Below are 53,828 nucleotides of genomic sequence, written 5' to 3'. Positions count from 1 at the left end.
GATGGCCATCACCGGCTCACCGCCTCGGCGTCGCGGCGGAAGATGCGGCGGACGCGGGTACCGCGCCGAGCACGGGCGGTACGGCGGAACCAGGCGGCGCGGGCGCGGCATTTGCGGCACAGGCCGAACCGGTACTCCGAGCGCGCCCCACACGGGCACTGGCGTTGCCAGTCGTCCAGGGGGAGGGGGCGAAGTTGCATCGAGGGCTCCTCTCCGAGCCCGCGTACCGACGATCCCTAAGAAGTGAACAGGACTAGTCATGTGCACGATTACAGTGCGGCGTCTTAGCACCTGTCAAGGTCTGGGTTGTTCGCCGGAACGGGGCTCTGGCTTATCGGGATTTCCTTACGCCATCGAGGATGCGCCGATCAGCCGTGACGAGCACCTACATGACTGGACGTGTTCATGACGTCCTGACTAGGGTGTTGGCGTCCCAAGACGTCCTGCGATCCGGTCGGGTAGATGGCGAACGAACGGCTACGAGCGGTCCTGCTAGAGCAGGGAATCACCGTTGCCGCCCTCGCCGAGGCGATCGACGTCGACGAGAAGACCGTTGAGCGCTGGATCAGCAAGGGACGCACGCCGTACCGTCGACACCGCTATGCAGTGGCAACGCGCCTCGGCGTGGACGAGACCTACCTGTGGCCCGAAGCGCTCTCGAATGAGCAGGTCACCGCGGCATCTCAGAGCGAGCTCATCACCGTCTATCCGCAGCGTACGGCCGTGCCGCGGGACGGATGGGGACGTCTATTCTCACGGGCCGAGCGCGAGATCGGGATCCTTGTCTACGCCGGCCTCTTCCTCTCCGAAGACGGCGGCGTACAGAAGATCCTTATGGACAAGGCACGGGCAGGCGTACGAGTGCGCATCCTGCTCGGCGACCCGGACAGCCCTGAAGTGGCACAACGTGGCGCCGACGAGGGCGTGGACGACGCCATGGCGGCCAAGATCCGCAACGCCCTCGTCATGTACCGGCCGCTGCGCGCCGTCGAGGGAATCGAATTTCGCTTCCACAAGACGATCTTGTACAACTCGATCTACCGGGCCGACGACGAGTTGCTGGTCAACACGCACGTCTACGGCGTGACCGCGCCGCGCGCGCCGGTTCTCTACCTTCGTAAGGTTGCTGGCGGCGACATCGTGAACACCTACCTCGAAAGCTTCGAGCGCGTCTGGGACGGCGCGACACCGATACCGGAGGCGTGACGTTGGGGCGACGGATCGACTACTACGACGACCCCGACGCGCCGACCGCAAACAGCATCGTCCCGTCGGTCAACGTGGTCGTCGCCAACGACCAGGGCGAGATCCTGCTCATCCGCCGCACCGACAACGACAACTGGGCGGTCCCTGGGGGTGCCATCGATCTCGGCGAATCGCTCGCGCAGGCAGCCGTCCGGGAGACGAAGGAAGAGACCGGGATCGACTGCGAGATAACTGGCCTCGTCGGCATCTACACCGACCCGAAGCACGTCATGCGCTACACGAGCAACGACGAGGTCCGGCAGGAGTTCTCGATCGTCCTGACGGCTCGGCCGGTCGGTGGCACACCGACGCCGAGCAGCGAATCGAGCGAAGTGCGTTGGGTCGCGCCAGATGACGTCCGCGGCTACACGATGGACCGCTCGATGCGGCTGCGCGTCGAGCGTTACCTCTCCGGGCAGACCGCTCCGGAGGTCAGCTGATCGGCGCCTCGGCCTGAGCTCTTTCGATCGCCCGAACGGATCCGACGATGTGCGGTGACGAGCGCCTTATCGAGCGCGCCACGAGATGGCCGGCGCCATATCGTGACTGGATCTCGGCAAGACGGTCCTCTACCTCGATGGATTCCCCGTCCGGCGTCGTGGTCATGTCGCAGTAGGTCAGGGCGTCGGAGAAGAACGGATCAGCAGGCTTGAATTCGCCGGTCAACTCGGCGATCAGGCCACGTTCGCTGGCTTCGTTGATGGCGCAAGAGTGGTAGGCGACGAGGCTGCACAACGCGTCGTCGGCGTGCTCGACGTCCCGAAGGTGACGGGCGCCGTCGAGAGAGTGCAGGCCGGTGTCCACAAGGTCAGGGGAGTAGCCGACATCGTGCAGCCAAGCGGCGGCTTCAAGGAGATCGGCGTCATCGCCGAGGATTGGCGCGAGGCTCCGTGCCTGCCGGGCGACGCCTTGGCTGTGCGCCCAACGACGGGGAAGCGGCACTTCAAGGAGCTTGCGGGCGATCTCTTCGGCCCAGGCGGCTTTTCTCATGTCTCCGACGCTACGCGGTGACTCAGGGACGTCCACGGACGCGGGCGAGGCGTCTACGGACGTCTACGAACGAAGCGGCCCTTGCCGTGACGCGCCTCGATCAGGCCATCTTGCTCTAGAGCGGCGAGCGCCTGGCGCGCGGTGCCGCGTGCGACCGCGTACTTCTCGACGATCGCAGCCTCACTCGGCAAGGCGTCGCCGACTGCCAGGTCACCGCCCTCGATCCGCTTCCGCAGTTCCGCAGCGATGCGGCGGTACTCATACTGCGTCGGTGCCTCGCCACGCACGACGCGCCCCTTGCCCGGAAGCGTCTCGATCAGCCCCTCATCCTCCAGAGCGGCGAGAGCCCGACGGACCGTGTTACGAACTACGGCGAACTCATCACACAAGGCCGCTTCGGAAGGAATCGGAGAACCGGGCACGAGTTCTCCGCCGCTGATGCGCTGCCGCAGGACCTCGGCAATCTGTGCGTACGCGCCCCATGCGGTCTCTCGTGGGCTCACCGGGGTCCTCTCACTACGCGTCTCCCGCACTGCGCGGCCATGGCAGTCGTATCACTCTGGGCGTTCCCGTTCGTCCTGATCGGCGAGGAAGCGCCGTGCCTGCTCTGGATACTTGCCGACCAGGGCCTTGAGGTGTTGAACCTCAACGACTTGAGAGGCGCCTGTGAACCGCATGTTGTCGAGCATGGCGTAGAACTCCGCCAGAGAGCGCTGTAGCCGCTCCTCGCGTGAATTCACGAGGATTCCTCGCGCCAGTCCTCGGCCGGCCGCGCGTAGCTGCCCTTGTGCGGCAGCGTCCAGACGTACCCGCGCTGCCGGAGATCGGCGATGGCGTCGGAAACCGTGCTGCCCGATACGCCGAACTCCTTGGCCATCTTCGCTTGAGAAGGGAGCTGGCTCCGAGGCTGCCATTCGCCGCGTGCAATCCGATCACGGATGACCTCCGCGACCTCTTGGTAGCTCTTCCGCCGTGTACTCATGCCGACCCCTCGATCAGACACTCGCACCAGACGATCTTGCCGCCCGTAGGTAGGAGGACACAGCCCCATTCCTTCGATAGCGCTTGCACGAGCACCAGCCCGCGGCCGTTCTCTTCGTCGTCCGCCGCCGCACGCTGTAGCGGCGGCGTACTGCTGGAGTCCCAGACCTCGATCAGCACGGCCTCAGGCCGTACCGAGAGGCAGAGGTAGATGGGCTGCGCCTTGCCGGCGAGTTGGTTGGCGTCTTCCGGTATCTCGGTAACGCCGGTCGCGTTGATGGCGTTCGTCACCAACTCGCTGGCCAGCAGCTCGACGGTGTCCACCATCGAAGGCAGCTTCCATGCGGCGAGCAGCCATCGCACGTACTGCCGAGCCTTACCGACTGTGTGTGGCAAGGCCGGCATCAGCATGCAACTCGATCGAGAGCATTCAGTCATCTTGCGCCTCGCAGCCTGCGGTCCGTCCGCGAGCGACGGACCGGATCGATCCGCCGCATGTCCACACAGGCTTGCGTGAGAGCGCGGACCTCTCACGGACAGGTAGGGGACGTCTAGGGACGTCTTGTGTTAGCGTCTGCCCAGGCAGCGCGGTTTGGAGGATCGCGGTGAAGGAGACCTTGAGGCGTGTTTTTGCTGAGGCTGGCCTGACTGAGCAGGACGTAGCTACGCGCTTGGGCGTGGACGTGAAGACCGTGCGCCGCTGGCTGGACGGACGACGTCCCTACCCGCGTCACCGCTCTCAACTCGCCGATCTCGTTGGCATCGACCAGGCGAAGATTTGGCGCGCTGAGGTTCCTGCGCCACCATCGCCACAACATGGCGGCGCTGAGATCGAAGCCTCCTACGCACACCGTTGGGCTGTTCCCCGCAGCGTATGGCAATGGCTCTTCAGCCAGGCTGAACGGGAGATTGGCATCCTCGTCTACTCGGGCCTGTTCCTCGCTGAAGACATTGGGATTCTCCGCATCCTTGCGGAAAGAGCGCACGCTGGCGTCTCCGTACGCATCTTGCTCGGCGACCCGAATAGCCCGCACGTCGCCGAACGGGGTGCCGACGAAGGCGTGGACGAGGCGATGGCAGCCAAGATCCGAAACAGCATCGTGCTGTACCAGCCACTCCGCGAGGTCGACGGTGTCGAGATCCGTCTACACAGCACGGTCCTGTACGCATCGCTCTATTGCGCCGACGACGACCTCCTCGTCAACCCGCATGCCTATGGCGTCACAGCCTCGAACGCACCCGTCCTACACGTACGGCGCGCAGAGCGTGACGACGTTGCCAGCATGTACGCCCATAGTTTCGAGGCAGTGTGGCGGTCAGCGCAGTCATTGGCGTGAATTCAGACTCAGCAATAACGAGGGAAACGCGGTTTTGACAAGCAGGGCAGGAGCGTCGCCCCAGTCCGGAGGGTCAAGCCTCAACGGAGGATGCAGCTCCGGCCGAGTCGATAAGGATCTACCGTGCGTCCTTAAGGGCGCCCCGCTACGCGGGCCGCCGGAGGCCGACCGGCCCTCGGGCCGGGCCTGCGGCGTCCGCGGGCCGATCCCGGCTCGAACCGCCGGCCGCTGGCTTCTGGCGGTGTCTTCAGCCGATCTCGACCGTCGAAGCGCTTCCTAGAGTCTCCACAGAATCTCCAGGATGTCCTACGCCCGGTACAAGTGGCTTCTCGTGATCTAGTCGCACCACGCGCGATACCCAAGACTCTGCAGAAGCGGGGAGTTCGTTATCGGCAATGATTATTTGGAAGCTCTTAGCGTAGGAATCTTGAAGTGTGCGCATCCTTCTATAGATCGCTTCAGCAACCGACCGATCAAGTGCGCCTTCGCCGACATTCTTCCTCGGGCTATCGATTAGAAGCATACGCGGCATCATTACTTGTGCGGGATGCGAAAGGGCCATACTGAGGTTCGCCAGATGATAAGCCACATTCACTAGCGTTTTCCGGCCACCTCCGACACTCAGTAGATCGAATGGCTCGCCATCTACAACGGGAAGATAGTTACCTGGATCAATATGCGCCTCGCGATACCATGGGTCGCGCATGCTAGCCAAAGTCTCATCGAAAACTTCTGACAAGTCATTAAGAATGGTTTGATTTTCTTCTAGCTCGATACGAAGATCTCTCTCCTTTTGGGCAAGTTCTGCTGCGATGCTGGTCGCCTCCTCGGCTGCCTCGTACAGGCTTTGGTATGACGACCAACGCGCCTGCGCTGCAACTATCTGGCCTATCTGCGATTCGATACGAGCGAGCGATGCCGCCGCATCTGCAACTTCATCCAGGATCGGATGAGCCGGATTGCCGGAACGGGCCTCCATCTCCGTCAAGACCGTAGCGAGTTGTTCGCGAACTGCATCTAGGCTTTCATCAACCCTCTGAAGCCCTTGAAGGTCCTCGTCAAGAAGTATCTGAGTTTCTTTGCGTTGATCTCTGATACGACTGACCTCTGTCGAGCTAGGAGAGCTTGGTGCTTGATGTTGGTAACAAAGAATGCATGTGCCCGCTGGGACTTCTCGGTCGTCTATTGACTGTAGACAGCGCGGGCAACGTGTGAACTCCAGGCCAGACAATGACTGCGCTGCAGCCGCATCCTTCTGTAGGGCAATCTCCTCTAGATCAAGCTGAGCGAGGATACTTTTACTTTTCTCGATATCGCGAAGAAGCGTCTGCTTTTCTTCCTCAATGTTGGCTAGCTCTTCTCGAAGTCGCGTCACCCTTTGAAGGGTGCTTGGTGAGTGAAAGCTTCGAGCAGAATCTCTCCGTAGCTCTGTCAACCGGTGCTGAGCGACAGCTTTTTGCTGCTCCGCAGCCTTACGGCGTTCTGCCAAAGAGAGGAGATCGACTTCTCCGTTCTCCTCAAGGAACTGACGGATATGCTTAGCGGCGTTAGATGCCTGTTCTGCCTTCTGCGTGTACGTTGCCCTCTGTGCTGCGAGTTCTAAAATTTTAGGGTCACTCAGCCCGTAAAGAAGCTCGAAAACGGCCAGTCGTTTAATATTCAGATTCGGATCAGAGTGTCCGATCACATCGCTATCGATGCCGTTCTGGCTGAGATACAGGTATCGGTAGACGTCGAAGAAGCTGATTGGAACTGTCTCACCCGTCGGCCGCGTGCGTCTTTTGGGAACCCGAAGCTCCCGCGGCAAGCCCACGGCCGCTAGTAGCTCCTGGCTCGCTTTCGGGAAGTTTCGTCGGTTAGTTGTAGCCCATGTGCCTACTTGCGAACCCGAAGCCGCATCTGTCACGTCGATCAGCCGGCCTCCCAAAGCTCGTGTAAGCTCCAAAGAGTGCGTTCCTGTGCGAACTTTAAGCTGCACCAACGTAACGTTGTCACGGATTGCGGGCATCACCTGAGCGCGGCCACCAAGCCCATACTTGATTAGCTCAAGCATGCTGCTCTTGCCGCTACCCATAGGACCTGTAATCGCCGTCACTCCCGGCGAGAAGCGATACGTCTCCGAAGCGTTTTCGGTCCGGACTGTGAGGCTTTCAATTACAAGTTGCTCACTCATGGCTAGATCTCAACTCTATGCGGGCGATCGACGACATCAGGCAGTTCCGCGTAGATGATTTCCTTGAGGCGGTTCCCGGTAAGGTTGAGATTCTCCCGCAGGAATCGAGCTCTCAATTCGACTTCGAGCCATTCCCGAGTCCTAGAGATCGACTCTGCTCGAGCGCGACCTTCGTCAGTGAGTCGGATCGAGAGCGCACGTTTCTCTTTTGATACTTCTGCCAAACCGAGGCCCACTAGCCTACCGATCAACGGATAGTAGCGATCATCCCAAGGTCCATATTTATATCTAATCATTCTGCTTTCAACCGCCTTGAACTCACTTTCGCTTGGCTCGGCACCAAGTGGCCATTGAAGTCCCCGATTTGCGATGATCTGATCCGTAAAAGCAGGATAGCGTAGTAGGAAGTCGAGCTTTGCGAGCTTTGTGATACCTTTCAATGGTCTTTTCTCGGTGGGGCCAAAGTGGCGAAGGATGACCAGTAGGCGAGCTATGTGGTAGTTCATTTCCTCTTGCTGGCTCATGCTGATTCCCTATCCGGGAGGTCAGGGTCGAACCAATCCGACCACCAGATCTCGCATCTAGCGGTCAGGTCATAGACGAGACCCATAAGAACCCTTGAGTCTAGCCCGGAGAAGTCTTTCATATCGCGGGTGAGCGCTCCGATGCGGCGTTGTATCTCGCTCAACATTGCATCCCCGTAGGGTTCACCGCTTTGGCGGGCGATGCGTTGAGATTCCGAAGCTTCAGATGTGACTATCGCCCTGAGTCTTCCGAAATCTGCAGCGGGATCACCATTGGGGATTGGGGGAGTGTTCGCGTATTCGTACTGTGCCCACTCTCGACGGGCACGTCGCGCTGCTGCAATAGCGGTGGGAACCACGTTCCCCTTAACGAGCTTTTTGGTCAGCCTTGTCGTGCCGGGAACTGCAGCAGGTAGTTCGGCGCTTACCTGTGTCACAATGGCGCGAAACGCGTCGAGCACATCTTGCCGTGTTACAAAGCGTCTTTGAATGTCCCTTTGCAACAGGGTGAACTCATCGAGAGATCCTTGGCTTGCTAGCAGCCATTCGCTGCGATCTTCGCCTAAGGCCGCCGCAGCCTCCGCCACGAGATTGTAGATGGCGTCGTAGAGCACGCGACCCATGTCGGACGTAGGATTATGAGACTTCAAGAGTGGCCTGCAGTAATTCTCTACATCAAGAGCTCTAAAATGCTCAACGTCGGGGAATTTGTTGTAGATGCGCAACGAGTTAAGAAAAGCTCTGGTATCGCTTTCGGATGCTTTGAAGCGATCCTTAAGATCCGTGATGTGGGTTTCGATGCCTTTATTAGAAGAGCATGCATCCCGAAGGCTCCGGCAATCCTGATCTAGCCCCCCGTTGGTGAGCCAACGACTTTCACGTGGCCTGCCGCACTCAATCCAACGTTCGAAGAGTGTCCCAAGGCCGCCGTCGGAAAAAAGCCGCGCGATAGTCCAAAAGCCGGAATCTGGTTCTCTGGACTTGATGCTCACAATGGACTTCGCGCCGTCCTGCCAACCGAGTACATAGTCCGTATGCCATTCACAGAGAATCCATGCAAGGCCTGACTCGGGCTTGATCATTTCGAGACAATGACGAGTCGCGCATCGATATTGGAACATGTACCACCGAGCGGTGGCAGCTCCTGCATCCTCAACCGGTCGACGATGAGTTAGTGGATCAGGTCCAGGGGATTCGTCTGCGACCGCCATGGGGCCATGGTAGGTATGTGTGGACAGTCTGTCACTGATTGCTGCGCTGGACGTAACTTAGTTGTGATGATTGAGCAATCAAGATCATTCTGCTGAGGCGTCGTCTGATCAACGGGCTGCTGATGGCAGAGGAGCCAGTTCTGCGCTGCGTGTGGGCAAACTGGCCATTACCGGACGGTGGTATAAGTTGCGCGTTGTGGCAGAGTTCATGTAAGAGCTTGCTCTCCTGGATCGCTCGTGCGTAGCCGCGTTGTCTAGGAATCAGGGAAGCCACAGATTCTCATAGGTGATACCAGCTTCACGCTGGGGGCTCGTTGAGAACATGCTCCGGTGCGTGACTGCCGAGCGAGCTCCTGATCACTCTAGGCTGAGATGCCGTGCTCTTTCTGGTTGTGCTGTAGCCAGTTGCTTTCGCTGTCGGCCGTTACGATCGTTGTGGGTGGTCGGGCGCCGTGCCAGTTTGGGCGATCGGCTGACCCGCCGCTTCCGGTCCTCGGGCCGTGGCCGGCCCTGCGGTCCGGATCGGCTTATCCTCGGATAACGCGGGGTGCGGTCGACGGCAACGATGGGAACGGGGGCAGCCACCGGCCCACGTGCACCCACGTTGACCTCAGTGGTGGGTGGGCAAGCAGCCAGGTCCGCTGACCAACAGGGCTCAGTCGTCGCGGTCGGCCGCTCGCCGTATCTGGATGCCCATCGCGATGTCATCTGCCACGGCACTGCTGCGCTGGTAGCCGCAGACGACGCATTGGCCGATACCGACCTCGCCGATCCACCCGTCGTGTCCGTGCGCGACCAAGGAGTAGTTCTCACACACCGGGCACTGATAGACCTCGACGCGCGCGTCCGGGTAGTGGTACTCGTACTCCGCACGGTAGTCGATCGCAGCTCGTCGCTCCAGCTCGCCACCTTCTCGGAGAAGCTTTAGGTACGCGAGCGCTCGTTCCGCCTCCGCTCGATCGGCGGCCTCATCGTCCTCTGTGACTCGCTCGTAAAGATGTTCCGACATGCCGTCCAGCGCGGGATGGTAGGAAAGGGCGTCGAGTGCCTCGATCTGTTCCTCGGACAGCGTCACGTCGGTATCGGCGTCAGTGGCTCGTGCGTGCCGGATCGCCTGGGTGGCTTCGATCGCTCCCTTGAGGACAGCTGCATTCACCGTGATGTAGTTCGGCATCCAGCTTGAGGTCCGTTCGAAGATCCGAGACGGGCCACCGAACGGGTCCTCAACCAGCTGGGTTTCCGGTTCGGGCTCCGGTTCGGGCTCCTCGCCTCGTTCGTACACGACCTGAATGGTGCCGCCGTCGGCAGCGACACCCTCCTCGGCGATCACCTCCAGCAGTTCGGCGGCCGACTTCACACGACCGCGCCGGCCGATCTCTTTGCCAGGCCACATGTGAGCGACGATCGCGGCGAGGCCGTTTGTCAGCGCCTGGTCGAAGACTCCCTCGGCGCCGGCGCTGATCCGGTCGTACCTCAGCGCAACTGTGCAGAGCGCATACTGCCGGGCTCGTGCCTTCTGCGTGCCCGGTGGCCCGTCCGGCTGTGCAAGCATGTGGCCTCTTCCTGCCGCTCCCGATGATCGCTAATAGTTCCATGTCGCAACGATGGCGTGCTCCCGGGAGCCGCGTTGGGAGCTACTGGGACGAACGATTCGATGCCTGCCGTACGAGCTGGACAACCAGAACGATGTTTTGACCGCACGCGGGACACCCTCTACCTCAGTGGATGTGGCACGAGCAGGGGTGTCGGTATTCCTTATCGGCGGAAGATCGCCCGCTCGGCGCCTGCGAGCCTGACGCGAGCTACCGGCACAGCAGATCCGTCAACCGTAGAACCGTCTCAAACGTGGTCTCATTTCGACGCATGTAAGTGGTGATACGCGTCCGTCCGCCGAGGTACGCCACTCGCCGTCTTGGCTGCTCAGATGTACCTCAGCGGACCGTGCCGAACTACTGGTACCGGAACTCGTAATGAATAGGTCGTCGGTTCGATTCCGACAGGCGGCTCCGGCCTTGACCTGGGCGTCTCTCCCCCGGAGGGGCGCCCAGCGTCGTTCCGGTTCATTTTTGGTCTCATTCACCGCCGGCGAGTGCGCGACCCACCCCGCGGCGGCTGGGATGCCTCCGCACCGCTGGGGCGTCCGTCAGCGTCGAGCGCGTTGCCGGGTGCCTGTTCCGTTGCGCTCGGTGTCCATGCGGTCGCCGTCGTAGTGGCGGTGCTGGTACTGGCGGTGGTCGGCCCGCTCGCCGGATTCCTCGGCACTAATGGCGTCGTGATCCGCCGCCATGCTCTCTGCCGCTGACCTCGCGTCTTTCCTGGCCGGCGCGCTCATGCCGATGAGCGGATGAGGCGGTTCGGTGCTGCCTGGTAGAGATGCCCGCGATGGCCGGGGGTACTGGGATTCACCGTGAACGAGGCGCCGAGCGGTGGGCGCAGGTGCACGACGACGCGGTCGATCGGTCAGCGCTTCACCGTGTAATGCAGGTGCAGAACTCGGTCGCCGTGGACCACCTGGTCGGGATCGTCGAGGAGCACCGTGCCGGTGTGGCTGCCGAAGAACCGCACCCCTTCACCCAGGACCACCGGGGCGACGTCCATTGCGACCTCGTCGACCAGTCCCGCCGAGAACGCCTGACCGCCGAGGTCGCCGGCGGTCACACAAACCAGACCGTCGCCCGCGAGGTCCTTGGCGAGCGCGATGCCCGCCTCGACGGAGCTGGCGGTGTGAAACGGTGCGTCCTGGTGGTCGGCGAGCCACTGCTCCGGTAGGGGCCGGTGGGTGACGACGACCAGTTCGTCCCCGGCGGCCGGCTTGCCGTCCCAGCCGTTCGTGGTGTCGAACAGGTGCCGGCCGATCACCGTGACCTTGACGGCGTCCCAGAAGGCCTGAACGTAGCCCCCGGACCTCCGCGAGACATGGAAGGTCCAGCCGCTCGCGCCGGCGGTCACCTCGGTGTCGCCGTTGAAGTACCAGTCGAACAGTGGTCCGACCGAGTCGTCGGGACGGGCGATGTAGCCGTCCACCGACACGACCGCCTGCATGACGACCCTGGCCATCTCTGTTCCTCAGCCGAACGTCGGGACGATCACATGTGTCGGTTCGACGAGGAATGCTTCGCGCTCCTCGCCCCGCGGGTACGGGCCGCCGGTGTATTTGGAGAAGATGCGATCGACGATCTCCCAGCCCGCGTCACCGCCGATACGCCTGGCGACACGGCCGCGGACGAGCGCACTGCGGACCAGGTTCTCCCGGTCGGTCACCGAGATCGCGAGGCGGTCGTCCGCCGCCAGATTACGGCTCTTGCGCGAACGAGGTGAGGTGAAGAAGACCAGGTGATCGCCCTCGATGTCGACCATGACCGGAACCGAGTGCGGCCCGCCGTCAGGCAGGAGTGTCGCGATGTGGGCGATGTTCGGTCCGGCGAACAGAGCACGGGCCTCGGCGTCGAGTGTGGTCATGTTGAGCTCTCCTTAGTGGTGCTGGCTGGGCTAGCGCGTGTGTCGCCGCAGCCAGTCGGCGTAGTCCGGGACGGCGCGCTCGACGTCGTAGGCCGGCCGGAAACCGGTGTCCTCCCGCAGCCGGCTGATGTCGAGATAGTTGTCGGTGGGCCGGTCGGGATTACGGCCCTGCGGGAGGACGATGTCCGCCCCCGGCACTGCCGCGTTGATCGCAGCGACCACCTCGCTGTACCGGACCAACTGCCCGGACGAGACGTTGTAGATGCGATGGTTCAGATGCTCAGCGAGCATGAGCAACGCGATCGCCCGTCCGCAGTCCTTGACGTAGCACAGGTCCGTGGCGTCCTCGGCGTACGCGGGTGGCCGAGGCGGACTGAGGTCGGCGTCCTGGCCCCAGACCGCCGCGCTGAGCAGGCGGGGCAGCGCGAAGAACGGGTTGTCGGGCAACCCCAACGGTCCCCAGATGGTGCCGATCCGCAGACTCACCGTCTCGAACCCGGCGCTGTCGCCGGCCAGCGCGGCGAACAGTTCCGCGGTCCTCTTCAACACCGGGATCTGATGCGGTGCCACCACCGGCAGCGTGGCGTCCTCACGCCACGGGACCTCCTCCACCCCCGCGTAGACGCCGATCGTGCTCGCGACCGCGCACCGCCGCACACCCCACGCCCGCGCCGCCTCGAGAACGTTCAGCAGGCCGGAGGCGTCGGTTCGCAGGTACTCGATCGGATCGGGCAGATCATGGCGGGCGGCCGCGAGGTGCACGATGCCGGTGATCTCGTGCCGCTTGCCGATGTCCAGGACGGCTTCCCGCTCCGTAGTGTCCAGCGGCTCGACCACGATCCGGCCGGCCGGCTCCTCGGCGAGGAACTCCGGCATTTGGCTCGACCGGTGCGCGGTGACCACGACGGATTCGCCCAGGTCGAGCAGCGCCCGCGCGGTGTGTGACCCGATCGACCCCAGACCGCCGATGACGAGTATCACGCCGAACCTCCCACCGAGTGGCCAGGTCCGCCATGCCCGGCTCCTCGGACCGTCCACGCCGGCTCAGGGCCGATGCTGGGACCAGAACGGGAACGATGTGTGATCAGCTGCATGACCGCGACGCTATGCCGGAACCGCTCGCCCCTCTTGTACGAAACGGCCATCTCCTCCTGCGAGCATCGGAAGATAGGACGCAGCGTGGTCGTGCCCACAGCCGCACGCAGCACCGTACTGTGCCAGCAGTTCGCCAGGCGGCGAACCCGCGAGCCGGCGGCACTCACGGCTGAGATGTGCCTGGTCGTGGTACCCCGCCTCGACCGCCCACCGTGCCAAATCGACGTCAGCGGCATCCTGCTGGTCGACCGAGGCCTGGATACGGGCGATGAAGCCCTGGAAACGCAGGATGCGGTGCAACTCCTTGGGTCCGACGCCGACCGCGGCCCGGCAGCGGCGTCGCAGCTGGCGTTCAGAGATCGACAGCAGCGCCGGCAAGGCAGCGGTTCCGCCAACGGATCCGGGCATGAGACGCGCGACCGCCTCGTCCACCACCGGGTCCAGTTCACCGACGGACCGCGCGAGGAACGACTGGAGAACCGCGAGCGCGGCCTGTGGCGTGGCGGCTTCCCCGAGAACGTCCGTCAGGCGGACCACGTCGTCCCAGATATCGGTTCCCGCGATGTCTTGATCGACAAGCTCATCGGCCGGCATACCGACCAGACCACCCAGCACCCCCGGACGCAGCCGTATCCCGACGACCGTGCCTCCCGCTGGTATGTCGTGATACGCCGACGCGGTCAGCGGCCCGAGCAGCCGCGGCAGTTCGCCGAGGACACACCGCACCTCGGCGCCACCGTGAGGCACGTGCCGCTGCGTCACGACCCGGTCGCCGACCTGCTGGACCCAAACGGATGAGACAAGCGAGGCGAGCGCGGGCATCGGCGCGCGCTCCACATAGGAAGATTCTCCAGCCACTAACCCATCCTGCCAAACCTGCCTATCAACATTGACTGCCTGTGCTATCCGCGACCGTCGACGCACGCTCATGCCGCGATGAGCGCTTCTCGGCGTCGGGTTGGGTTCGGTGATGACCGGCCCGGTGGTGGCAGCACCGTGACTTGACCGGCAGGCACGGCTGTACGGATAGCCGCAGACGCTGGCGAAATACCGGAGAGATGAGACGTAGACCCACCGGCCTGCACAGTTTGATGTGGGCTTACTGATCGTAGAGCGGTCTCAAACGTGGTCTCATTCCGACGTATGTAAGCCCGGATACGTGTCTGTCCGCCGAGGTACGCGACAAGCTGTCTGAGCTGGCCGGACGTACCTCGGCGGACATTGTTGAACGGCTCCTACTCGAACTCGTAATGAATAGGTCGTCGGTTCGATTCCGACAGGCGGCTCGTCCGTGAAGAGGGCGTCTCTCCAGGGAGACGTCCTCTTCGTCTTTTCACGCGTACGCGACGGCCGCCGCCGCGGTTACATTGTCGGTTGCAGTCGGCCGGCGGACCACCGTGATCCCTGTCCTCTGCTGCTCCCTAGCGGCACCATCGACCACCTCACCGCCATCCTCCCTCAAGAGAGAGGCAGAAGATCGAGCACATGACCACGCGCCCGTACGTGCTGCTCAGTGTGGCGACCTCTATCGACGGCTATATCGACGACACGAGCCCGGAACGCCTGCTGCTGTCGAACGAAGCCGACTTCGACCGGGTCGACCAGGTACGCGCGGAGAGCGACGCGATCCTCATCGGGGCCACCACACTCCGGCGGGACAATCCCCGGCTACTGGTCAACTCGGCCGCACGACGGGATGAGCGGGAGGCGCGTGGTCTGCCGCCGTACCCGCTGAAGGTCACGGTCACCCGCAGCGGGGCCCTGGACCGTGACCTGAGATTCTGGCACCACGGTGGGGACAAGCTCATCTACTGTCCCGACGACGCCGTCCCTGAGCTGCGCGAGCGCCTGGGGGACCTGACCGACGTCGCCGGGCTCGGGGAGGTCCTCGACTTCTCGGCGATGCTCGATGACCTCGGGGCGCGAGGTGTGAAGCGCCTCATGGTCGAAGGCGGCGGAACGATCCACACCCAGTTCCTGACCGCCGGCCTCGCCGATGAGATCCACCTCGCCATCGCGCCCTTCTTCGTCGGCGACCCCGCAGCACCGCGGTTCGTCAACCCGGGCGACTTCCCGTACGGGCCGGAAAATCGGATGACGCTCGCGGAAGCCCGCACGATCGGGGACATCGTTCTCCTGCGCTACCTCCCTGGCGACATTCATTGAGGTGCGGTCCGGCCCGTGTCCCGGCAGGATGCGACCGTGGTTCAGCCCTTGGAGGTCCCGCACCTGACTGCGGGTGACGATCTGGTGCTCCGCCCCTGGGAGCTCAACGATCTGCCTCTCGTCCGGGAGGCGTCGAGCGATGAATACATCCCGTTGATCACAACGGTTCCCGCCGCGTATTCGCAGAAAGCGGGCGAAGCCTTCGTCCGGCGGCAATGGGAACGGGCATCAACGGGCGGCGGCTACCCGTTCGTCATCGCGCGCGTTCACAACGACCGGCCGATCGGGGCCATCGGACTGTGGTTGAGGGATGCCGGCCAGGGGCGTGCTCGCTCGGATACTGGGTGGTGAAGGCCGCTCGCGGCCAGGGCACCGCTGCGTCGGCTCTTCGGGCCGTCACCGCATGGGCACTGGGTGATCTACGGATTCCCCGCCTGCAGCTATACGGCTACGAACAGGCCCTAGTACTGGAAAAGTACTTCCGGATCGTTCGGCGAGGGGCCGTTCAGCAGCGGACTGTGGATCCCCTTCAGCGTCTGGTCGAAGAACGCTGTCACGTACTCGCGGGTGATCACCACCCCGCGTTCCGGTGAGAGGGGCGGCGTCGGGAACCCGGCCTCCTCCAGAAGCAGGTCCAGGTCGCTGAAGCTGAAGTGGTCGGCGCCGGCGACCGTCAGCCACTTCTTGTAGCCGCCGAGGGCGGCCCAGGTCTGCCCCCAGTTGTCGCCGCCGGCCGAGTGGTAGGCGGCCGCACCCAGCATGAGGAACGGCCGGTTGATCTGGCCGGGCCTCGGGGCCGGGTGGAAGGAGCCGTCCATGTTCACTCCGGCCCGTACTCGCGGGTCGGCGATCATCGTGGCGGCGGCCGCCGCTCCGCCGAGAGAGTGTCCGGCCATGCCGATCTCGTGCTCGTCGATGAGGTGTGCTAGGCGCCACGCGGTATTGCCATGCGTCAACTGGCCGATCACGAAGGACACGTCCAGCGCGCGGCTGGCGGCGACGGAGTCGAAGTCGAGCGCCGGGTCATCGCAGATCGCGCACGGCGGCGTCTGGCCGTTCGCCAGCGTCTCGCCGCTGTCCTCGTAGGTGTGGCCGACGAGCGCGACGACGTAGCCGTGACTGGCCAGGTCGGTCGCGAGCGAGGTGAGCACCATGCGCGGGTCCTCGTACGCGGGTGAGAGGACCACCAGCGGATGCTTGCCGTGTTGCGGCCGCGCGCCGTCGAAGGCGTGAGTGGTGACGCTGGAAAGGTTCTGTGGGGTGACGCCGGAGCTCGCCGGCATCTTCCGGCGCTGTAGGACTCCGGCTGCCTCGGCGAGGGTCATGTAAGGGGCCGGAGTCCCGTCCCGGGGACGGCCGGGTAGACCATCGTGACGGTCAGTTGGCGGAGGCCTGATGACGGCACCCACGGGTCGGGACGGCTCGCGTCGGTGAGGTGGATGACGTCTTCGCCGGCGGCGTAGGGGCCGGTCGGCGCGGGGAGCGTGCCCTGGAAGGACCGCGGGGGCGCGGCGGCAGCTGTGGCGGCGGTCGCGTGCACGGTGGACGGCGGGGTCGTGGCGGCGAGTCCGGTGCCGGTCGTGGCCACTGATGCGGCGAGACCCAGGACGGCGACAGCGCTGATACGGCGCTTGCGGTTCGAGGTAGTGCTCACGGGCACGATCCTGCCCGGCCCCGCCCTGACGCTCGATCAGGCGGGCTTCCGTTTTGAGGGTGGTGCTGGCTACACCCTGAGATCCCCAGCGGCGCGAGGTTCCCTTCGCCGGCATCGTCGAGCGCCACCTTCGTCTTGGCCCACGACGAACACGACGCCAAGCCCTACCGCTGAACCTACGACAGCAGCCCCTCGACACAAGATTGCCGATGGGGGCGAAATAGGCAATGTTGCCGATGTCTTGACAGCCTATGGTGCCAGTAAAGTGACCGGGCGAGTCGATCAAGAGTTGAGGTGGTCAAGTGTTTTCTTTCATTCGAAAGCCGCTCAAGCGCGCCAGCATCACCGTCGGAGCGGCCGCACTGGTCCTGTCCTTCATTCCAGGGCAAGCATTCGCAATCGACCGAGTTTCGTGCGGCCCTACTGATTACTTGCAGCTCTGGTACCACGACGGCTCGGGATACTCGGACACGATGTGCTTCGCGAATGCGGGAACCGACTACCCGTGGCAGGGCCAAGCAAGGTGGATCGACAAGGTGTCCACCGGCAATAACGACGTGGTAATCCACGACCAAAACGGCACCGACGTTTACATCTCGCGGAACAACATCGTGACTTACCCGAACCGTCCGATGTCGACGAGCCACGTGACTATTCAATGAATAGGGCGAGCCGTAGCAGATCTCGCCCGTGCCGGTAGTCCGGGACGAAGAGGCAGCGCGGCTCCGACGTTGACCTGGGCGTCTCTCCTTGGGAGGGACGCCCAGGGTCGTTCTGTTTCATCCTTGGTCTCATTCACCGCTCTCCCTGCGGTCGGCATGCGCCGGCGTTGCCAGGGCGGGGCCAGGGCCGCGCTACGAGAATCGCCGGGTCTTCGTTCCCGTCGTGCTCGCGCCCATGCGGTCGCCGTCGTGGCGGCGGTATCGGCCCGGCGGCGCTCCCGCCGGGCCGATCGCGGTAACCGGCCCGCTCGCCGGACTCCTCCGCGCCACCGGCGTAGTGATCCGCCGACCGCTCGCCTCAGCCGGGCCGGGAGCCGCGCCGACCCCGCCGGCCACAGTCGCGCGAGACGCCCTCGGCGTGAGCGTCGCGGCCGGAGTCTAGGTCCCCGCGCCGTGGTGGTACACGTATCCGTCGGGTTCGGATCGGCCGGCCGGTCTCCTGTCACTGGCTCGACCACTTCGTGGCCGTCCTCGACGCGCACGGGGTCTCCTTCCACGCGACACTGCTCGTGGTGCCCGTCATTGGGAAGCGTTCAATGACCTCTCGCGTTACCTCTCCACCTGTCCGCCTACCTTGCCTGGCCCGGCGTCCGGGATGGAGTGGGCTCTGCCGCCGTGCTGAAAGCTTTCATCTGTCGCCACAGGTCACCGGCTGGAAGCGGACTCGTCGTTGACGGCATCCGGTCGAAAATCGAACAATGACGCCGCTCCTTCCCACGGTGGTGAGAGTCCGGGCTGCGAAGGGATCCCCCATGGACGTCGCACGTCGTTCCCGTTGGTGGCTTCCCAGCAGGAAGGGGCGGGGTCGATCGCACAGTAGGCGTGGTCAGGGCGTGCTCGCCGCGGCCGCCTCGGTCTTGACGGCTGCGGCCGCCGCGCTCGTGACCCTCACCGCCTCTGCGACCCCGGCCGCGGCGGCGGGTACCGGCACCGGCTATCTGCACACCAGCGGCAACAAGATCGTCGACAGTACCGGCGCGACCGTACGGCTGACCGGCCTCAACTGGTTCGGCATGGAGACCGACAACCACACCTTCCACGGGCTGTGGGCCGGCCGGAACGCCACTTGGCGGATGCAGATCGACCACATGGCGCAACTCGGCTTCAACACGATCCGGGTGCCGTTCACCGGCGACTCGCTGCGCTCTGGGGCGCAGGCGACCAGTATCAACACCGACAGCAATCCGGACCTGATCGGGTTGAGCCCGCTGCAGATCCTCGACAAGGTCGTCGACTACGCCGGGCAGAAGGGGATGCGCATCATCCTCGACCGGCACCGCCCGTCGGCGGCCGGCCAGACCGCCCTGTGGTACACCTCGAGCGTCTCCGAGGCCAGCGAGATCTCCGACTGGCAGATGCTGGCCCGGCACTACGCGAACAACCCGACCGTCATCGGCGCCGACCTGTTCAACGAGCCACACGCCGAGGGCACCGAACCGAACGGTACCGGCGCCTGTTGGGGCTGCGGCGACACCGCCCGCGACTGGCGGCTGGCCGCGCAGCGCATCGGCAACGCCGTGCTACAGGCCAACTCCAACTGGCTGATCTTCGTCGAGGGAGTCAGCTGCCCCTCAGGCGGTACGCCGAACCAGTGGGACAACGTCCCCGACGACCCGATGGAATGCGACTGGTGGGGCGGCAACCTCGCGGCCGCGGCCCAGTTCCCGGTACAGCTGAGCGTGGCGAACCGGCTCGTGTACTCGGCGCACGACTACGGCATCTCGGTCTACGATCGCCAGCCGTGGTTCAAGGACGCGAACTTCCCGAACAACCTGCCGGACGTCTGGGACCACTTCTGGGGCTACCTGTACAAGAACAACACCGCGCCGATCCTGGTCGGCGAGTTCGGCAGCACGCTGGCCAACCCGCTGGACACGCAGTGGTTGACCAAGCTGATGAGCCATATGGGCTCGGGCACGAACGGCATGTCGTTCACGTACTGGTCGTGGAATCCCGACTCCGGCGACACGGGCGGCATCGTCCAGGACGACTGGGTCACGGTGAACCAGAACAAGATGGACATCATCGGGCCCTCCCTGATCCCGCCGGTGGGCAGCACGCCGACCACCACCCCGCCCACCTCGCCCGGCACGTCGAGCCCGCCGGCCGGGGTCTCGTGTGCAACGACCTACACCCTGACCAACACCTGGCAGGGCGGCTTCCAGGCGGCGCTGACGGTCACCAACTCCGGCACGTCGGCCTGGAACAATTGGACCGTCACCTGGACCATGCCGTCCGGCGTGACCCTCGGCAGCGGGTGGAACGCGACCGTCACCGCGAACGCCACCACGTGGACGGCCAAGGCACCGAGTCAATCGCCCACCCTCGCACCCAACGCGTCAGTGACGATCGGCTTCACGGCCAACGGCCCGTCCAGCCCGGGAGCGACGAACATCCATTGCTCGTAAGCCGACGAGCAGTAGAGCCGTCTCAAACGTGGTCTCATTCGTATGTGCGTCAGCCGGGGTGCTGCTCAGTGTGGCGACCTCCATCGATGGCTATATCGACGACACGAGCCCGGAACGCCTGCTGCTGTCGAACGAAGCCGACTTCGACCGGTTCGACCAGGTACGCGCGGAGAGCGACGCGATCCTCATCGGAGCGACGACACTCCGGCGGGACAATCCCCGGCTACTGGTCAACTCGGCCGCACGACGGGATGAGCGGGAGGCGCGTGGTCTGCCGCGCATGAGGTGCAGTGGATGACCTCAAGCCACGATCCTGGCACCTTCCAGGCATGCCGAGCTTGAGCTACGCTGGCGAGCGTGGCGGCTGGCATTGACGCGATTGCAGCATTTACAGCCGGGGCTGCTTCGATTGGGGCGCTCGGAGTTGCTCTTCGAAGTTGGCTTGAAGCACGACGCTCGATTCGACACATCAAGATCACCCGCGGCAATAAAGAGGTCACCGTAGAGGCGAATACGGCCGACCCCGAACAAGCCAGGCTGCTCATTGAGAAGCTGATAGCCGACCTCCCTGATGATCGGGAGCCGTCCAATTGACGGGGACTCGGTCAGCGGCGGGCCGCTCAAGTAGATCCAAGGCCGACACGCAATCCTCGCGTAGTAAGCCGATCAGTGCGGGTATGGGAGGTGTCGGGGGCGGTACTGCTCTGATTGCCGCCGCTCAGCACATCGGCACGGATAAAACCTGGGGACAGGTCCTCCTGTACCTTTCGCCGATGGTCTCGGTTGCTCTTGGTTCGGTAATTTATTACTGCTTTGCGCAAATGAACTGGATGGTTCTTGTATTCGAGGTCAAGCGGGCCAAGCGAACTTTGCTCGAACAGCTCGAAGACCCTAATGTCTCCGACCAGGTCAAAGAGGACATCCGTCGGGACCTCGATGAGATAGATAGACGATTGTCTTCCGCTCGCTTGGCGCGTGTCAGAGCGGCAAGTAAGTCCATGGATAAATGGCTCGCCAAGTCGACTGAAGTCGAATAGCTGGTTGAACCAGTCCGGAGCGGGGGTCTCGCGACTCCCAGCCCCCCGCGAGCCGGAGCGCTCACCGGCGCGAAAACGTCTGTCACGCCGTCTCGTCGTTCGCGCGGGAGAGCACTCCGGACCGGTGCTCCCGGGGCCGAAGGGGGGCTTCCTGCTCCCTGGCGGCACCATCTGCCAGAGATCAAGACGCACGCCCGATTACCGCCCGAAGAGAAGCTCCGGGAGTCGTCGAAATCGTCCACCTGTGGAAGCCGGTGTCGGCCTTGCCGATGTGAACGCCGAGGACGGAGCGAGCGAAGCGAGCGGCTTTCCGTGGCGACTTCCGCTCAGGAGGCCGTGTCCTGGGCCAGCGCGTCGAAGGCCGTCATCGCCTCCTGGTCCAGCTCGATCCCGGTGACCGCGACGTTGTCGGCCAGGTGCGCGAGGTCGCGGGTGCCGGGGATCAGCAGCGTGGCCGGGCTGTGTCCGAGCAGCCAGGCCAGCCCGGCCTGAGCCGGGGTGATGCCGAGGCGCTCGGCGTGCGCGACGACCACCGGGTCGTCGGTGACGCTGGGCAGTTGGTCGAAGGCCGATCCGAGCGGGCAGTACGGCACCCAGGCGATGCCCTGAGCGGCGCACTCGGTCAGCACGTCCTCGTGGTCACGGGTGAGGACGTTGTAGAAGTTCTGCACGCAGACGATCCCGGCCGGAAGGGCCTGCCGCAGCTGCGCGAGGCTGACCTGGCTGAGGCCGATGCCGCCGATCTTGCCCTCGTCGCGCAGGGCGATCAGCTCGGCCAGCTGGCTGTCCAGGTCGACCGCCTGGTCGCCGGTGGCGATGATGCCCGGCGGCATGTCGGCCCGGCGGAGATTGACGACCGTGAGGTGGTCGGTGTCGAGGGCGCGGAGGTTCTCCTCGACCGACGCCCGTAGTTCGGCCGGCTTCTGCGCGGCGGCCAGTCGCTCGGTCGGATGAGTCACCGCGCCGACCTTGGTGACGATCCGCAGGTTGTCGGCGTACGGGTGCAGGGCCGTCCTGATCAGGTCGTTGACCGGGCCGTAGAACTGGGCGGTGTCGATGTGGTCGACGCCGAGTTCGACCGCGCGGCGCAGGACCTTGACGGCATCCGCGGGGTCGCTGTTTTCCAGCTGCATGGCGCCGAAGCCGACCCGCAGGACATCGTGTTCGCCCAGCTTTCCGTACGCGTACGCATGCGATGTGCCCATGGTCGTGGCCCTCCAGCTACGATGACCGAAAGCGGAACCGATTCCGCTTGGTTGACCCGACCCTAGCAGAAACGGAAGCGATTCCGTTTGTGAGGTGATCCCGGTTTCCGAGTCCGAACGACGCCCCGGCGCGCGAAGGGACGCGCAACGCAACCGGCAGCGCATCATCGACGCTGCCACCCGCGCCCTCACCGCCGGCCCGGACCCCGTCAAGATCGAGGCCATCGCCCGCGAGGCGGGAGTCGGCGTCGGCACGCTCTACCGCAACTTCCCGTCGCGCGAAGCCCTGGTCGAGGAGGTCTACCGGAGCGAGCTCACCCGCCTGTGCGCCATGGCCGCGCAACTGGTGGCCGACCACGCGCCGCCCGACGCCATGCGCGAATGGATGCGCCGCTATCAGGACTTCGTCGCCACCAAACGTGGCATGGCCGAAGCCCTGCGCGCGGTGATCGCCAGCGGTGCGATCAACTCCGGTCAGACCCGCGAACACCTCAACGGCGCCATCGCGACCATCCTCGACGCCGGTCGGGCCGACGGCAGCCTGCGCGCCGACGTCCAGCCGGCCGACGTCTCGGCCAGCATGGCCGGCATCATGCTCGCCGCCGCCGACAACGACCAGGCCACCCGGATGCTGCAACTCCTCGTCGACGGCCTGCTCGCCGGCGGACCCGCTTGACCACCGGGCCGTGGAGTGCGTGGCGATCCGGCACGCCGTCGCTCTGAGCGGTCGTCCGCGAAGACGGGGCGCTTCAGTTCAGTAGAGCGGAGGCGGCGACGGCCGCTGTGGTGAAGGCGTTTTCGACGGCGCGCAGGCCGGCGGTCACGACGGCTCCTTCGTGGAGCAGCATGAGGTGCTCGCCGACCTGTCGGGGATCGGCGACGCCGGCCGCGGCGGCCAGCTCGGTGAACAGGGCCAGCATCCAGCGCTTCTGTCCCACGATCACGGCGTACGCGGGGTGCGTCGGGTCGCTGATCTCGGCATGCGCGTTGATCATGGCGCACCCTTTCCGTCCCCGTTCCCGAGCCCATGCCGCGGAGGCTTCGAAGACGGCGGCGACCTGGCCGCGCGGGGCCGGGTCGGCTTGGGTCAGCCGGTCGTCGAGGAAGCGGCGCCATTGGTCGTCGCGCTCCGTCAGGTACTCCACGACCAGGCGTTCCTTGGACCCGAACCGGTCGTACAGCGTCTTCTTGGTGACTCCGGCGCGTGCGGCGATGACATCGACTCCGACGGCATGGATCCCGCGCTCGTAGAACAGTTCCGAGGCGGCCTGGAGCACGGCGTGCGCCTTGGGGGTCCAGTCGATGACGTCGCTCATGACGCCCAGGATACGGCAGCAGTATACCAATCTGTATAGTGACGCCACATGAGTATACAGATCGGTATACCTCGCGGGTTGCGAGCGTGGTCGACGGGTGTGCTCGCGGCCTTGTTCGTGCTCTGCTGGTCCTCGGGGTTCGTCGGCGCGAAGCTCGGCGCCGCCGAAGCCCCGGTCACCACGATCTTGATGTGGCGGTTCGTGCCGCCGGCGGTTCTCCTCCTCGCGGCCGTGCCGGCACGACTCGGGCGAGGATCCCCACGGCCCTCGCGCGGCGACGTCGCACGCCACGTGCTCATCGGCCTGCTCTCGCAGTCCGGGTACCTGCTCACGGTCTACTGGGCCATCGGGCTCGGGGTGAGCACGGGCACCACGGCCCTCGTCGATGGGGTCCAGCCACTCGTCGCGGGCGCGCTCGTAGGCCCGCTGCTCGGCGTCGCAGTGGTGGGGCGTCAGTGGGCGGGTCTGGTGCTCGGGCTCGCCGGCGTGGTGATCGTCAGCTGGACGAACGCCTCCTCACCCGCGGCTCACGCCCCCACGTGGGCCTACCTGATCCCGTTCGCCGGCATGCTCAGCCTCATCGCGTCCACGATCCTCGAACGCCGCGCGAACGTGCTCACCCCGCCCCTGCAGGCCTTGGCGATCCACTGCACCACCTCGGCCCTCGTGTTCACCGTCCTCGCCGTCGCCACCGGGACCGCCACCCCGCCTTCCTCGTCCGGATTCTGGATCGCCATGGCGTGGCTCATCCTGCTCGCCACCTTCGGCGGCTACGGTCTCTACTGGTTCTTGGTGCAGCGCATCGGTGTCACTCCCGTCAACAGCCTGATGTTCTTCGTCGCACCCGTCACCTCCCTCTGGGGCGCCGTGATGTTCGGGGAGCCCCTCACCCTTGTCACCCTGGTCGGGCTCACGCTCGCGCTCGTCGCGGCACTGATCGCGGGCCGAGCACCCACGCCCACCCGATGATCGACGCCTTCGGTCCCAGGACATGGCTGAGGCTGGAACGGGGGGTGGTTCGGCTCCCGTTCCGGCCGTGGGCGGGTTCAGAAGCTTTTCCGGGCGCGGGCGCGGGCGCGGCCGAGGAAGGCGGCGGCGAGCAGGGAACCGGCGACGACCAGGGCGGCGTTGACGCCGATCGCGACCCGTACCCCGCTCAGCACCGCTCCGGCGCCGGTGTGCCCGGCCATGGCGGCGGTGGCGACGGCGCTCATGACCGGCGTCCCGAGGGTGATGCCGATCTGCTGGGTCATGGTGGCGACGCCGGTAGCGCGGCCCTGGTCGGCGTCCGCGAGGCCGGAGGTCGCGGTGACCATGAACGCGACGATCACCAGCATGTTGCCGACACCGCCGACGAAGGTGGCGGCGAGCAGTAGCGCGATCCAGCTCGGGCCGGTGCCGAGGGCGACCAGGGTGACGGTGGCGACGGCCTGCACCAGGCCTCCGCCGAGGATGGTGGCGCGGGCGCCGAACCGGCCGACGGCGCGTCCGCCGAGGGTGCCGCCCAGGAGGGTGCCGAGGCCGAGGACGCCGAACGCCAGGCCGGTGGCCAGTGGCGAGTAGCCGAGGACCTTCTGCAGGTAGAGGGTGAGCAGGAAGACGAGCGAGGTCTCGGTGACGAACGCGATCAGTCCGGCGAGGTTGCCCCAGACCACCGTGCGGCGGCCGAGCAGGGCGGTGGGAACGAGCGGTTCGGCGGCCCACCGCTCGACGAACCAGAACGCGACCATGAGCGCGGCGCCGGCGACGAGCGCGACGAGCGTGGCGGGGGTGGTCCAGCCGTGCTCGCCGGCCTGAGTGAGGCCGAACACCAGCAGCAGCAGGCCGGCGGTGACGGTCGCGGCGCCGGGGACGTCGAGGCGGGGGCGGTCGCCCGACCGGTCATCGTCGATCATGCGGGGGGCGAGCGCGACGATCAGAGCGGCGACCGGCACGTTGATCAGGAAGGCCCAGCGCCAGGACAGCAGGCTGGTCAGCAGGCCGCCCAGGATCGCGCCGGCGGTGAATCCGGCCGACATCAGTGCGCCGTTGAGGCCGAGTGCGCGTTCGCGCAGCGGCCCCTCCCGGAACGCGGTGGTCAGCAGGGCGAGTCCGGCCGGGGTGACGGCGGCGGTGGCCAGGCCTTGCAGGACGCGGGCGGTCAGCAACATCACCGGTCCGGTGGACAGGCCGCCGAGCAGGGAGGCCGCGCCGAGGACGGCCATACCGCCGATGAAGAGCCGCTTGCGCCCGACCAGGTCGGCCACCCGGCCGAACAGCAGGGTGAATCCGGCGGCGGCCAGGGCGAACGCGGTGGCGATCCACTGCAGGTTCGCCAGCGAGAAGCCGAGTCCCGCGCCCACTTCGGGCAGTGCGACGTTCAGGATCGAGAAGTCGACGGCGACCATGAACTGGGCGCCGAGCAGCAGGGTCAGCAGGAGCCGTTCGCGGCCGACCATCCGTAGTGGGGGTGCGGTGGGAAGGGCCGTGGTGGGTGCGGCCATGGGAGTCCTCCAGTAGTTAACGGTTCTGTAGTTCCGTTAGGATGGCGATGACGGTAGCAGAGGATTCGCGCAAATGAAACTGGAGTCCCGTTATGACCGATGAGGGAGCCGCTCCCGGCATGCTCCGGCCCGGCGGGCGGACCGCCCGGGTGCGCACCGCGGTGCTGCGCGCCGCCGAGGACGCGCTGATCGAGTGCGGCTTCGACGGCGTCGACCTGGCCGAGATCGCGCGCCGAGCCGAGGTCGGCAAGACCACCGTCTACCGCCGCTGGCGAACCCCGCAGGTGCTGGTCGCCGACCTGCTCGTGGACATGGCCGAGCAGTCCGTCCCGCGCACCGAGACCGGCTCACTGGACGGTGACCTGCGCGCCAACGCCCGGCTGGTCGTGCGCACCCTCACCGACGAGCGCCAGGGCGTGTTGTTCAAGGCCGTGATCGCCGCCGCGACCACCGACCAGCGCACCGCCGAGGCGCTCCACCGCTTCTATGCCACCCGCATCGACGAGTGGTCCCCCTGCGTCGATCAGGCGGTGGAGCGGGGCGAGGCGCCGGAGGGCACCGACGCCTCCGAGGTCGTCCGCGCGGTCTCCGCCCCGCTGTACTACCGCTTCCTGGTCAGCGGCGACCCGCTGAACGAGACCGTCGCCGATGAGAGCGCCCACGCTGCCGCCTGCGCGACCAGAGCGGGCGCCTACGTGCGCCGGTCGGCCAGGTAGGAGCGATCAAGAAGCTCTCGATGCGTCCGTGAGCAGGAGCGACGCCGGACGGCGGCCGGTCAGGGGCAACTCGTCCGTTCGAGGGCCGGAGATGTAGCGTGCGCTCCGTGAACGAGCTGAGCTTCCGGGGGAGAGATCGGTATCACCCGTCCTGGCCGCATGTCGCGGCGCTGGGCCTCGGGTTGGTCATCGAAGGAGCCGTCTCCTTCTCCGGACTCGGCGCCGTGGGCACCTGCTGGCTGCTGGGCGGGACGGTGCTATTGGTCGGTCTCGGCATCTCCATGATGCTCCGGAGCTCGACCACGGTCGGGGCGGCCGGAATAACCATCTGCTGGGGTATCGGGCGTGGGCGTACTCATCCCTGGCACGAGATCCGGTGGATCGAGGTACGCGAGACCAAGAACAATCATGGGACGGCGCGCGTGGCTCGTATCACCCTCGCGAACGGGCGGCGCCGCTCACTGCCGGCGCTCCAGGACAGCACTCAATACCCTGACCCGGATTTTCCGGTGAATTTCCAGCGGGTGGTCACCTGGTGGGAGTTCAGCACGGACCCGGCCGCGCGGGTTCAGCCGCCGAAGCGGGTGCGGCACCGGGTGACGCCCCAAGTGGCCGGTCTCGTCCTGGGGGTGCTCATCACGGTCGTCGTCATCGTGCTCGGCGTCGCCATGAAGGGATAGGCGAGCGTACGGTCACCATTGCGGTTGTTATTCGGAATCGTCGGTTGTGAGGCGGTTAGTCTCTCGGGGGTGACGGAGACACTTGAAAACCTCGCCTTGCCAACTGCCCTGGCCGAGGTGGCAGAGGTCGGTTTCGAGTGGGAGTACGACGAAGAGACCGACGAGTCCCGCGGTTGTGACTTCGAGCCGTACCAACGGTTCGAAGCGCCCGAGAAGACCGCGTGGTGGTTCCGTCTGTGGACCGGTAACCCAGAGGTCGACGGCGGCGAATTCCGTTTCTTCGGCAGTACGGGGTCGGGCGACTACGCCGGCTTCTGGCTGGTCCGGCCCGGTGCCCCGATCACCGAGCAGCCTGTCATCTACATCGATTCCGAGGGCGAGTGCGGCGTGATAGCCCGCGACCTCGGCGACCTGCTCTGGTTGTTCGCGGACGGGTTCGGGCCGATGGAGGCTTTCACCGACCCAGATCAGGAGACGGAGCCGAACGAAGCGTTCCGGGTGATCGCTGAGCGGCACGCGCCGGGGAGACACCGCCCCGCAGCGGAGATCGTGGCGGCGGCGCGAGCGGAGTTCCCGGACTTCGCGGAGCGTATCGCCGCGATGTGCCGGTGAGCGGAACTCCGCTTCGTAGGTTCGTGAAGCCGCCGTCCACACTCGTACGGGTACTTGGGACTCGGTTGGGGGTTCGTGCGGGCGCCGATCGGCGACATGGCGCATACTGGTGCGTAATGAAACGCTCCCACGCCGCGACCCGGCGTCACCTGCCCACCAGTCCCTTCAAAGCCCCGGTCGCCGTGCCCGTCGAGCACTTCGCTCTGCGGGACCAGGTGAGCCATGATCGGTACGGTCTCGGTGTGGTCACCGGTGTCGAGGAAGGCATCGCCGTGATGGTGGACTTCGGTTCGCACATCGAGCGGATCCCCGCGCCGTACGCCAAGCTCGTCAAACTGTGAGACGTTCGGCGCCACGCCCCCCTTGGCGTTGCGCCGACGCTCCTGCCGTCGTCGTGGGCATGCCCGCGCCGGCGGCCTCACGCGTACCGGGTGGTCGTCCGGTCGGGCCGCGATCACCGCGGCCGCGGTCCGGTCCCGCGGCGGTAGGCGGTCATCGTGCTGGGGGTATGCCGCCAGGTGACGTGGTGGCCGCTGGAGGCGATCGGCGTCCATGCCCGGGCGAGGAGCTGAAAGAAGCCGTCATCGGCGCAGTGGCCGCCCGCGCCCTGCCCGATGTAGATCAGTAGGTCGCTGGTGTAGGCGCGGAGGGCGTCGGTCGCCCACGAGTCGTCATGAGATGGCCAGCACAGCAGGAGCGCCCGGTCGGGATGGTGCCGGGCGGCGGCCGGGCCGTCTCGCCGGACGGCGAAGTATTCGGTGCCGTCGGTGTAGCCGTTGGCGGAGGGGCTGACGGGCTCGTACGCGACGACGTCGATGCCGGCCTGTGCCGCCTGCCACGCCCAGTAGCCCGAGCCCGCGCCGATCTCGACCAGGCCGCGTCCGTGGAGGATCCGGATGAGCCAGGTGATGTCGCCCGGTGAGGGGATCGCCCAGGAATAGCGTTTGGTCAGCAGGTGATGCCCGACGGGGAGTCCGCGTGCGAAACCGTCGGGGCAGGCCCGCCCCGCTTCGCGCACCGCCGGGAGCTGCCGGACGATCTCCCAGTACGGGTTGTCGACGCCGGTGGGGGTGACCTGGTCGTACGCGCTGCCGGCGATCCGGAAGGCCGTCGGCCGGCTCGTGAGGCCGGATCGTTGTGCCCACCACTGGTGGATCTCGGCGAGCTCTGCTGACACGGTCACCCTGGTCTCCTTGGCGGACTTCTCGGACGATATCCACCCGACTGCGGTCATCGGAATGGCGAAGGTCGTGCCGAATGCCGGATACGGCCTGCGGGGTGACGCGGGCGATGGTGCGGACCGGACCGCTCGATCGCCGTCCTGGCACGATGGCGGCATGGAACGTGTGCTTGGAATCGGTGGGTACTTCATGCGGGCCGACGACCCGGCGGCCCTGAGCGCGTGGTACCGCGACTGCCTCGGCCTGGACGCCGACGAGAAGGGCCGGTGGCGCCAGGAGGCCGGGCCGACGGTGTTCGCGGCGTTCGACTCCCAGATCGACTACTTCGGGTCGCCCGCCCAGCGGACCATGCTCAACTTCCGGGTCCACGACCTCGACGCGATGCTCGCGCAGCTGCGCGCCAAGGGCGCGGACGTGGCCGCGGAAACGCAGGACATGGAGGGCGTCGGTCGCTTCGGCTGGGTCACCGATCCTGAGGGCAATCGGATCGAGTTGTGGCAGCCCGCCTGACCGGTGCCGCGCACCGGCGCGGCACCGTGCCTCGCTGCCAGAGGAGCAGCACGCTCGTCGTCGTCGCCGAGCCCCTGCCTAGGGCGAAGTTCAGCGAGCCCAAGCCGACGAACAGGTCGCTTCCGCCGGTGCCGCGGTCGCCTGACGCGGGAACGCGGTCACGGGCGGTCCGGCCGCGCCGGCGGGGGTTCCGCCTCCGAGCCGGCGTCGGCGCAGGCGGCGAGCCGGCGGGCCAGGGCGTGCACGAGGTCGCGCAGGGCGTCCGGAGACTCGATCACGAACGGGCGGTCCAGCCAGGCGAGCAGGGCGGCGACCCACTCCAGCCGCTCCGCCCGCAGCCGGACCCGTACCCAGGGCTCCGGCAGGTCACGAGCCATGTCGGCGGAGTCCGGCGCGGCGTCGACGGAGTCCGGCGCGGCGTCGGCCGGGAGGTCCTCGACCGTCGCGATGCCGGCCGGGAGGCGGGCGCGAACCTCCTCGGCCGAGCCCTGGATCCGCACCGACACCTCGTGCAGGTACGGCACCTCGGCGAGTCCGGACAGCACCCGGGCGGTCGGGTCGAACCCCTCGGGCACCTCGAACGACCCCTGCAGCGCCGTCGCGGACTCGATCCGGTCGAGCCGGAACGTGCGCACCTCACCGCTGGCCGAGTCCGCCCCGGTGACGTACCAGCGCCCGGAGTGCAGGACGATCCCGTACGGCTGCAGGGTGCGTTCGCTGCGCCGCCCGCCCCAGGAGGTGTAGCCGAGGGCGACCGGCCTGCGATGCCGCGCGGCCTCCGCGAGCACCAGCAGCACGCCCGTCTCCGGGGTGGTCACGGTACGGGACGGAGCGGTGAACTCCACGGTCGCCAGCAGTGCCTCCAACCGGCGGCCGAGCGCCTCGGGCAGCACCCGGCGCACCTTCGCGGCGGCGCTCTCCAGCGCCGTGACGGACGTGGTCACAAGCCCGGCCCGGCGGCCGGCGACCAGGCCGAGCAGTACGGCGAGGGCCTCCTCGTCGGTGAGCATCAGCGGAGGCATCCGGTACCCCGGCGCGAGGCGGTACCCGCCGTACCGGCCGCGTACCGACCGGACCGGGACGTCCAGGTCGAGCAGGTGGTCGACGTACCGCCGGACGGTACGCTCGTCCACGCCGAGCCGGTCGGCGAGGTCGGCGACGGTGCGGGTGCCGCCGGCCTGGAGGATCTCCAGCAGGGCGAGCACCCGGGCGGTCGGTCGGGTCATACCGTGAAGTCTGCCGCGAATACCGGGCGGAGTCTGTCCTGTACCCGGCCTGGCGTGCCGGTCATGGTGACTCACGTCGCGGGTTGCGCGGACCGGGGAGCGCGGGCCATCATCGAGGCATGATCACCAACCGAAAGGGCGGCGACGCCCCGGCGCTTTGATCGCGCCCGCGCGGCGCAGTGACGCCGCCGAACCCCTCAAGGCCGGCCTCCGCATCAGGAGCACCCTCGGCCTCTGGCAGGAGGCCACCGAGATCCGGCGAGAGTGGCTCGCCTCCGGCCTGTCCACGCGACCGGCCGACCGGCCGGCCGCCGAGCACCATCTGACCAGGATCTACGCGAGGATCCTGCGCCCGCGCCCACGGTTCCACTGGGTGGACTCTCCGCAACAGGCGATGTCGTTCGTCACCGGCCTGCCCACCCTGGATTCGCTGTACGCGCGGATCCGGGATCCACGGCAGCGGGGAACGCCCCCACTGGCCAGTGACCTCGCCATGGCCGCCGCGCAGCTGCGCGGCACGCTCAGCGCCGGTGTCGCGCACACCGACCCCGAACTGTCAGCGGTACGCAGAGGCAAGAACAAGGAACCCTGGCCCGAGCTGCCGCCGTCGCGGGCATTCGACGCCGGGGTTCCCCTGGGCGTCGTGCTGCATCAGGGCGTCCTCGCCGCGCTGCACCGGAGCCTCGCCCAGGGCTTCCGCGTCCCCGTCCGGAACACCCTCGCCGGCGGCGGGCCCGTGCCCGTGTGCTGGTACGGGCAGCAGGACGCGGCGTGGGTCGCCTACTACGACACCCTGCGCCGGCTCGGGCTGGCCTCGTACGGGCCGGACGCGCTCGACCACCTCGGCGACTGGGCCGCGCTGGCGCGCTCGTGCGGCTGGTGGTGGCCCGGCGAGGACGTGTGCGTCGTCGTCGAACGACCCGAACTGGTCCTCACCGAACCGGTCCCCGGGGCCCGGCACGACGAGGTACGGCTCCGCCGCGGTGGCGTCCGCTACCGCGACGGGTGGCATCCGCTCCTGACCTGACCGGCCGGCGGGCCGGGACGAGAACGATTCCTCGGCCGGGCGCCGCCCGCGCCCCCCTGCCGCACCTCGACCTCGATCTCGGCGAACAGGTCGGCGTACTCCTGGGCGTACCTCACGGCCTGCGCCCGGTCCTCGGCGTTGATCAGCGCGAACCCGCCGATGACCTCCTTGGCCTCGGTGAACGGCCCGTCGGTCACCTTCGTCGCCGCACCCCGGTCCTTGCGGACCAGCGAGCCCTTCTCGGACGGGTGGACGCCCTCGGCCGTGATCAGGATGCCCCGCTCGGACCAGTCCTGAATCATCGCGCCCATCTTCTCGATGAACTCCTGGCTGGGGTTCCAGGCCTCGGGGGCGCGCTCGTCGATGCGGTGCATCAGCAGGAATCGCATGTCTGCTCCCTTGTCGTCTCGGGCCGGGTCCGGTCGGTTCCGGACACGATGACCGGCCGTCACCTACGCGTCGAACGATGGCACGGGGAATCGACACCCCGGCACGATTTTTTCCGAGGAGTTCTACGACCCGATGCGCGGCAGGAGGGTGAGGGGGCCGACGTACAGCCAGGCGCCCTCCTGGAGGACGAAACGGCTGTTCTCCTCCATGTGGCCGGGGCGGTTCCGTACGACGTAGTGGGCGCGGAAGTGAACGGTGCCCTCGGTGTCGAGATAGCCGCCGCCGGTAGTGCCGAGCACCTCGAGGCGTTCCCACCGCAGCGTCTCGTCGAAGTCGATGTGCGGCGGCCGCGTCGAGGGATGCCAGGTGCGCAGAAGATAGGCCTCGTCGCCGACGCGGAAGGCGGAGTACCGCGAGCGCATCAGCCGCTCCGCGGTCGGCGCCTTCGCGTCGCCGCGGTGATAACGCCCGCAGCAGTCGTCGTACGGCGCGGGCAGGCCGCAGTGGCAGCTCGTTGCGTCCGGGCCGTCCTGAGTCATGCCGGCCATTGTGTCGCGGCGCGGACGCCGCCGCGACCGGCGCGGAGGACCGCGAGCCGCGTACGTCTCGTACTTTCGGCTGATCAGGAGCCGGGCCGTCGCTCGTACGATGGTGCGGTGCCCGGTCTCGTCCGTTCCGTGTGGCAGGAGCCTCGTCCCCCCGACCCGCCGGTGCGGGTGTGGCGGGACTGGGCGCTCGTGGGCGTGCTGGTGCCGGTCGCGGTGCTCGAAGGGGTCGTGCGGCCGGAGGTTCCATGGCGGGCGCTCTCGGTGATTCTCGCCGTCGGGCTGGCGCCGACGTTGCTGTGGCGGCGGACCCGGCCGCTGCCGGTGGTCGCGTTCGCCTTCGTCGCCTGTGCCCTGTCCGCGCTGCTGACGAGCGGGAAGCCGCCGGGGCTGTACACGATGGTGTTCTTGATCCTCCTGCCGTACGCGTTGTTCCGGTGGGGGTCCGGGCGGGAGGCCGCCGTCGGGGCGGCGATCATTCTGGGCAAGGTCCTCCTCTCGCTGGTCACCGGCGACACGGGCCTCGCCGAGACGGTCGCCGTCGTCGCCGTCCTGTCCGCGGCCATGGCCGTGGGCGGGGCGTTCCGGTACCGCGCCGGCGCGCGGATGCGCGAGCTCGACCAGGTCAAGCTGCTTGAGCGCGAACGCCTGGCGCGCGACCTGCACGACACCGTCGCCCATCACGTCTCGGCGATCGCGATCCGGGCCCAGGCGGGTCTGGCGACCGCGGCGTCGCATCCGGAGGCCGCGACCGACGCGCTTCACCTGATCGAGGCCGAGGCGTCGCGCACCCTCGCCGAGATGCGCACCATCGTCCGTGCCCTGCGTCGTGACCGGCCCGCGGAGCTGGCGCCGAGCCCGCACATCGCCGACCTCGAAGGGCTCGCGGATCAGGGCCGCGGGGGCCCGGCCGTGACGGTTCGGGTCGCGGGTGACCTCGGCGACCTTCCGCCGTCGGTCGCGGCGGCGATCTACCGGCTGGCGCAGGAGTCGGTCACCAACGCCCGGCGGCACGCCCGCCACGCCACCCGCATCGAGGTCAGCGTCGCCGCCGACGACACGTCGGTGCGCCTGTGCGTGAGCGACGACGGCGACACGGGTCTCGTGCGCCCGAACGCGTCGCCGGGTTACGGGCTCATCGGGATGAGCGAGCGCGCCGGCCTGCTCGGCGGCACCTGCGAGGCCGGCCCGGGCCCCGGCCGAGGCTGGACCGTGACCGCCGTACTGCCGCGAACCGGGTAGGTCAGATGAGCATTCGCGTGATCGTCGCCGATGACCAGGAGATCGTCCGTACCGGGCTGCGGATGATCCTCGACGCCCAGCCGGGCATCGAGGTCGTCGGTGAGGCCGCCGACGGGCGGCGAGCCGTCGAACTGGCCCGGCGGGAACGCCCGGACGTGTGCCTGTTCGACATCCGCATGCCCGGGACGGACGGCATCGAAGCGACCCGGCTTCTCGCCGGTCCGGGCGTCGAGGACCCTCTCGCGGTCGTGGTCATCACCACGTTCGACCTCGACGAGTACGTCTACGCCGCGCTCAAGGCCGGCGCCCGGGGGTTCCTGCTCAAGGACGCCGGTCCCGCCCTGCTCGCCCAGGCCGTCCACGCCGCCGCCGACGGTGACGCGCTCATCGCGCCGAGCGTCACCGCGCGACTGCTGCGGGCGTTCGCCGACACCGAGCCCGCGTCACCGGCCGTGCAACCCATCGACGCGCTCACGGACCGGGAGGAGCAGATCCTCGTCGCGGTGGCACGGGGACGGACGAACGGTGAGATCGCCGACGAGATGCACATCACTCTCAGCACGGTGAAGACGCACGTCACGAGCCTGATGACCAAGCTCGGCGTCCGGAACCGCGTCGACGTCGCCATCTGGGCGTACGAGACGAAGCGCGTCGGCAACCGGTTCGGGCCCGCCGGCGCTCCCGAACGCTGAACGCCCGGCCGAAAGTACGGCCCTTCCCTCGGCCGATCGGCCGCGCGGAGCGGGCCCTTCTCCCGATGACCGGCGCCGCCACGCAGGTCACGATCGAAGCCATGACCGGCGAGGACGCGACCGGGGCGACCCGCCCGCGCCGCCGGTCGGCCGGGACTCAGAAGGGACTTCGCCGTGACCTCCTCCCCCAGCATGCAGCGGCCCGTACACGCCAGGGCGAACCGGCTCATTCCCGCGGGGCTGATCGCGCTCAGCTTCGTTCCGGTGGTCGCGGGCATGGTCCGCGTCACGGAACTGGCCGGTGGCGCCGAGGTGACGCCGGAGAACGCCCGGTTCTTCGCCTCGCCCGTGCCCGTGGTCGTGCACATCGTCGGGGTGAGCCTGTTCAGCGTTCTGGGCGCGTTCCAGTTCGCTCCGGGTCTGCGCCGCCGCAGGCCCGGCCTGCACCGCGTCGCCGGCAGGGTCCTGGTGCCGTCCGGGCTCGCGGCGGCGCTCTCGGGTCTGTGGATGACCGTGTTCTATCCCCGCCCCGACGACGTCGGTGACCTCGTCACCGCGTTCCGGCTGGTGTTCGGATCGGCCATGGTGGTGTCACTCGTCCTCGGCTACACCACGATCCGGCGCCGGGCGTTCGCGCGGCACCGCGCCTGGATGATCCGCGGTTACGCGATCGGGTTGGGCGCGGGCACGCAGGTGCTGACGCAACTGCCCTGGATGCTGCTCGTCGGGCCGCTCGGCACGGTCAGCAAGGGAGTGCTCATGGCCCTCGCCTGGGTGATCAACGTCGCCGTCGCCGAATGGATCATCCGCAGGCGGCCTGCCGGCCCGGTTCGTACTTAGTACGACGTATATCGTACTAAGACCCTGGTCGAAGGAGAATGATCCGTGAGTGCGTTGTTCGAGCCCCTCACCCTGCGGGAGCTGACCTTCCCCAACCGCGTGTGGATGGCGCCGATGTGCCAGTACTCCGCCCCGGACGAGGGACCGGACACGGGCGTCGCGGGCGACTGGCACCTCGCGCACCTGGCCGCGCGCGCGGTGGGCGGCGCGGGCCTGATCATCACCGAGGCCACGGCGGTGAATCCGGAGGGCCGGATCAGTCCGGCCGACCTCGGTCTCTGGAACGACCGGCAGCGCGACGGGCTCGCCCGCATCGTCGCGTTCCTGCGCGCGCACGGCAGCGTGCCCGGCATCCAGCTCGCCCACGCGGGCCGCAAGGCGTCCACCGAGCGCACCTGGCGGGGCGGCGGCCCGATCGCCCCCGACGAGCCGTACGGCTGGCGGCCGGTCGCCCCGAGCCCCCAGCCGTTCACCACGGACGGCCCGGCACCGGCCGAGCTCACCCGCGAGGAGATCGGCCGCATCGTCGAGGACTTCGCGGCGGCCGCCCGGCGGGCCCTCGACGCGGGATTCCAGGTGGCGGAGGTCCACGGCGCGCACGGGTACCTCATCCACCAGTTCGCCTCGCCGCACACGAACCATCGCACCGATGAGTACGGCGGCTCGTTCGAGAACCGGATCCGGCTCGCGCTCGAGGTCGTCGACGCCGTACGCGCCGTCTGGCCCGACGAGCTCCCGCTGTTCTACCGGCTCTCGGCGACGGACTGGCTGAGCGAGAACCCCGAGGACGACCGCGAGGGCTGGACGGCGCCCGACACCGTACGGCTGGCCAAAGAGCTGCTCGCCCACGGCGTCGACCTCATCGACGTCTCCACCGGCGGCATCGCCCCCGGCGCGCGCATCACGACCGGGCCGGGCTACCAGGTGCCGTTCGCCGAGCAGATCAAGGCCGAGACGGACGTGGCGGTCGCCGCCGTCGGTGAGATCACCGAGGCCCGGCAGGCCGAGGAGATCGTCGCCGCCGGGCGCGCCGACGCGGTGCTCCTGGGACGCGAGCTGCTGCGGGACCCGTACTGGCCGAACCGCGCGGCCCGTACGCTCGGCGCCGAGCCGGCCTGGCCCGACCCGTACCACCGCGCCGTCTGAGCCGGCGGCTCAGCCGATCGGCATCGTCACGGCGATGGGCCAGGCCAGGAGCACGCCGCCGACCACGGCGGTCAGCCAGGCCGGGGCCCGGACCGCGCGCAGCGCCGCCGCCTGAACGCCCTGCCAGACGAGCAGCGCGGCGAGCAACGGCGCCACGAGGAGGACGAACGGCGGGGCCGCGCCGAGGAACACGGCCAGGCACAGGCCGGCCAGTGCCCCGCCCGTCGTCCAGGCGTGGATCGCGGTCGCGGCGCGCCGTCCGTACCCGGCGCACAGTGCCTCGACCCCGCGGAAGAACAGCGCGGCGCAGGCCGTGATCGGGATGAGCGCCCAGCCGCGCGGGCCGACCGGGACGGCGTGCGCCCAGCCGAGCTGCGCAGGTACGGCGAACGACAGCACCGTCCACACCACCAGGACCACGGCGGCCACGATCGTCGCCCGCCGCCGCGGATTCCGGCCGGCGGTGCGCCCGGCGAGCCGCCGCACCCGGCCTTCGACGCGCTCGGTGAGCCGCGGGGCCTCGTCGGCGGGGCGTTCGGTGAGCCGCGGAGTGCGACCTCCGGTGCGCCCGGTGATCCGGAGGGCGAGCAGGATCACGGCGCCGGTCACGCCGAGGTAACCGGCGAGCGGGCCCGCCACCGCGAGCGGCAGCAGGCCCCGGGGGAGTGCCGCCATGGCCGGCACGGCCACAACGACGGCGGCCGCGGGTACGCCGAGCGCGACCGGAAGCGGGACGCGGCGGCGCTCGCGGCCGGGCGCCGGCACCCGCCCGAGCAGCGCCGAGGCGATCGCGCCGAAGCTCAGCACGGCCGCCAGGTGCAGCAGCATCGCCGACGCCGCGCGCCGTACCGGGCTCAGGCCCACGCCGCCACGCATCGCCGGACGGTCGAACGCCGCGTCGAACCAGGAGGCGACCTCCCGGTGGGTCCGCGGGGCGAAGAGGACGGAGACGTGCTCGACACCGCCGACGACCACGGCGCGGCGGGCGGTCCCGGCCCGCGGATCCCCGTACGTCACGCCGGCCCGGCCACCCGGATAGGCGGCGCGCAGCGCGGCCACGGCGCCGTCGGGATACCCGGGGAACTCCAGGCCGCCGGCGAGCAGGAGCAGGTCATGCGGGCGGGAGGCGGAGCCGGGCAACGTCATCGAGCCCTGGGAGATCGCCACTGTGGCGCGGACGTCCGGGTGCGCGGCGGCGTACCGCAGGACCGCGGCGGCGCCCATCGAGTGACCGAGCAGCCCGATCCGCCCGGGGTCCACCCACGGCAGGGCGCGCAGGTGGCCGACGGCGGCGTCCAGGTCGTGGCCGAGGCGCGCCTCGGCGGCCGGCCCTTCCCCCATGCCCGGCAGCCGCTCGGTGTCGGCACCGTGTCCGGCGAGATCGACCAGTTCGACCGCGTAACCGCGGCGCGCCAGCGTGTCCGCGAAACCGCGCATGAGCTGCCTGCTCGCGCTCAGGCCGTGCGCGACGACGACGCCGGGCAGCCGGCCGGTCGTCCGCGCGGGGCGGACCACCTCGACGGGGACGCCGGCCACGACGGCGGACCGGCGATCGAGGCCGTGATCCGCGGTGACCAGGCCCAGGACCCCGGCCGCCGCGGCCGCGAGGGCCAGGAGCAGCGCGATCAGCCTCCGCCGGGCCGGTCGGTCCGGCCCGGCCGTCCGGGGGTCCGGCACCGTCCGTGCGTCGAGGTTCAAAGTCCTTCTCCTGCCGATCGGTCCCACCGCGGCCCCCGTCGGGGAGTTGTGACGCGCCCGGGGAGGACGAGGTTCGGCGCGTTCGGAATCCACACCGTCTTGCATACCGATGCATTGGCGTGCATACTTGTGCTCATGTCCAAGGTGCTGACCTCCCTGCCTGTCGGCGAACGCGTCGGGATCGCCTTCTCCGGCGGCCTCGACACTTCGGTAGCGGTCGCGTGGATGCGCGAGAAGGGTGCGGTCCCGTGCACCTACACCGCTGACATCGGCCAGTACGACGAGCCCGACATCGCCTCGGTGCCCGGGCGCGCCACCGCGTACGGCGCGGAGGTCGCCCGGCTGATCGACTGCCGGGCCGCCCTGGTCGAAGAGGGCCTGGCGGCCCTGGCCTGCGGGGCCTTCCACATCCGCTCCGGCGGCCGCACGTACTTCAACACCACCCCGCTCGGACGCGCCGTCGCCGGCACGCTCCTCGTGCGGGCGATGCTCGAGGACGACGTCCAGATCTGGGGCGACGGCTCCACCTTCAAGGGCAACGACATCGAGCGGTTCTACCGGTACGGCCTGCTCGCCAACCCCTCCCTGCGGATCTACAAGCCCTGGCTCGACGCGCAGTTCGTCAACGAGCTCGGCGGCCGCAAGGAGATGTCCGAGTGGCTGCTCGCCCACGGGCTGCCCTACCGGGACAGCACGGAGAAGGCCTACTCCACCGACGCGAACATCTGGGGCGCGACCCACGAGGCCAAGTCGCTGGAGCACCTGGACGCCGGCATCGAGATCGTCGAGCCGATCATGGGTGTGCGCTTCTGGGACCCCGAGGTCGAGATCCTCGCCGAGGACGTCACGATCGGCTTCGAGGCCGGGCGGCCGGTCACGATCAACGGCAAGGAGTTCGGCTCCGCCGTCGACCTCGTGCTGGAGGCCAACGCCATCGGCGGCCGGCACGGCCTGGGCATGTCCGACCAGATCGAGAACCGCATCATCGAGGCCAAGAGCCGGGGCGTCTACGAGGCGCCCGGGATGGCGCTGCTGCACGCCGCCTACGAGCGGCTGGTCAACGCCATCCACAACGAGGACACCCTCGCCAGTTACCACAACGAGGGCCGCAAGCTGGGCCGGCTGATGTACGAAGGCCGCTGGCTGGACCCGCAGGCGCTGATGCTGCGCGAGTCGCTGCAGCGCTGGGTCGGCACGGCCGTCACCGGCGAGGTCACCCTGCGGCTGCGGCGCGGCGAGGACTACTCCATCCTGGACACCTCAGGGCCGGCGTTCAGCTACCACCCGGACAAGCTGTCCATGGAGCGGACCGAGGACGCCGCGTTCGGGCCCGTCGACCGGATCGGCCAGCTCACGATGCGGAACCTCGACATCGCCGACTCCCGGGCCAAGCTCGAGCAGTACGCCGCGCTGGGCATGGTCGGCAGCAACCGCCCGCACCCGACCCTGATCGGAGCCGAGCAGGCGGCCTCGACCGGGCTGATCGGCGCGATGGCCGAGGGCGGCGCCGAGGCGATCGCCTCCCGCGGTCCGAGCGGCCGGGGACAGACCATTTCCGCCGACGATGAGCTTCTCGACCACGCGGCGATGGAGTCCGGCACCGACTGACCGGCCCGCCGTCCCGGCCGTGAGGCGGTCGCCGGGCTCACCCTGAGCGGCGCTCCGGCCGGGACGCGGTCTTCTGGCTCCGCCCCGGCTGGCGCTCCGGCCGGAAGACGGTTCCGCGACCCGGTTCCGGCTGGCGCTCCGGCCGGGACGCGGTCGCCGGGTCGAATTCCGGCCGAAGTTCCGGGCCCTCCCGGCGGGTCGCCCGTCAGGCGTCCGCGACGATGATGTAGAAGGTCACGGCGGCGAGGAACGGGCCGCTCCGGAGATGGTCCAGCCAGCGTCGCGCGTCCTCCTCGGCGAGGTACCCGGCGGCGACGGCGCGCCCGGTGGTGCGCTCCAGCCCGAGCACCCGGTCGGCCGCCCGCACGTCCCGGAAGACCGGCGTGACGGGAAGGACCGCCGGCACGGAGAAGCCGGCGTCGGCGGCGAGCCGGGCGAGCTGCCGGCCGATGCTCGCGTTGCGGATCACCTCGTCGGCGACGTGGCGGGTGTAGGCGCGCGACAGGTCGCCGTCCGGGTGATCGATGGCCAGGGTCTCCCAGTCGGGCTCGCCCATGACCAGCCGCCCGCCGGGCCGCAGCACCCGGCGTATCTCGCCGAGCGCCCGGACGGGGTCGGCGACGTGCTGCAGGACGCGGTCCGTACGGGCCCGGTCGGCGACGTCGTCCGTCAGTGGCAGGTCGTGGACGTCGCCGAGGCGTACCTCCACGGAGGCCCGGCCGGCGGTGCGCTCCCGCGCGGTGTCGACCATGCGCTGCTCGAGGTCGACGCCGACCACCTCGCCGCCGGGACCGACCGCGTCGGCGAGCGAATCCAGGTCGGTCCCCGGACCGCAGCCGAGGTCCAGCACCGTCTGGCCGGCGCGTACGTCCAGTTCCTCCAGCATGAGCCGCTTGTACGAGCGGCCGAGCCCGGTCGCGGCGAGCCGGTCGAGGTAGGCGATCTGGTCCGGCCTGGTCGTCTCGAACGCTGATGAGGTCACGATCACAGTGAACCAGAGGCGGCTCGGCGCGGCACCGATCGTCCTGGGGATCGCCTCGGCCGTGAGCGGGATCCGGTTCAGCGTCTCCGTCTGGCGGGCGGGGCGGTGCTTCCCCCCGGGCATCGCGCCTTCCGGCCCTCGCTCACTCGGCTCCCGCGGCGATCTGTACGAACCGGGCGACCGCCGACAGGTCGCGGAAGCGGAGGTACGCCATCGGCCCGTCGCGCCGCTGATCGGCCTCCGGCCGATACAGCTGAACGCAGGACCGGAGCGCGGCCACCCGCCGGCCGTACGGCAGGGTCGTGTCACGCACCTTCCGCGCGTGGACCCCGAAGCTCATCGGCTCAACCGGCGGGGAAGTGCTCGACCGTCACCGCGAACTCCCGCGGAGCGGTGACCCAGGGGAAATGGGCTCCCGGCACCGTGGCACTCCGCCCCTCGGGGAAGAGCGCGGCGTACGCGGCCGCCTGGGCGGGAGCGGGGGCCGGGTCGTTCTCCCCGGAGATCACGAGGACGGGTGCCGGAAGCCCCTTGAGAGCCGTACGGGTGGCGGCCGGGTCGAACGCGCGCGCGCCGAAGAAGCCCCTGGCCGCCGCGGGTACCCGCGGGTACGAACGGGCGTGCGCCTCGGCCGCCCGATCCCAGGGGCTGTAGAAGAACGGCCGGGCGGCGAGGTAGGTCTCCTGGCGTTCGTCACCGGACTCCCACGCCTCCAGCGCGGCGAACGCCTCCTCGTACCAGGGCTCGGCCGACCGGCGGCGGATCTCGGCCAGGTCGTCTCGAACGCCGATGAAGCCATGATCACCAGTCAACCGGCGGTCCGTCCCGTCAGGTACCGCTGCGCGGTTTGTCCGCCCGGCCTCGTACGGCTTCCGCGCGGGTCACCGTGGCGCCGTACAGGGCCGACGTCCAGGCGTTCGTCAGGGTGTCGATGAGGACCCGCTCGTCGTCGAAGGGGGGGACGCCGGCCGCGGCCAGGTAGTAGAGGCGCTCGCCCATCCAGGTCAGGGAGGCGGCCACCGCGCGCACATCCATCGAGCCGAGCCGTTCGCGGGCGTGCGGATCGGCGTTGATCCGCGCGGCGGCGGCCTCGGTGAAGGTGTCCATCTGCTCGAGCCAGAGGTCCCGCAGTCCCTCGTCCGATCCCCAGCTCTCCACGATCGCCATGAGCACGCCCGCGTTCTCGCGCCAGAGCCGGGCGCCGTCGCTCACGCCCGCCCGCAGCGCGGCGATCGGGTCCTTCTCCTGGGCGATCCAGGGGCGTGCCGCCTGCTGCCCCTGCGCGACCGCGTCGCGCACCAGCTCGCCGAGCACGGCCTGCTTGCTCGGGAAGTAGAAGTAGAAGCTGGCCCGGGAGACCCCGGCGGCGGCCAGGACGTCGGCGACGCTGAGGTCGTCGAAGCGACGTCCGCGGAGCAGCTCGCGCGTCGCGGACAGGATGCGTTCGCGCAGCTCCGCGGGGGTCGGCTGGGGCCCGGATCGGCGGGCGGAGGGCGCGGTCCGCTTGGCAGGCATGCCGTCCATCCTAACGACCGTGGACATAGTGTATGGACTTGATGTCCATACACTATGTATGGTCTCCTCGTGACTCAGATAGCGATCCACCTCGTCGTCACCGATCCGGACCAGGCCGCCACCTGGTATGCCGACGCCCTCGGCGCGCGGGAGACGAGCCGGCTGACTCTGCCCGACGGCCGTACGCTCACGGTCGAACTCCTCCTCGGGGACACCGCCCTGGCGGTCGCCGGCGAACTGCCCGACCTGGGGATGCGCGCACCCGCCGCTCTCGGCGGCACCTCCGCCGCCCTGCACGTACGGGTCCCGGACGTCGACGCGGCCTGGGCGCGGGCGATGGAGGCCGGAGCCACGGTCTTCGAGCCCGTGCACGACGCCTTCTGGGGGGACCGCACCGGCCAGCTGCTGGATCCCTTCGGGCACCGCTGGGCGCTGGACCAGCACGTACGGGACGTGCCGCAGGAGGAGATCGCCGCCCGCGCGGCGGAGCTGTTCGACGGCTCGGTGACGGCGTGAGGTACCGCACCTTGGGCGGCAGCGGCCTGCGCGTCCCCGAACTGATCCTCGGCGCGATGACCTTCGGCGAGCAGGGCGGGGTCGGCGCGCCACTGCCGGAGTGCCGCCGGATGCTGGACCTATACGCCGAGGCCGGCGGCAACATGATCGACACCGCGGTCAACTATCGCGGCGGCGCCAGCGAGGACTTCCTCGGGGAGCTGCTGCGCGGCCGGCGAGAGTCGTTCGTGCTGGGCACGAAGTACTCCGTGTCCCGGGACCCCGCCGACCCGAACGCCGCCGGCAACCACCGCAAGAACCTGCGCGCGTCCGCGCGGCGGTCGGGCCGGTACACCCGGAACGAACTGCTCGCCCTCGGCTACAACGCGGGCCCGGGGAACACGCTGGCGTTCGCCCGGGGCGCCCGGCCGGGGTCGGTCGCCCAGTCCTACCTCGACCGGCTCCGCCAGAACTGGCCCGTGGCCGGGCGCGCCCTTCAGAGCCGGTAGCGAGCGTCGCCGCGGCATCGTGGGTGCTGAACGGTGTCCGCGGCGATCTGTACGAACCATGCGACCGTCAAGAGGCCGCGGTAGCGGAAATGCGCCGCCTGCTCATCACGCCACCGGTCGGGTTCCATATCCGTGGCCGCCGGAGGAGTGTCTTCCTCCTCCGGCGGGTCCGGGTCAGCCGACGACCGTGCAGGTCGCCGTGGCCTTCTTCGTGGGGTCGCTCTCCGACGTGGCGGTCAGCCGGATCCGCCCGGCGTGGGCCGCGCCCGCATTCCGTTTCGCGTACACCTGCACCGTCGTGCGCCCGCCGGCCTTCGCCGTGGCCAGGGCGTTCGGCAGCCAGGCCGTCCAGCCCCCGCCCACCGCGGTCGCGGACAGCCGGTAGACGTCGGAACTCCCATACGTGCCGGTACCGGCCGCGCCGGTGTTGCGCAGCGGCAGCGCGCACCGGGCCCAGCCGCGCTGCGGAGCCGCGACACCGACGCCCGGCGACAGGCGCACGCCCCGCCGCTGAGCCCCGGAACCGTCCAGCGACCGGACCGCGACCGTGTACGACAGGACGCCGGCCTTGTCGCGCCTGATATCGAGCACGTAGAAGTGCAGGCGGTTCGCCTGGTCGACGTATTCGTACTGGCTGCCCGAGCCGGTGCCCGCGTGGAACAGCGCGTCCGACAGCTGCCGGTAGTCGCCGATCGTCATCTTCTGCGGCGTGCCGTTCGGCAGGACGAAGTCGACCTTGTCGATGTCCTCCGGGTGGGCGTCGACCGTCCAGATGAACGGGGCCGCGTCGCGGTTCTTGGTCTTGGCGAGCAGGACGCCGCTGTCCGGCGTGAACGAGTCGTAGCCCATGCGGTCGACGACCTCGAGGGTGTAGTTGTCGTAACCGCCGCCGTCACACAGCGGATCGGCCGACACCGAGCAGGCCGGCTCGTGATCCCCGCCGCTCAGCGGCAGGTTGATCCCGGACAGCTCCCCGGACCCCGGCTGGACCTCCCGGGCCTTCACCGTGGCCACCACGATCCCCGACCCGGTCAGGCCGTCCCGGGAGAGGCTGAGGACGTTGGACGGGTCGACGATGCCGAGCTTCACCTTGTTGCGCAGCATGTGCTGGGCGCCCATCGAACTGCCCGCGGTGCCGGGGACGAGCCAGCGGCTGTGCGGGCCGCCCGGACCGTTGAACGTCCCCCGGCTCAGCATCTCCCACGGGCCGGAGTAGTCACGGCGGGCCGGGACGGAGTACGGGTTGTTGTAGTTGTCGCCGATGCCCAGGATGTGGCTGAACTCGTGGGCGTAGGTCCCCATCCCGGAGCTCTCCGCCTGAATCGAGCTCCCAGAGGCGGCGTTCGGCCAGATGTTCGCCGACGCCTGCCAGGACGTCCAGTCGACGTAACGGGTCTTGTTCCAGTTCGGCAGCGCCGGGTCCGGCGGCCCCCAGTCGTCGGTGACGTCCTGGGGCGTCGTGAACTTCATCTGCCCGAACTCCTGCCAGGTGGACGACTCGTCCTGCCCGGCGCTGAGGAAGAACACGAAGTCGTACTGCGCGGCGACCTGCTCCCCGACGTCGGCGATCCACGCCGCCCGGGCGTCCTTGCGGAAGTCGCGGTCGCACGTGTCGCCCGCCGGGCAGCCCTGGTCGCCCTGGAAGTCCGACTCGATCCCGTACTCGTGGCTCTTGGCGGGCATCCGGTACGGGCCGAACCCCTTCAGATCAATGCCGTACCGACCACCCGAGTCCTCCATCCAGTACTCGTGGATGGTGTGGCCCCGGTTGAGCTGCCCCGGCGTGTTGAGGAAGTCCTGGTAGAACCGCGGCACCTGGTCGCGTGGCACGTCGCTCACCGAGGTCGGGTTGCCGTAGATCGTGGAGTTCTTCGGCTGGGAGACGATGAAGGACTGGTCCGGGTAGTCGACCAGGACCAGGGCGCCCTTGAAGTTCTTGATCGAGCCCTTGCGCGCCGGGTCGTTCCAGTGCGTGTTCGGGACGGCCTTGTAGTCGTCCCAGGTCATGGTGTCCGGCAGTTCGTAGTTCTGCGGGTCGATCGGGCGGGGCGCGTCCTGGGCGTACGCGTGCCGCGGCTGTGCCTGCTGCCACGGCTGCGTCCGCGGCCAGTGCCGCATCTGCCAGGGGTTCGGGGTCGGCTTCGGCGGTTTCGCGACCGCGGCCGTCGCGGCCGTGCCGGACAGCAGCAGCACCGCCGTGCAGAGCATCGAACACGCCGCCATCCAGGCGCCGAACACTCTGCGGGGCCGCCTCGCGTCGGCGAACCCTACGGATTCACGCATGACATGTCCCTTTCGCGGGGGCAAGAGTCCACGTCACCGGTTCACTCCGGTAAGAGGGGAGGGGCTGATCGGGGGGAGTGGATCGGACAGTCGATGATCTCCCGCGCCCCCGGTCCGCGCCAGGGACCGAGCCCCGGACGCGCGGGATTGGCGGGAAGCGGCCAGGCATGGCACACGGGCCGATCACCGGGGGCCGGCGGCGTACGATCCGGTCGTGGTCGCCTACGACGTCTTCCTCGCCGACTGCCCGGCCCGGACCACCCTGGAGCTGGTCTCCGACACCTGGTCGGTGGTCGTCGTGATCGCCCTCGGCCGTGGTCCGGCCCGCTATTCCGAACTCCGCGAGAAGGTCGGCGGCATCAGCAAGAAGATGCTGACGCAGACGCTCCGCAGGCTCGGGGAGAACGGCCTGGTCGAGCGGCGCGCCCTCGCCACGGCGCCGCCCGGGGCGGAGTACCGCCTCACCGACCTCGGCCGCAGCCTCCTCGAACCCCTCTGTGCGCTGTCCCGGTGGGCCGAGGACAACACCGGCGCCCTCCTCGACGCCCGCGCCGCCGCCACCGCCCGCCCGGCATAGATCACCCCCGCCGCACCCGCCCAGCGGGGGTGCACCGCCCGCCGCACCCGCCCGCCGCCCGCCGTGGGGCACCGTTCGGTTCCCCACGGCCTCCTAGCGTTCCCCGCAGTGCTTCGACGTGACAGGAGGACTGCGATGAAGATCGGTGTACTCGGAGCCGGGAGGATGGCCGAGGCGCTGGTGCCCGGCTGGGTACGCGCAGGGCACGAGGTCCTGATCGGCGGCCGTACCCCGGCCAAGGCCGAGGACCTCGCCCAGCGGGTCGGCGCAAAGGCGGGCACCCTGCGAGAGGCGGCGGAGTTCGGGGACGCGGTGTTGCTCGCCGTGCTCCTCGCGGGACTGGAGGAGACGCTGGTGGCGGCGGGCGGCCCGGAGGGGGCGCTGGCCGGTAAGACGATCATCGACTGCGGTAACGCCGTCGACCTCTCGGACTTCTCACAGATCACCTTCCATGGCGGGACGTCGATGGCCGAGGAGGTGGCCCGCCTGGCGCCCGGCGCTCACGTGGTGAAGGCGTTCAACCAGGCGCACGGCGACGTCTGGAAGAAGCGTCCCCTGTCCTTCGACGGCCGTCCGTTCACCGTGCCGATCGCCGGCGACGAGGGAGGCAAGGCCGCGGCGCGCGCCTTGATCAACGACCTCGGCGCGGAGGCCCTGGACGCCGGTGACCTGACGCAGGCCCGTCACCTGGAGGCCATGGCGATCATCGTGATCCGCCTGCTCTTCTCGGGCTACGACCCGATGTCGGTCTTCACCTTCACCGGCCGCGGCGCCACCGGGCAGCCGGACTCCTCCCGCTGAGCCCGTTCCCGCCAAGCCCGGGCCGCTGTGGTGCTCTGCTGTGGCTTACCGATCGCTCGACTTGTCCTCGGTGACCGGATGGTCGGGGACGGGCCAGATGTACGGCAGGTCGTCGGGGACGTCCGGGAAGAACTGGGCGTAGTGCGCCGGGTCCTTGCGGAGCAGCGAGGACTGGTGGCTGCGGTGGAATTCCGGATCGCCCAGCCAGGGCGGCAGGGCTCCGGCCTCGGCCAGTTCGGCCTGGTCGCGGGCCGTGGGGATGAGCCTCGCCTCGCGCAGTTCGGTGCTCAGGCTGGCGGCGCAGGTGTCCCGGCGGCCGGTGCTGCACCACTCGCGGCAGATCGCCAGGCCGTAGCAGGTCAGCGCCTCCTCGTAGCCGGCCCACATCCGGACCGCGGGGTGGTGCCGCCAGCCGTAGCCGGGAATGGTCAGCCCCCGCAGCACCTGCAGCGCCTCGACCCGCTGTTTCCCGAGGCGGCGCTGGTCGAGGACACGCGCCGTCGCGGCGAAGTCCGCGTAGGGAAGGAAGGTCTGCATCACGTCCCCCGGATCGTGCCGGCAGCGGAACACCGGCTCGTCCCCGTCCCCTACCCGAACGAGGGCCGACCGCTCATCGCCGTACGAAATGCGCGGGGAACCGGGCGCCAGCGCACGGGCTGCGCCGACGACCGGTCGACCTCGTGCGGGTAGGCGCTGACGTCGATGCCGGGGATGAGGCCCTTCGGCCGGGACGCCGGGCGTACGCCTATCGCCCGTTTCCGGCCGGGGCGTTGCCTTCGCCGGAGGTCGCCCTGGTCGCGGCCGCCGGCCACTGATCGGCCCGCATGCGGTACAGGACGTGGGGCCGGAGCGGATGGCCTTCGGCGACGAAGGGATGGTCGAAGTCGCCGGCGGCGTCGTGCGTCATGCCGATGCGCCGCATCACGGCCTGGGAGCGCAGGTTCGGGCGCGCGGTGAAGGAGACGACCTCGGGGAGCCGGAGGTCCTCGAAGGCGAACGTGAGGGCGCGCCGCGCGGCCTCACTGGCGTACCCGTGGCCCCACGCGGGCCGCGCCAGCCGCCAGGCGATCTCGACGGTGGGGGTGAAGTGCGCGTCGAAGCGCGGCACCCACAGCCCGGTGAAGCCGATGAACCGGCCCGTGGCGGCCACCTCCAGGGCCCAGTGCCCGAAGCCCCGCTCGTCGAAGACCTCCTCGATCCGGTCGACGAACGCGTCGCTCCGCGCCCGGTCCCAGGTCTCGGGGAAGTGTTCCATGACCTCCGGGTCGGCGTTCAGGGCGGCGAACGGTTCGCGGTCGGAGTCCCGCCATCGCCGGAGGATGAGGCGTTCGGTCGTCAGTACGGCAGAGTCGGGCATTCACCGGACCCTACCGGCGGCGGGCGCGAAATGGCGGGCGCGAAAAAGGGGCCCTCGGATCGAGGGCCCCTTCTCCGTGGAGGGTGTTACTTGACGACCTCGGCGTGGGCGGACGCCGCGGTCTTCGCGGTGGACGCCGGCGGGGTCGGGTCACCGAGCTGCGCGACGTGCACGGTGTCCTGCTTGGGCAGCGTGCCGTTCAGGAAGTAGTCGTCGAAGTAGGCGTCGACGGCCGAGGCGCCGCGGTGCACGATGCAGTGCGTGCGGTCGCCGTCCTGCACGACGAGGTGCGAGCCCCGGAGGACCTTGTGGAGCTCGAGGGCGCCGGCGTACGGCGTGGCCGCGTCGTCGGTGGCCTGGAACATCAGGATGTTCTTCGGCAGGTCCCGGGTCTGGCCGACCTTGACCGGCTTGCCGGCCTTGGCGCCCCAGTACAGGCAGGGGGCGTTGAACCAGACGTTGCCCCAGGTCTCGAACGGCGCGGTGCGGTTGACCCGCACGGCGTCGGCGTGCCACTTGGCCCAGCTCAGCGGCCACTGGGTGTCGGTGCACTGGACGGCGTTGTAGACGGCGAACTCGTTGTCGTCGCTGCCGCCGGTGGTCTGAACGCCGAAGGTGTCGACGAAGGCCGCGACGTCACCCGTCTTGTAGGCGGACAGCCCGGCCGCGTAGGCGTTCCAGACGGCCTGGCTGCGCCGGTACGCCGCGCTCTGGATGCCGTCGACGAGCTCGTCCGGGCCGACCGCGGCGCCCTGGTAGGCCACGGCCTTGCCGGTGAGGGTGTCCTCCAGGCCGTAGAAGAAGTCGTGGACCTTCTTCTGGGTGTTGCCCAGGTGGTACACGTTGTCGTACTTGGCGATCCAGCCGAAGTAGTACTCGATGTTCTTGTCGAACGCGCGGTCCTGGTCGAGCTGGGCCTCGTACCAGACGTGCTTGGGGTTGACGTTCCCGTCGAGGACCATCCGGCCGACGCGCTTCGGGAAGACCGTCGCGTACACCTGGCCGAGGTAGGTGCCGTACGAGGCGCCGTAGTAGTCGAGCTTCTTGTTGCCCAGCGCCTTGCGGATCGTGTCCATGTCACGAACCGAGTCGATGGTCTTGATGTGGTCCATCAGGTCCAGCTTGGAACCCGGGCCCCACTTCGCGGCGCACGCCTGGGCGTAGGCCTTGCTCTTGGCCAGCCAGGCCGCGTCGGTGACCTTGCCGCCCGTGCCGTACGCGGGACGCGGCGCGTTGGTGTAGTCCTCGTCGCAGGTCATCTTGGGGGTGCTGAACCCGATGCCGCGCGGGTCGAAGCCGATGACGTTGTAGGCCTTCTGCATCGCGGCGGAGTTCTGCGCGTACACGCGCGGGCCGAACAGCGCGCCCTCGCCGCCCGGACCACCCGGGTTGACCACGATGTCGCCCTTGGCCGGGCCCGAGCCCTGGTGGGGCGTACGGGTCAGCTCAAGGGTGATCTTCTGCCCGTTCGGGTGGGCGTAGTCCAGCGGGACCTGCAGCTCGGCGCACTGGATGATCGTGGACACCTTGACCGGGCCGAGGGCGTCGTACGCCTTCGCTCCTTTCACGATGTCCGTCTGGCAGGCGTGCCAGTTCAGGCTCGCCGGGTGGAAGGCAGCGGACGTGTCCGTGGCCGCGGACGCGCTTGTGGCGCCAATAAGGCCGAGCCCGGTCATGCCGAGCCCGGCCGTCGCGGCGACGACGACAAGCTTCTTCACGAGACCCCTTTCGGGCCGGGCGGGGAGGAGGGGAGCCCGGCCGGTGGTGAACAAGGGCAGATTGTGGTTATGGACAATCGGGGACATAAGGGCCAAAGTTAGAAATTTGCCAAAACGTAACACATGGCAGTGGATGCTCACGCCACGGGCCTGAGTGCGAAGCTGCTGGTCAGGGGCGCATGGTGCCTGCGCGCGCGGCCTCAGCCGGCCGGCGGTACGGCCGGCGGCCGCCGCGGACGGTGATCGTTGAAGAGGCGGCCGCGGGCGGCGGGGAAGCGCTCCCGGCGAGCATGGCCGTGCTCATGGGGATTACGGGAATCGAGGGGCCGGACCGAACCGCAGGGGATGTCCGGTCAAGGGGAGGAGGGGGACGGGAGGAGGGGCGTGTCGTACGGTCCGGTGACGATGTCAACCGGGAGTGCGGCCGTTCCGGCCCTGGGCCTGTTCACCGGGGAACGGGGGCGTTCCGGTCTTCCTCCCCGGCGTCGAGGAGGAAGACCACGAAATGGCGGTGTTCTCGGGCCGGGGGTCGGCACCCGGCCCCTCGCGTCACCAGGTGATCAGCGGAAGGCGCTCGGTGGCCAGGAACAGCCACGTCACCACGACCACCAGAGTGACCAGGCGGAACGTGTGGCCCCACGTGCGCAGTGCGAGCCGTACCGTCCTCCCTACTTCCTGGGCGGTTGTTGACTTCATCGGGTCCCCCCTGAAAAGTAGAAAAGACGCCCATCCGGGCGTCCCATGACCAGCCTGCAAATGGTGCTTGACGGTGATCGTGGCGTATTTTGCCCTACTGTCCTCCCGGTGACAGGTCTGGTCTCTGTACTGTCGGTGATCTTGGCGTACCGTGTCAAGTTTCCTGCGGTAAAGACTCGGCGTTGCTCGACACGACCGCGAAAACCGCATTAACGGAAATCGCTCCCGATATCCGCTGATGCGCGATTTTCCAGGTGACGAATTCCGGACGACGGTGACGTCAGATCACGTCCCAGGGAACGGACTCGTACGCCTCGAAGAGCGTGCCGACCAGCCCGGGATCGATCGGGAGCGTCACGTCGTCGACCCGGCGGACCGGCGCCACGCCGCCCGAATTGGCGACGAACACCGTCGCGAACGCCGGCAGGTCCGCCACCCGGACCGTGCGCCGCCGCGACGGGATGCCGCGAGCCGCCAGCGCGGGTTCGAGGAGCTGCATCGTGATCCCCGCCAGCAGCGGAGCGTCCGGCCAGATCACCGAGCCGCCGTCGAAGAACCCGATGTTGGCGATCGACGTCTCCGAGATGACGCCGCCGGGCCCGGTCAGCAGCGCGTCGTCGAAGCCCGCGCGCTCGGCCGCCGCCCCGTGGTAGATCTGCCCGAACGCCCCGACGTGCTTGATGTGCGCGACCGGCCGCTGGTACTCCACCGTCCGGAGGCCCTGCGGAGCGGCCGGCATCCCGCCCGGCGGGCGGACGATCACCATGATCGATTCATCGCCGGCGTCGTACGGCCGGAAGACGACCAGCCGGATGGTCGCGTCGGCGATGTCGTCGCCGAGGGCATGCCGGATGTGGTCGCGGACCCGGTCGCCGTCCAGGCCCCTGCCGAACAGCTCGCGGTTCGCCGCGTCGAGCCGGGCGAGGTGCAGGTCCAGGCCGCGGGTGCGCCCGCCGCGGACCTGCATGACGGTGAGGTGGCCGTAGTTGACCAGCGCGAGGGGCCGCAGCCCGTCCACGGTCTCGGGAGCGGCGTCCACCTCGACGCGGATGGGGGCGACGAAAGCCATGATCACAACGTATCGAGCCGGGCCACCCGGCGCGGCTCGGACCGGCGCTGAGAGAATCGCTCCCGATGTATCAACTCGTGTTCTCGCTGCTCCTGCGCCGCCTCCCGGCCGAGACCGTCCACCGGATGAGCTTCGCGCTCCTGCGCCTGCTCGGGGCGGTCCCCGGCGCGCTGCCGCTCCTGCGCCGCGCCTTCGCCCCCCGCGACCCGGTGCTGCGCGTCCGCGCCCTCGGCCTGGACTTCCCCGGCCCCGTGGGACTCGCCGCCGGGTTCGACAAGGACGCCGAGGCGTACGAGGCGCTGGGCGCGTTCGGCTTCGGATTCGTCGAGATCGGCACGGTCACCGCGCGCCCGCAGCCCGGCAACCCCCGGCCCCGGTTGTTCCGTCTCGTACGGGACCGGGCGATCGTCAACCGGATGGGCTTCAACAACCACGGCGCGCGGGCCGCGGCCGCCCGCCTCCGTCGGCACCGGAACGTCATCGTGGGCGTGAACATCGGCAAGACCAAGGTCGTACCCGAAGCCGAGGCCGTCGCCGACTACGTCGCGAGCACCGAGGCGCTCGCCGCGCTCGCCGACTACCTCGTCGTCAACGTCAGCTCCCCGAACACCCCCGGCCTGCGGAACCTCCAGGCCGTCGAGCACCTCCGGCCGTTGCTCACGGCCGTACGGGAGGCCGCCGACCGGGTCACGGACCGGCGCGTGCCGTTGCTCGTGAAGATCGCCCCGGACCTCGCCGACGCCGACGTCGACGCGGTCGCGGACCTCGCGCTCGAACTCGGCCTCGACGGCGTCATCGCCACGAACACCACGATCTCCCGCGACGGGCTGGCCACCGACCCGGCCGAGGTCGAGGCCGCAGGCGCGGGCGGCCTGTCCGGGGCGCCGCTGAAACGGCGGTCCGTGGAGGTGCTGCGGCGGCTCCGCGACCGCGCCGGCGACCGTCTCGTCCTCATCTCCGTCGGCGGCGTCGAGACCGCCGACGACGCCTGGGAGCGCCTCCGCGCCGGGGCGACGCTCGTCCAGGCGTACACCGGCCTGATCTACGGCGGCCCGCTCTGGCCCCACCTGATCAACCGCGGCCTGGCCCGCCGCCTTCGCGCCGCCGCACGCTCCTGACAACTCCGCGCCGAGGATCCCCGCTGCGCCCGTGATGAGGATCCTCGGCATTCACGGATCGCCTGGGGCGGTCCGCCGACCACCCGGTCCGTTCAAGGCCGGTGCAGGGTCCGGTCAAGTGCCTTGAACGGATCGGCGTCCGCACAGCACCCTTTCCGCTGAGGAGGAGTGCCGTGTCCGGACGAGCTGCGTCCATGGCCGGCGCGTCGGCGCAGGCGAGGTACCGCGCACTGCGCGCGGAACGGCGCCAGGAGCGGGCCGTCGCCCGGCTCGTGATCTCCGGGGTCGCCGGTTCCATGACCGCCGGGCTCTTCGGCTGGGTGCCGGGGCTCGCGGTCGGCCTGGGGCTGCTGTTCACGCAGCTGCTCCTCTTCCGCGTCCGGCCCGGCGCGCTGACCGACTGGCGGAGGGGAGCGGCGGCCGAGCGGCGGATGGGCCGCCGGCTGTCCCGGCTGGACCCGGCGTACTTCCACGTGCTGCACGACCGGGCGCTCCCCGGCGGCTTCCGGGAGAACCTCGACCACCTGGTCGTCGGTCACACCGGCGTGTACGCCGTCTCCTCGCGGCGGTGGCGGCCGCTCACCCGGCT

64 protein-coding genes and 1 pseudogene (2 of these 65 running past the window's edge) are annotated in these 53,828 nt (G+C 68.6%); 29 read left to right on the top strand and 36 right to left on the bottom strand.

What is annotated here, in order from left to right:
- Both NE235_RS14980 and NE235_RS14975 read right to left on the bottom strand, forming a co-directional pair.
- Positions 1-9, bottom strand: the beginning of a protein-coding gene (locus tag NE235_RS14980) for a hypothetical protein (RefSeq protein ID WP_252803066.1). 258 nt of this gene lie to the left of the window's left edge; only the first 9 of its 267 coding nucleotides appear in the window; the start codon lies at positions 7-9; its stop codon lies beyond the left edge, outside the window.
- On the bottom strand, positions 9-200 hold the full coding sequence (locus tag NE235_RS14975; RefSeq protein WP_252803065.1) for a hypothetical protein: 192 nt from the start codon (positions 198-200) through the stop codon (positions 9-11). Before NE235_RS14975 ends, NE235_RS14980 begins: the two co-directional genes overlap by 1 nt.
- Before the next feature lie 262 nt (positions 201-462).
- On the opposite strand from NE235_RS14975, the gene NE235_RS14970 reads away from it, so the two are divergent.
- Both NE235_RS14970 and NE235_RS14965 read left to right on the top strand, forming a co-directional pair.
- Complete coding sequence (locus NE235_RS14970) at positions 463-1,206, top strand: XRE family transcriptional regulator (protein WP_252803062.1); 744 nt, start codon at positions 463-465, stop codon at positions 1,204-1,206.
- 2 nt (positions 1,207-1,208) lie between these two features.
- Positions 1,209-1,685 carry an NUDIX domain-containing protein gene (locus NE235_RS14965; RefSeq protein WP_252803159.1) on the top strand — a complete coding sequence of 159 codons (477 nt, stop codon included), beginning with the start codon at positions 1,209-1,211 and terminating at the stop codon, positions 1,683-1,685.
- Here NE235_RS14965 and NE235_RS14960 read toward each other — a convergent pair.
- From NE235_RS14960 to NE235_RS14940, 5 genes are read right to left on the bottom strand one after another with little or no spacing between them, the layout of a single operon-like run.
- On the bottom strand, positions 1,678-2,235 hold the full coding sequence (locus NE235_RS14960) for an HD domain-containing protein (RefSeq protein ID WP_289848620.1): 558 nt from the start codon (positions 2,233-2,235) through the stop codon (positions 1,678-1,680). The genes NE235_RS14965 and NE235_RS14960 overlap by 8 nt on opposite strands.
- Before the next feature lie 53 nt (positions 2,236-2,288).
- Positions 2,289-2,738: a GntR family transcriptional regulator gene (locus NE235_RS14955; RefSeq protein WP_252803060.1), complete on the bottom strand. Its 450-nt coding sequence runs from the start codon at positions 2,736-2,738 to the stop codon at positions 2,289-2,291.
- 51 nt (positions 2,739-2,789) lie between these two features.
- The gene (locus tag NE235_RS14950) at positions 2,790-2,975 is read right to left on the bottom strand and encodes a hypothetical protein (RefSeq protein WP_252803058.1); all 186 of its coding nucleotides are present in this window, start codon (positions 2,973-2,975) and stop codon (positions 2,790-2,792) included.
- Complete coding sequence (locus NE235_RS14945) at positions 2,972-3,217, bottom strand: winged helix-turn-helix domain-containing protein (RefSeq protein WP_252803055.1); 246 nt, start codon at positions 3,215-3,217, stop codon at positions 2,972-2,974. The genes NE235_RS14950 and NE235_RS14945 overlap by 4 nt, the downstream gene beginning before the upstream one ends.
- Positions 3,214-3,621 (bottom strand): ATP-binding protein, encoded by a 408-nt coding sequence (locus tag NE235_RS14940; protein ID WP_289848686.1) that lies wholly within the window; start codon positions 3,619-3,621, stop codon positions 3,214-3,216. The genes NE235_RS14945 and NE235_RS14940 overlap by 4 nt, the downstream gene beginning before the upstream one ends.
- Positions 3,622-3,893: 272 nt before the next feature.
- On the opposite strand from NE235_RS14940, the gene NE235_RS14935 reads away from it, so the two are divergent.
- Positions 3,894-4,553 carry a phospholipase D-like domain-containing protein gene (locus NE235_RS14935; protein ID WP_252803051.1) on the top strand — a complete coding sequence of 220 codons (660 nt, stop codon included), beginning with the start codon at positions 3,894-3,896 and terminating at the stop codon, positions 4,551-4,553.
- Positions 4,554-4,800: 247 nt separating this feature from the next.
- On the opposite strand, the gene NE235_RS14930 is transcribed toward NE235_RS14935, so the two are convergent.
- The 9 genes from NE235_RS14930 to NE235_RS38165 all read right to left on the bottom strand — a co-directional run bounded on the left by NE235_RS14930 (position 4,801) and on the right by NE235_RS38165 (position 13,852).
- The gene (locus NE235_RS14930; RefSeq protein ID WP_252803049.1) at positions 4,801-6,726 is read right to left on the bottom strand and encodes an AAA family ATPase; all 1,926 of its coding nucleotides are present in this window, start codon (positions 6,724-6,726) and stop codon (positions 4,801-4,803) included.
- Between the two features lie 2 nt (positions 6,727-6,728).
- Positions 6,729-7,250 carry a helix-turn-helix domain-containing protein gene (locus NE235_RS14925; protein WP_252803047.1) on the bottom strand — a complete coding sequence of 174 codons (522 nt, stop codon included), beginning with the start codon at positions 7,248-7,250 and terminating at the stop codon, positions 6,729-6,731.
- Positions 7,247-8,332 carry a hypothetical protein gene (locus NE235_RS14920; RefSeq protein WP_343884913.1) on the bottom strand — a complete coding sequence of 362 codons (1,086 nt, stop codon included), beginning with the start codon at positions 8,330-8,332 and terminating at the stop codon, positions 7,247-7,249. Before NE235_RS14920 ends, NE235_RS14925 begins: the two co-directional genes overlap by 4 nt.
- Before the next feature lie 784 nt (positions 8,333-9,116).
- Positions 9,117-10,013: a hypothetical protein gene (locus tag NE235_RS14915; protein ID WP_252803045.1), complete on the bottom strand. Its 897-nt coding sequence runs from the start codon at positions 10,011-10,013 to the stop codon at positions 9,117-9,119.
- 591 nt (positions 10,014-10,604) lie between these two features.
- Positions 10,605-10,793, bottom strand: coding sequence for a hypothetical protein (locus NE235_RS14910; protein WP_252803043.1), 189 nt, complete (start codon positions 10,791-10,793; stop codon positions 10,605-10,607).
- A 128-nt stretch (positions 10,794-10,921) separates the two neighbouring features.
- A complete protein-coding gene (locus NE235_RS14905; protein WP_252803040.1) occupies positions 10,922-11,518 on the bottom strand; it encodes a dihydrofolate reductase family protein in 597 nt (198 codons plus the stop codon).
- A gap of 9 nt (positions 11,519-11,527) precedes the next feature.
- A complete protein-coding gene (locus tag NE235_RS14900; protein WP_252803038.1) occupies positions 11,528-11,920 on the bottom strand; it encodes a pyridoxamine 5'-phosphate oxidase family protein in 393 nt (130 codons plus the stop codon).
- A gap of 30 nt (positions 11,921-11,950) precedes the next feature.
- Positions 11,951-12,901, bottom strand: coding sequence for an NAD-dependent epimerase/dehydratase family protein (locus tag NE235_RS14895; RefSeq protein ID WP_252803036.1), 951 nt, complete (start codon positions 12,899-12,901; stop codon positions 11,951-11,953).
- Positions 12,902-13,024: 123 nt separating this feature from the next.
- The gene (locus tag NE235_RS38165) at positions 13,025-13,852 is read right to left on the bottom strand and encodes a DUF6597 domain-containing transcriptional factor (RefSeq protein WP_252803034.1); all 828 of its coding nucleotides are present in this window, start codon (positions 13,850-13,852) and stop codon (positions 13,025-13,027) included.
- A 648-nt stretch (positions 13,853-14,500) separates the two neighbouring features.
- Here NE235_RS38165 and NE235_RS14885 point away from each other — a divergent pair.
- Together NE235_RS14885 and NE235_RS14880 are read left to right on the top strand one after the other, a co-directional pair.
- Positions 14,501-15,181, top strand: a complete 681-nt coding sequence (locus NE235_RS14885; RefSeq protein WP_252803032.1) for a RibD family protein — start codon at positions 14,501-14,503, stop codon at positions 15,179-15,181.
- Between the two features lie 15 nt (positions 15,182-15,196).
- Positions 15,197-15,532 carry a GNAT family N-acetyltransferase gene (locus tag NE235_RS14880; RefSeq protein WP_252803030.1) on the top strand — a complete coding sequence of 112 codons (336 nt, stop codon included), beginning with the start codon at positions 15,197-15,199 and terminating at the stop codon, positions 15,530-15,532.
- Between the two features lie 110 nt (positions 15,533-15,642).
- On the opposite strand, the gene NE235_RS14875 is transcribed toward NE235_RS14880, so the two are convergent.
- Together NE235_RS14875 and NE235_RS14870 are read right to left on the bottom strand one after the other, a co-directional pair.
- On the bottom strand, positions 15,643-16,464 hold the full coding sequence (locus NE235_RS14875; protein ID WP_252803028.1) for an alpha/beta hydrolase family protein: 822 nt from the start codon (positions 16,462-16,464) through the stop codon (positions 15,643-15,645).
- 38 nt (positions 16,465-16,502) lie between these two features.
- Positions 16,503-16,835 (bottom strand): hypothetical protein, encoded by a 333-nt coding sequence (locus NE235_RS14870; protein ID WP_252803026.1) that lies wholly within the window; start codon positions 16,833-16,835, stop codon positions 16,503-16,505.
- A gap of 302 nt (positions 16,836-17,137) precedes the next feature.
- Here NE235_RS14870 and NE235_RS38160 point away from each other — a divergent pair, with 302 nt between their 5' ends.
- The 5 genes and pseudogenes from NE235_RS38160 to NE235_RS14845 all read left to right on the top strand — a co-directional run bounded on the left by NE235_RS38160 (position 17,138) and on the right by NE235_RS14845 (position 21,002).
- Entirely contained in the window at positions 17,138-17,497 is a 360-nt protein-coding gene (locus NE235_RS38160) for a beta/gamma crystallin domain-containing protein (protein ID WP_252803024.1), read from the top strand.
- A gap of 893 nt (positions 17,498-18,390) precedes the next feature.
- A complete protein-coding gene (locus tag NE235_RS14860; protein ID WP_252803022.1) occupies positions 18,391-19,965 on the top strand; it encodes a cellulase family glycosylhydrolase in 1,575 nt (524 codons plus the stop codon).
- Between the two features lie 58 nt (positions 19,966-20,023).
- Positions 20,024-20,242: pseudogene (locus NE235_RS14855) on the top strand (dihydrofolate reductase family protein); the annotation flags it as partial.
- Positions 20,243-20,322: 80 nt separating this feature from the next.
- Positions 20,323-20,559 (top strand): effector-associated constant component EACC1, encoded by a 237-nt coding sequence (locus NE235_RS14850; protein WP_252803020.1) that lies wholly within the window; start codon positions 20,323-20,325, stop codon positions 20,557-20,559.
- A gap of 83 nt (positions 20,560-20,642) precedes the next feature.
- Positions 20,643-21,002: a hypothetical protein gene (locus tag NE235_RS14845; RefSeq protein WP_252803017.1), complete on the top strand. Its 360-nt coding sequence runs from the start codon at positions 20,643-20,645 to the stop codon at positions 21,000-21,002.
- Positions 21,003-21,328: 326 nt separating this feature from the next.
- Here the strand turns inward: NE235_RS14845 and NE235_RS14840 are convergent, their stop codons facing one another.
- Entirely contained in the window at positions 21,329-22,207 is an 879-nt protein-coding gene (locus NE235_RS14840) for an aldo/keto reductase (protein ID WP_252803015.1), read from the bottom strand.
- A 94-nt stretch (positions 22,208-22,301) separates the two neighbouring features.
- On the opposite strand from NE235_RS14840, the gene NE235_RS14835 reads away from it, so the two are divergent.
- Positions 22,302-22,883 (top strand): TetR/AcrR family transcriptional regulator, encoded by a 582-nt coding sequence (locus NE235_RS14835; RefSeq protein ID WP_252803013.1) that lies wholly within the window; start codon positions 22,302-22,304, stop codon positions 22,881-22,883.
- Between the two features lie 73 nt (positions 22,884-22,956).
- Here NE235_RS14835 and NE235_RS14830 read toward each other — a convergent pair whose 3' ends face one another.
- Complete coding sequence (locus NE235_RS14830; protein ID WP_252803011.1) at positions 22,957-23,523, bottom strand: TetR/AcrR family transcriptional regulator; 567 nt, start codon at positions 23,521-23,523, stop codon at positions 22,957-22,959.
- Between the two features lie 48 nt (positions 23,524-23,571).
- Here NE235_RS14830 and NE235_RS14825 point away from each other — a divergent pair, with 48 nt between their 5' ends.
- Positions 23,572-24,492 (top strand): DMT family transporter, encoded by a 921-nt coding sequence (locus tag NE235_RS14825; protein ID WP_252803009.1) that lies wholly within the window; start codon positions 23,572-23,574, stop codon positions 24,490-24,492.
- A gap of 77 nt (positions 24,493-24,569) precedes the next feature.
- Here the strand turns inward: NE235_RS14825 and NE235_RS14820 are convergent, their stop codons facing one another.
- Positions 24,570-26,006, bottom strand: a complete 1,437-nt coding sequence (locus NE235_RS14820; RefSeq protein WP_252803007.1) for an MFS transporter — start codon at positions 26,004-26,006, stop codon at positions 24,570-24,572.
- 92 nt (positions 26,007-26,098) lie between these two features.
- Here NE235_RS14820 and NE235_RS14815 point away from each other — a divergent pair, with 92 nt between their 5' ends.
- The 4 genes from NE235_RS14815 (at position 26,099) to NE235_RS14800 (ending at position 28,355) form a co-directional block, all read left to right on the top strand.
- Complete coding sequence (locus NE235_RS14815; protein ID WP_252803005.1) at positions 26,099-26,722, top strand: TetR/AcrR family transcriptional regulator; 624 nt, start codon at positions 26,099-26,101, stop codon at positions 26,720-26,722.
- Positions 26,723-26,829: 107 nt separating this feature from the next.
- Complete coding sequence (locus NE235_RS14810) at positions 26,830-27,402, top strand: PH domain-containing protein (RefSeq protein WP_252803004.1); 573 nt, start codon at positions 26,830-26,832, stop codon at positions 27,400-27,402.
- A gap of 69 nt (positions 27,403-27,471) precedes the next feature.
- Entirely contained in the window at positions 27,472-28,014 is a 543-nt protein-coding gene (locus tag NE235_RS14805; protein WP_252803002.1) for an SMI1/KNR4 family protein, read from the top strand.
- A gap of 116 nt (positions 28,015-28,130) precedes the next feature.
- Complete coding sequence (locus tag NE235_RS14800; protein ID WP_252803000.1) at positions 28,131-28,355, top strand: hypothetical protein; 225 nt, start codon at positions 28,131-28,133, stop codon at positions 28,353-28,355.
- 113 nt (positions 28,356-28,468) lie between these two features.
- Here the strand turns inward: NE235_RS14800 and NE235_RS14795 are convergent, their stop codons facing one another.
- Positions 28,469-29,197, bottom strand: coding sequence for a methyltransferase domain-containing protein (locus NE235_RS14795; protein ID WP_252802998.1), 729 nt, complete (start codon positions 29,195-29,197; stop codon positions 28,469-28,471).
- A 154-nt stretch (positions 29,198-29,351) separates the two neighbouring features.
- On the opposite strand from NE235_RS14795, the gene NE235_RS14790 reads away from it, so the two are divergent.
- A complete protein-coding gene (locus tag NE235_RS14790; RefSeq protein ID WP_252802996.1) occupies positions 29,352-29,705 on the top strand; it encodes a VOC family protein in 354 nt (117 codons plus the stop codon).
- Positions 29,706-29,863: 158 nt separating this feature from the next.
- Here NE235_RS14790 and NE235_RS14785 read toward each other — a convergent pair whose 3' ends face one another.
- Positions 29,864-30,931 (bottom strand): helix-turn-helix transcriptional regulator, encoded by a 1,068-nt coding sequence (locus NE235_RS14785; RefSeq protein WP_252802994.1) that lies wholly within the window; start codon positions 30,929-30,931, stop codon positions 29,864-29,866.
- Positions 30,932-31,088: 157 nt separating this feature from the next.
- Here NE235_RS14785 and NE235_RS14780 point away from each other — a divergent pair, with 157 nt between their 5' ends.
- Positions 31,089-31,958 carry a DUF6745 domain-containing protein gene (locus NE235_RS14780; protein WP_252802993.1) on the top strand — a complete coding sequence of 290 codons (870 nt, stop codon included), beginning with the start codon at positions 31,089-31,091 and terminating at the stop codon, positions 31,956-31,958.
- Here NE235_RS14780 and NE235_RS14775 read toward each other — a convergent pair.
- Positions 31,925-32,347, bottom strand: a complete 423-nt coding sequence (locus NE235_RS14775) for a YciI family protein (protein ID WP_252802991.1) — start codon at positions 32,345-32,347, stop codon at positions 31,925-31,927. The genes NE235_RS14780 and NE235_RS14775 overlap by 34 nt on opposite strands.
- Positions 32,348-32,470: 123 nt before the next feature.
- Complete coding sequence (locus NE235_RS14770) at positions 32,471-32,887, bottom strand: YchJ family protein (protein WP_252802989.1); 417 nt, start codon at positions 32,885-32,887, stop codon at positions 32,471-32,473.
- A 117-nt stretch (positions 32,888-33,004) separates the two neighbouring features.
- Here NE235_RS14770 and NE235_RS14765 point away from each other — a divergent pair, with 117 nt between their 5' ends.
- The 4 genes from NE235_RS14765 (at position 33,005) to NE235_RS14750 (ending at position 36,813) form a co-directional block, all read left to right on the top strand.
- Positions 33,005-34,135, top strand: a complete 1,131-nt coding sequence (locus NE235_RS14765; RefSeq protein WP_252802987.1) for a sensor histidine kinase — start codon at positions 33,005-33,007, stop codon at positions 34,133-34,135.
- Positions 34,136-34,140: 5 nt separating this feature from the next.
- On the top strand, positions 34,141-34,827 hold the full coding sequence (locus tag NE235_RS14760; protein WP_252802985.1) for a response regulator: 687 nt from the start codon (positions 34,141-34,143) through the stop codon (positions 34,825-34,827).
- 174 nt (positions 34,828-35,001) lie between these two features.
- Positions 35,002-35,667, top strand: a complete 666-nt coding sequence (locus NE235_RS14755; RefSeq protein ID WP_252802983.1) for a DUF2306 domain-containing protein — start codon at positions 35,002-35,004, stop codon at positions 35,665-35,667.
- Between the two features lie 45 nt (positions 35,668-35,712).
- A complete protein-coding gene (locus NE235_RS14750) occupies positions 35,713-36,813 on the top strand; it encodes an NADH:flavin oxidoreductase/NADH oxidase (RefSeq protein WP_252802981.1) in 1,101 nt (366 codons plus the stop codon).
- A 9-nt stretch (positions 36,814-36,822) separates the two neighbouring features.
- On the opposite strand, the gene NE235_RS14745 is transcribed toward NE235_RS14750, so the two are convergent.
- Positions 36,823-38,511, bottom strand: a complete 1,689-nt coding sequence (locus NE235_RS14745; RefSeq protein WP_252802980.1) for a dienelactone hydrolase family protein — start codon at positions 38,509-38,511, stop codon at positions 36,823-36,825.
- A gap of 135 nt (positions 38,512-38,646) precedes the next feature.
- Here NE235_RS14745 and argG point away from each other — a divergent pair, with 135 nt between their 5' ends.
- Positions 38,647-40,119, top strand: a complete 1,473-nt coding sequence (gene argG, locus NE235_RS14740) for an argininosuccinate synthase (RefSeq protein ID WP_252802978.1) — start codon at positions 38,647-38,649, stop codon at positions 40,117-40,119.
- A 205-nt stretch (positions 40,120-40,324) separates the two neighbouring features.
- Here argG and NE235_RS14735 read toward each other — a convergent pair whose 3' ends face one another.
- From NE235_RS14735 to NE235_RS14720, 4 genes are read right to left on the bottom strand one after another with little or no spacing between them, the layout of a single operon-like run.
- Positions 40,325-41,224 carry a methyltransferase domain-containing protein gene (locus NE235_RS14735; RefSeq protein WP_252802976.1) on the bottom strand — a complete coding sequence of 300 codons (900 nt, stop codon included), beginning with the start codon at positions 41,222-41,224 and terminating at the stop codon, positions 40,325-40,327.
- Positions 41,225-41,243: 19 nt separating this feature from the next.
- On the bottom strand, positions 41,244-41,441 hold the full coding sequence (locus NE235_RS14730; RefSeq protein WP_252802974.1) for a hypothetical protein: 198 nt from the start codon (positions 41,439-41,441) through the stop codon (positions 41,244-41,246).
- 4 nt (positions 41,442-41,445) lie between these two features.
- Positions 41,446-41,913 (bottom strand): alpha/beta fold hydrolase, encoded by a 468-nt coding sequence (locus NE235_RS14725; RefSeq protein WP_252802972.1) that lies wholly within the window; start codon positions 41,911-41,913, stop codon positions 41,446-41,448.
- Between the two features lie 16 nt (positions 41,914-41,929).
- Complete coding sequence (locus NE235_RS14720) at positions 41,930-42,616, bottom strand: TetR/AcrR family transcriptional regulator (protein ID WP_252802970.1); 687 nt, start codon at positions 42,614-42,616, stop codon at positions 41,930-41,932.
- Positions 42,617-42,685: 69 nt separating this feature from the next.
- Between NE235_RS14720 and NE235_RS14715 the strand changes: the two genes are divergently transcribed.
- Together NE235_RS14715 and NE235_RS38155 are read left to right on the top strand one after the other, a co-directional pair.
- Entirely contained in the window at positions 42,686-43,132 is a 447-nt protein-coding gene (locus NE235_RS14715; protein WP_252802968.1) for a VOC family protein, read from the top strand.
- The gene (locus NE235_RS38155; RefSeq protein WP_308206080.1) at positions 43,129-43,620 is read left to right on the top strand and encodes an aldo/keto reductase; all 492 of its coding nucleotides are present in this window, start codon (positions 43,129-43,131) and stop codon (positions 43,618-43,620) included. The genes NE235_RS14715 and NE235_RS38155 overlap by 4 nt, the downstream gene beginning before the upstream one ends.
- Positions 43,621-43,794: 174 nt before the next feature.
- Here the strand turns inward: NE235_RS38155 and NE235_RS14705 are convergent, their stop codons facing one another.
- The gene (locus NE235_RS14705) at positions 43,795-45,903 is read right to left on the bottom strand and encodes a M6 family metalloprotease domain-containing protein (RefSeq protein ID WP_252802966.1); all 2,109 of its coding nucleotides are present in this window, start codon (positions 45,901-45,903) and stop codon (positions 43,795-43,797) included.
- 214 nt (positions 45,904-46,117) lie between these two features.
- On the opposite strand from NE235_RS14705, the gene NE235_RS14700 reads away from it, so the two are divergent.
- A complete protein-coding gene (locus tag NE235_RS14700) occupies positions 46,118-46,480 on the top strand; it encodes a winged helix-turn-helix transcriptional regulator (RefSeq protein WP_252802964.1) in 363 nt (120 codons plus the stop codon).
- Positions 46,481-46,615: 135 nt separating this feature from the next.
- Positions 46,616-47,281, top strand: coding sequence for an NADPH-dependent F420 reductase (locus NE235_RS14695; RefSeq protein ID WP_252802962.1), 666 nt, complete (start codon positions 46,616-46,618; stop codon positions 47,279-47,281).
- A gap of 45 nt (positions 47,282-47,326) precedes the next feature.
- On the opposite strand, the gene NE235_RS14690 is transcribed toward NE235_RS14695, so the two are convergent.
- The 5 genes from NE235_RS14690 to NE235_RS14670 all read right to left on the bottom strand — a co-directional run bounded on the left by NE235_RS14690 (position 47,327) and on the right by NE235_RS14670 (position 52,121).
- Positions 47,327-47,818, bottom strand: coding sequence for an MSMEG_6728 family protein (locus tag NE235_RS14690; protein WP_252803154.1), 492 nt, complete (start codon positions 47,816-47,818; stop codon positions 47,327-47,329).
- Between the two features lie 208 nt (positions 47,819-48,026).
- Positions 48,027-48,638 carry a GNAT family N-acetyltransferase gene (locus NE235_RS14685; protein WP_252802960.1) on the bottom strand — a complete coding sequence of 204 codons (612 nt, stop codon included), beginning with the start codon at positions 48,636-48,638 and terminating at the stop codon, positions 48,027-48,029.
- Positions 48,639-48,724: 86 nt separating this feature from the next.
- On the bottom strand, positions 48,725-50,356 hold the full coding sequence (locus NE235_RS14680) for an alpha/beta hydrolase (RefSeq protein ID WP_252802958.1): 1,632 nt from the start codon (positions 50,354-50,356) through the stop codon (positions 48,725-48,727).
- Positions 50,357-50,905: 549 nt separating this feature from the next.
- The gene (locus tag NE235_RS14675) at positions 50,906-51,052 is read right to left on the bottom strand and encodes a hypothetical protein (protein WP_252802956.1); all 147 of its coding nucleotides are present in this window, start codon (positions 51,050-51,052) and stop codon (positions 50,906-50,908) included.
- Between the two features lie 280 nt (positions 51,053-51,332).
- Positions 51,333-52,121: an aminotransferase class IV family protein gene (locus NE235_RS14670; RefSeq protein WP_252802954.1), complete on the bottom strand. Its 789-nt coding sequence runs from the start codon at positions 52,119-52,121 to the stop codon at positions 51,333-51,335.
- 65 nt (positions 52,122-52,186) lie between these two features.
- Between NE235_RS14670 and NE235_RS14665 the strand changes: the two genes are divergently transcribed.
- Positions 52,187-53,239, top strand: coding sequence for a quinone-dependent dihydroorotate dehydrogenase (locus tag NE235_RS14665; protein ID WP_252802952.1), 1,053 nt, complete (start codon positions 52,187-52,189; stop codon positions 53,237-53,239).
- Positions 53,240-53,412: 173 nt separating this feature from the next.
- Positions 53,413-53,828: the 5' portion of a nuclease-related domain-containing protein gene (locus tag NE235_RS14660; RefSeq protein ID WP_252802950.1), read on the top strand. 313 nt of this gene lie beyond the right edge of the window; 416 of the gene's 729 nt are visible here — the first part of the coding sequence; the start codon lies at positions 53,413-53,415; its stop codon lies beyond the right edge, outside the window.

It is taken from the genome of Actinoallomurus spadix (assembly GCF_024055725.1).
GTDB lineage: Bacteria > Actinomycetota > Actinomycetes > Streptosporangiales > Streptosporangiaceae > Actinoallomurus > Actinoallomurus spadix.
This window is presented reverse-complemented; position numbering and strand designations above follow the sequence as displayed.

Bases quoted from the DNA above. Each gene is read 5' to 3' on its own strand.
- NE235_RS14760 (WP_252802985.1), top strand. From the start codon at position 34,141: ATGAGCATTCGCGTGATCGTCGCCGATGACCAGGAGATCGTCCGTACC.
- NE235_RS14970 (WP_252803062.1), top strand. From the start codon at position 463: ATGGCGAACGAACGGCTACGAGCGGTCCTGCTAGAGCAGGGAATCACC.
- NE235_RS14690 (WP_252803154.1), bottom strand. From the start codon at position 47,818: ATGCAGACCTTCCTTCCCTACGCGGACTTCGCCGCGACGGCGCGTGTC.
- NE235_RS14735 (WP_252802976.1), bottom strand. From the start codon at position 41,224: ATGCCCGGGGGGAAGCACCGCCCCGCCCGCCAGACGGAGACGCTGAAC.
- NE235_RS14825 (WP_252803009.1), top strand. From the start codon at position 23,572: ATGAGTATACAGATCGGTATACCTCGCGGGTTGCGAGCGTGGTCGACG.
- NE235_RS14960 (WP_289848620.1), bottom strand. From the start codon at position 2,235: ATGAGAAAAGCCGCCTGGGCCGAAGAGATCGCCCGCAAGCTCCTTGAA.
- NE235_RS14820 (WP_252803007.1), bottom strand. From the start codon at position 26,006: ATGGCCGCACCCACCACGGCCCTTCCCACCGCACCCCCACTACGGATG.
- NE235_RS14840 (WP_252803015.1), bottom strand. From the start codon at position 22,207: ATGGGCACATCGCATGCGTACGCGTACGGAAAGCTGGGCGAACACGAT.
- NE235_RS14785 (WP_252802994.1), bottom strand. From the start codon at position 30,931: ATGACCCGACCGACCGCCCGGGTGCTCGCCCTGCTGGAGATCCTCCAG.
- NE235_RS14875 (WP_252803028.1), bottom strand. From the start codon at position 16,464: ATGCCGGCGAGCTCCGGCGTCACCCCACAGAACCTTTCCAGCGTCACC.
- NE235_RS14900 (WP_252803038.1), bottom strand. From the start codon at position 11,920: ATGACCACACTCGACGCCGAGGCCCGTGCTCTGTTCGCCGGACCGAAC.
- NE235_RS14975 (WP_252803065.1), bottom strand. From the start codon at position 200: ATGCAACTTCGCCCCCTCCCCCTGGACGACTGGCAACGCCAGTGCCCG.
- NE235_RS14670 (WP_252802954.1), bottom strand. From the start codon at position 52,121: ATGGCTTTCGTCGCCCCCATCCGCGTCGAGGTGGACGCCGCTCCCGAG.
- NE235_RS14945 (WP_252803055.1), bottom strand. From the start codon at position 3,217: ATGAGTACACGGCGGAAGAGCTACCAAGAGGTCGCGGAGGTCATCCGT.
- NE235_RS14705 (WP_252802966.1), bottom strand. From the start codon at position 45,903: ATGCGTGAATCCGTAGGGTTCGCCGACGCGAGGCGGCCCCGCAGAGTG.
- NE235_RS14720 (WP_252802970.1), bottom strand. From the start codon at position 42,616: ATGCCTGCCAAGCGGACCGCGCCCTCCGCCCGCCGATCCGGGCCCCAG.
- NE235_RS14830 (WP_252803011.1), bottom strand. From the start codon at position 23,523: ATGAGCGACGTCATCGACTGGACCCCCAAGGCGCACGCCGTGCTCCAG.
- NE235_RS14675 (WP_252802956.1), bottom strand. From the start codon at position 51,052: ATGAAGTCAACAACCGCCCAGGAAGTAGGGAGGACGGTACGGCTCGCA.
- NE235_RS14910 (WP_252803043.1), bottom strand. From the start codon at position 10,793: ATGAGCGCGCCGGCCAGGAAAGACGCGAGGTCAGCGGCAGAGAGCATG.
- NE235_RS14775 (WP_252802991.1), bottom strand. From the start codon at position 32,347: ATGCGATTCCTGCTGATGCACCGCATCGACGAGCGCGCCCCCGAGGCC.
- NE235_RS14885 (WP_252803032.1), top strand. From the start codon at position 14,501: ATGACCACGCGCCCGTACGTGCTGCTCAGTGTGGCGACCTCTATCGAC.
- NE235_RS14770 (WP_252802989.1), bottom strand. From the start codon at position 32,887: ATGACTCAGGACGGCCCGGACGCAACGAGCTGCCACTGCGGCCTGCCC.
- NE235_RS14920 (WP_343884913.1), bottom strand. From the start codon at position 8,332: ATGATCAAGCCCGAGTCAGGCCTTGCATGGATTCTCTGTGAATGGCAT.
- NE235_RS14790 (WP_252802996.1), top strand. From the start codon at position 29,352: ATGGAACGTGTGCTTGGAATCGGTGGGTACTTCATGCGGGCCGACGAC.
- NE235_RS14815 (WP_252803005.1), top strand. From the start codon at position 26,099: ATGACCGATGAGGGAGCCGCTCCCGGCATGCTCCGGCCCGGCGGGCGG.
- NE235_RS14905 (WP_252803040.1), bottom strand. From the start codon at position 11,518: ATGGCCAGGGTCGTCATGCAGGCGGTCGTGTCGGTGGACGGCTACATC.
- NE235_RS14685 (WP_252802960.1), bottom strand. From the start codon at position 48,638: ATGCCCGACTCTGCCGTACTGACGACCGAACGCCTCATCCTCCGGCGA.
- NE235_RS14695 (WP_252802962.1), top strand. From the start codon at position 46,616: ATGAAGATCGGTGTACTCGGAGCCGGGAGGATGGCCGAGGCGCTGGTG.
- NE235_RS14915 (WP_252803045.1), bottom strand. From the start codon at position 10,013: ATGCTTGCACAGCCGGACGGGCCACCGGGCACGCAGAAGGCACGAGCC.
- NE235_RS14940 (WP_289848686.1), bottom strand. From the start codon at position 3,621: ATGCCGGCCTTGCCACACACAGTCGGTAAGGCTCGGCAGTACGTGCGA.
- NE235_RS14730 (WP_252802974.1), bottom strand. From the start codon at position 41,441: ATGAGCTTCGGGGTCCACGCGCGGAAGGTGCGTGACACGACCCTGCCG.
- NE235_RS14845 (WP_252803017.1), top strand. From the start codon at position 20,643: ATGGGAGGTGTCGGGGGCGGTACTGCTCTGATTGCCGCCGCTCAGCAC.
- NE235_RS14925 (WP_252803047.1), bottom strand. From the start codon at position 7,250: ATGAGCCAGCAAGAGGAAATGAACTACCACATAGCTCGCCTACTGGTC.
- NE235_RS14800 (WP_252803000.1), top strand. From the start codon at position 28,131: ATGAAACGCTCCCACGCCGCGACCCGGCGTCACCTGCCCACCAGTCCC.
- NE235_RS14930 (WP_252803049.1), bottom strand. From the start codon at position 6,726: ATGAGTGAGCAACTTGTAATTGAAAGCCTCACAGTCCGGACCGAAAAC.
- argG (WP_252802978.1), top strand. From the start codon at position 38,647: ATGTCCAAGGTGCTGACCTCCCTGCCTGTCGGCGAACGCGTCGGGATC.
- NE235_RS14665 (WP_252802952.1), top strand. From the start codon at position 52,187: ATGTATCAACTCGTGTTCTCGCTGCTCCTGCGCCGCCTCCCGGCCGAG.